The organism is Salinivibrio costicola subsp. alcaliphilus, assembly GCF_001996185.1.
GTDB classification, from domain to species: Bacteria; Pseudomonadota; Gammaproteobacteria; order Enterobacterales; family Vibrionaceae; genus Salinivibrio; species Salinivibrio costicola.
The window spans coordinates 1-57671 of sequence record NZ_MUFR01000009.1 but is presented as its reverse complement, the minus strand read 5'-3'; the positions used below and the strand labels follow the sequence as shown (position 1 = coordinate 57671).

The 57671-nt window shown below is 51.0% G+C and carries 48 protein-coding genes, 2 pseudogenes and 1 riboswitch (1 of these 51 running past the window's edge); of the genes and pseudogenes, 27 read left to right on the top strand and 23 right to left on the bottom strand.

The genetic code is table 11. From position 1 onward, the window contains the following. The 4 genes from BZJ21_RS04655 to BZJ21_RS04640 all read right to left on the bottom strand — a co-directional run. Positions 1-2110, bottom strand: partial view of an error-prone DNA polymerase gene (locus BZJ21_RS04655; RefSeq protein ID WP_077669239.1) — the 5' portion only. Its footprint begins 956 nt before the window's first position; the window shows 2110 of its 3066 coding nt (coding positions 1-2110); its start codon is at positions 2108-2110; the stop codon falls past the left edge of the window. Between the two features lie 11 nt (positions 2111-2121). Then, the gene (locus BZJ21_RS04650; protein WP_077669238.1) at positions 2122-3525 is read right to left on the bottom strand and encodes a Y-family DNA polymerase; all 1404 of its coding nucleotides are present in this window, start codon (positions 3523-3525) and stop codon (positions 2122-2124) included. Beyond that, positions 3525-4217 (bottom strand): translesion DNA synthesis-associated protein ImuA, encoded by a 693-nt coding sequence (gene imuA, locus BZJ21_RS04645; RefSeq protein WP_077669237.1) that lies wholly within the window; start codon positions 4215-4217, stop codon positions 3525-3527. Before imuA ends, BZJ21_RS04650 begins: the two co-directional genes overlap by 1 nt. A gap of 173 nt (positions 4218-4390) precedes the next feature. Further along, positions 4391-5839 (bottom strand): transporter substrate-binding domain-containing diguanylate cyclase, encoded by a 1449-nt coding sequence (locus BZJ21_RS04640; RefSeq protein ID WP_158075501.1) that lies wholly within the window; start codon positions 5837-5839, stop codon positions 4391-4393. Positions 5840-6414: 575 nt separating this feature from the next. Between BZJ21_RS04640 and pykF the strand changes: the two genes are divergently transcribed. Further along, positions 6415-7827 (top strand): pyruvate kinase PykF, encoded by a 1413-nt coding sequence (gene pykF / locus BZJ21_RS04630; RefSeq protein WP_077669255.1) that lies wholly within the window; start codon positions 6415-6417, stop codon positions 7825-7827. Between the two features lie 79 nt (positions 7828-7906). Here pykF and BZJ21_RS16275 read toward each other — a convergent pair whose 3' ends face one another. Further along, positions 7907-8062, bottom strand: coding sequence for a hypothetical protein (locus BZJ21_RS16275; RefSeq protein WP_158075500.1), 156 nt, complete (start codon positions 8060-8062; stop codon positions 7907-7909). A 148-nt stretch (positions 8063-8210) separates the two neighbouring features. Here BZJ21_RS16275 and treR point away from each other — a divergent pair, with 148 nt between their 5' ends. The 3 genes from treR (at position 8211) to treC (ending at position 12462) form a co-directional block, all read left to right on the top strand. Then, the gene (gene treR, locus BZJ21_RS04625) at positions 8211-9167 is read left to right on the top strand and encodes a trehalose operon repressor TreR (protein ID WP_077669235.1); all 957 of its coding nucleotides are present in this window, start codon (positions 8211-8213) and stop codon (positions 9165-9167) included. A gap of 151 nt (positions 9168-9318) precedes the next feature. Beyond that, on the top strand, positions 9319-10737 hold the full coding sequence (treB, locus tag BZJ21_RS04620; RefSeq protein WP_077669234.1) for a PTS trehalose transporter subunit IIBC: 1419 nt from the start codon (positions 9319-9321) through the stop codon (positions 10735-10737). Positions 10738-10797: 60 nt separating this feature from the next. Then, complete coding sequence (gene treC / locus BZJ21_RS04615) at positions 10798-12462, top strand: alpha,alpha-phosphotrehalase (RefSeq protein ID WP_077669233.1); 1665 nt, start codon at positions 10798-10800, stop codon at positions 12460-12462. Positions 12463-12521: 59 nt separating this feature from the next. Here treC and ilvN read toward each other — a convergent pair whose 3' ends face one another. The 5 genes from ilvN to BZJ21_RS04590 all read right to left on the bottom strand — a co-directional run bounded on the left by ilvN (position 12522) and on the right by BZJ21_RS04590 (position 18765). After that, positions 12522-13019 (bottom strand): acetolactate synthase small subunit, encoded by a 498-nt coding sequence (gene ilvN / locus BZJ21_RS04610; protein ID WP_021023377.1) that lies wholly within the window; start codon positions 13017-13019, stop codon positions 12522-12524. After that, complete coding sequence (locus tag BZJ21_RS04605; RefSeq protein ID WP_077669232.1) at positions 13019-14737, bottom strand: acetolactate synthase 3 large subunit; 1719 nt, start codon at positions 14735-14737, stop codon at positions 13019-13021. Before BZJ21_RS04605 ends, ilvN begins: the two co-directional genes overlap by 1 nt. A gap of 399 nt (positions 14738-15136) precedes the next feature. After that, the gene (locus tag BZJ21_RS04600) at positions 15137-16924 is read right to left on the bottom strand and encodes an AMP-dependent synthetase/ligase (protein WP_101494548.1); all 1788 of its coding nucleotides are present in this window, start codon (positions 16922-16924) and stop codon (positions 15137-15139) included. A 177-nt stretch (positions 16925-17101) separates the two neighbouring features. Next, the gene (locus BZJ21_RS04595; RefSeq protein ID WP_077669230.1) at positions 17102-18229 is read right to left on the bottom strand and encodes an MJ1255/VC2487 family glycosyltransferase; all 1128 of its coding nucleotides are present in this window, start codon (positions 18227-18229) and stop codon (positions 17102-17104) included. Beyond that, positions 18226-18765 (bottom strand): phosphatase PAP2 family protein, encoded by a 540-nt coding sequence (locus BZJ21_RS04590; protein WP_077459952.1) that lies wholly within the window; start codon positions 18763-18765, stop codon positions 18226-18228. The genes BZJ21_RS04595 and BZJ21_RS04590 overlap by 4 nt, the downstream gene beginning before the upstream one ends. Positions 18766-19294: 529 nt before the next feature. On the opposite strand from BZJ21_RS04590, the gene leuA reads away from it, so the two are divergent. The 8 genes and pseudogenes from leuA (at position 19295) to thiQ (ending at position 28412) form a co-directional block, all read left to right on the top strand. Then, positions 19295-20857: a 2-isopropylmalate synthase gene (leuA, locus tag BZJ21_RS04585; protein ID WP_077669229.1), complete on the top strand. Its 1563-nt coding sequence runs from the start codon at positions 19295-19297 to the stop codon at positions 20855-20857. A gap of 2 nt (positions 20858-20859) precedes the next feature. Further along, positions 20860-21951 carry a 3-isopropylmalate dehydrogenase gene (leuB, locus tag BZJ21_RS04580; protein ID WP_077669228.1) on the top strand — a complete coding sequence of 364 codons (1092 nt, stop codon included), beginning with the start codon at positions 20860-20862 and terminating at the stop codon, positions 21949-21951. A 24-nt stretch (positions 21952-21975) separates the two neighbouring features. After that, positions 21976-23397 carry a 3-isopropylmalate dehydratase large subunit gene (gene leuC, locus BZJ21_RS04575; RefSeq protein WP_077660508.1) on the top strand — a complete coding sequence of 474 codons (1422 nt, stop codon included), beginning with the start codon at positions 21976-21978 and terminating at the stop codon, positions 23395-23397. Positions 23398-23406: 9 nt separating this feature from the next. Then, a pseudogene (gene leuD / locus BZJ21_RS04570) lies at positions 23407-24000 on the top strand (3-isopropylmalate dehydratase small subunit); the annotation flags it as partial. A gap of 154 nt (positions 24001-24154) precedes the next feature. Next, positions 24155-24946 carry a DUF547 domain-containing protein gene (locus BZJ21_RS04565; protein ID WP_077669226.1) on the top strand — a complete coding sequence of 264 codons (792 nt, stop codon included), beginning with the start codon at positions 24155-24157 and terminating at the stop codon, positions 24944-24946. A 38-nt stretch (positions 24947-24984) separates the two neighbouring features. After that, positions 24985-25086, top strand: a riboswitch (TPP riboswitch). Positions 25087-25138: 52 nt separating this feature from the next. Beyond that, positions 25139-26125, top strand: a complete 987-nt coding sequence (gene thiB, locus BZJ21_RS04560) for a thiamine ABC transporter substrate binding subunit (protein WP_077660566.1) — start codon at positions 25139-25141, stop codon at positions 26123-26125. Between the two features lie 5 nt (positions 26126-26130). Continuing rightward, positions 26131-27720, top strand: a complete 1590-nt coding sequence (gene thiP, locus BZJ21_RS04555) for a thiamine/thiamine pyrophosphate ABC transporter permease (protein ID WP_077669225.1) — start codon at positions 26131-26133, stop codon at positions 27718-27720. After that, positions 27714-28412 (top strand): thiamine ABC transporter ATP-binding protein, encoded by a 699-nt coding sequence (thiQ, locus tag BZJ21_RS04550; RefSeq protein ID WP_021023364.1) that lies wholly within the window; start codon positions 27714-27716, stop codon positions 28410-28412. Before thiP ends, thiQ begins: the two co-directional genes overlap by 7 nt. A 38-nt stretch (positions 28413-28450) precedes the next feature. Here the strand turns inward: thiQ and BZJ21_RS04545 are convergent, their stop codons facing one another. Beyond that, a complete protein-coding gene (locus tag BZJ21_RS04545; protein WP_021023363.1) occupies positions 28451-29824 on the bottom strand; it encodes a PhoH family protein in 1374 nt (457 codons plus the stop codon). A gap of 315 nt (positions 29825-30139) precedes the next feature. Here BZJ21_RS04545 and rapA point away from each other — a divergent pair, with 315 nt between their 5' ends. From rapA to BZJ21_RS04530, 3 genes are all read left to right on the top strand, one after another. Continuing rightward, on the top strand, positions 30140-33049 hold the full coding sequence (gene rapA, locus BZJ21_RS04540; RefSeq protein ID WP_077669224.1) for an RNA polymerase-associated protein RapA: 2910 nt from the start codon (positions 30140-30142) through the stop codon (positions 33047-33049). 45 nt (positions 33050-33094) lie between these two features. Continuing rightward, positions 33095-33817: a bifunctional tRNA pseudouridine(32) synthase/23S rRNA pseudouridine(746) synthase RluA gene (rluA, locus tag BZJ21_RS04535; RefSeq protein WP_021023361.1), complete on the top strand. Its 723-nt coding sequence runs from the start codon at positions 33095-33097 to the stop codon at positions 33815-33817. Positions 33818-33886: 69 nt separating this feature from the next. Then, a complete protein-coding gene (locus BZJ21_RS04530; protein ID WP_077669223.1) occupies positions 33887-34867 on the top strand; it encodes a D-2-hydroxyacid dehydrogenase in 981 nt (326 codons plus the stop codon). A gap of 33 nt (positions 34868-34900) precedes the next feature. Here BZJ21_RS04530 and djlA read toward each other — a convergent pair whose 3' ends face one another. Continuing rightward, positions 34901-35722 (bottom strand): co-chaperone DjlA, encoded by an 822-nt coding sequence (djlA, locus tag BZJ21_RS04525; protein ID WP_077576480.1) that lies wholly within the window; start codon positions 35720-35722, stop codon positions 34901-34903. A 154-nt stretch (positions 35723-35876) separates the two neighbouring features. Here djlA and lptD point away from each other — a divergent pair, with 154 nt between their 5' ends. The 6 genes from lptD to apaH are packed head-to-tail and all read left to right on the top strand — an operon-like array spanning position 35877 to position 42560. Further along, the gene (gene lptD, locus BZJ21_RS04520) at positions 35877-38201 is read left to right on the top strand and encodes an LPS assembly protein LptD (RefSeq protein WP_077669222.1); all 2325 of its coding nucleotides are present in this window, start codon (positions 35877-35879) and stop codon (positions 38199-38201) included. A gap of 53 nt (positions 38202-38254) precedes the next feature. Then, complete coding sequence (gene surA / locus BZJ21_RS04515) at positions 38255-39550, top strand: peptidylprolyl isomerase SurA (protein WP_077669221.1); 1296 nt, start codon at positions 38255-38257, stop codon at positions 39548-39550. Next, positions 39537-40526, top strand: coding sequence for a 4-hydroxythreonine-4-phosphate dehydrogenase PdxA (gene pdxA / locus BZJ21_RS04510; protein WP_077669220.1), 990 nt, complete (start codon positions 39537-39539; stop codon positions 40524-40526). Before surA ends, pdxA begins: the two co-directional genes overlap by 14 nt. After that, complete coding sequence (rsmA, locus tag BZJ21_RS04505; RefSeq protein ID WP_077669219.1) at positions 40523-41329, top strand: 16S rRNA (adenine(1518)-N(6)/adenine(1519)-N(6))-dimethyltransferase RsmA; 807 nt, start codon at positions 40523-40525, stop codon at positions 41327-41329. Before pdxA ends, rsmA begins: the two co-directional genes overlap by 4 nt. A gap of 14 nt (positions 41330-41343) precedes the next feature. Further along, positions 41344-41727 carry a Co2+/Mg2+ efflux protein ApaG gene (apaG, locus tag BZJ21_RS04500; protein WP_021023353.1) on the top strand — a complete coding sequence of 128 codons (384 nt, stop codon included), beginning with the start codon at positions 41344-41346 and terminating at the stop codon, positions 41725-41727. A 17-nt stretch (positions 41728-41744) separates the two neighbouring features. After that, a complete protein-coding gene (apaH, locus tag BZJ21_RS04495; protein ID WP_077669218.1) occupies positions 41745-42560 on the top strand; it encodes a bis(5'-nucleosyl)-tetraphosphatase (symmetrical) ApaH in 816 nt (271 codons plus the stop codon). An 8-nt stretch (positions 42561-42568) separates the two neighbouring features. Here the strand turns inward: apaH and folA are convergent, their stop codons facing one another. The 6 genes from folA to rplU all read right to left on the bottom strand — a co-directional run bounded on the left by folA (position 42569) and on the right by rplU (position 46425). Continuing rightward, the gene (gene folA / locus BZJ21_RS04490) at positions 42569-43051 is read right to left on the bottom strand and encodes a type 3 dihydrofolate reductase (RefSeq protein ID WP_077669217.1); all 483 of its coding nucleotides are present in this window, start codon (positions 43049-43051) and stop codon (positions 42569-42571) included. Positions 43052-43069: 18 nt separating this feature from the next. Next, positions 43070-43534, bottom strand: a complete 465-nt coding sequence (locus BZJ21_RS04485) for a threonine/serine exporter family protein (protein WP_077669216.1) — start codon at positions 43532-43534, stop codon at positions 43070-43072. Next, positions 43531-44310, bottom strand: coding sequence for a threonine/serine exporter family protein (locus BZJ21_RS04480; protein ID WP_077576487.1), 780 nt, complete (start codon positions 44308-44310; stop codon positions 43531-43533). Before BZJ21_RS04480 ends, BZJ21_RS04485 begins: the two co-directional genes overlap by 4 nt. 145 nt (positions 44311-44455) lie before the next feature. Further along, a complete protein-coding gene (cgtA, locus tag BZJ21_RS04475; RefSeq protein WP_077459967.1) occupies positions 44456-45619 on the bottom strand; it encodes an Obg family GTPase CgtA in 1164 nt (387 codons plus the stop codon). A 218-nt stretch (positions 45620-45837) separates the two neighbouring features. After that, positions 45838-46095: a 50S ribosomal protein L27 gene (gene rpmA / locus BZJ21_RS04470; RefSeq protein WP_025675203.1), complete on the bottom strand. Its 258-nt coding sequence runs from the start codon at positions 46093-46095 to the stop codon at positions 45838-45840. A gap of 18 nt (positions 46096-46113) precedes the next feature. Beyond that, positions 46114-46425, bottom strand: a complete 312-nt coding sequence (gene rplU, locus BZJ21_RS04465) for a 50S ribosomal protein L21 (protein WP_021023346.1) — start codon at positions 46423-46425, stop codon at positions 46114-46116. Positions 46426-46786: 361 nt separating this feature from the next. Here rplU and ispB point away from each other — a divergent pair, with 361 nt between their 5' ends. Beyond that, entirely contained in the window at positions 46787-47758 is a 972-nt protein-coding gene (gene ispB, locus BZJ21_RS04460; RefSeq protein WP_021023345.1) for an octaprenyl diphosphate synthase, read from the top strand. Between the two features lie 164 nt (positions 47759-47922). Here the strand turns inward: ispB and mdh are convergent, their stop codons facing one another. Continuing rightward, positions 47923-48861, bottom strand: a complete 939-nt coding sequence (mdh, locus tag BZJ21_RS04455) for a malate dehydrogenase (RefSeq protein WP_077669215.1) — start codon at positions 48859-48861, stop codon at positions 47923-47925. 306 nt (positions 48862-49167) lie between these two features. On the opposite strand from mdh, the gene argR reads away from it, so the two are divergent. The 3 genes from argR to BZJ21_RS04440 all read left to right on the top strand — a co-directional run bounded on the left by argR (position 49168) and on the right by BZJ21_RS04440 (position 53007). Further along, the gene (gene argR, locus BZJ21_RS04450) at positions 49168-49638 is read left to right on the top strand and encodes a transcriptional regulator ArgR (protein ID WP_021023343.1); all 471 of its coding nucleotides are present in this window, start codon (positions 49168-49170) and stop codon (positions 49636-49638) included. Positions 49639-49944: 306 nt separating this feature from the next. Continuing rightward, positions 49945-52515 (top strand): TRAP transporter permease, encoded by a 2571-nt coding sequence (locus tag BZJ21_RS04445; RefSeq protein WP_077669214.1) that lies wholly within the window; start codon positions 49945-49947, stop codon positions 52513-52515. A gap of 60 nt (positions 52516-52575) precedes the next feature. Continuing rightward, entirely contained in the window at positions 52576-53007 is a 432-nt protein-coding gene (locus tag BZJ21_RS04440) for a universal stress protein (RefSeq protein ID WP_021023341.1), read from the top strand. A 71-nt stretch (positions 53008-53078) separates the two neighbouring features. On the opposite strand, the gene BZJ21_RS04435 is transcribed toward BZJ21_RS04440, so the two are convergent. Further along, positions 53079-53708 carry a flavin prenyltransferase UbiX gene (locus BZJ21_RS04435; RefSeq protein ID WP_077459972.1) on the bottom strand — a complete coding sequence of 210 codons (630 nt, stop codon included), beginning with the start codon at positions 53706-53708 and terminating at the stop codon, positions 53079-53081. Beyond that, on the bottom strand, positions 53698-55071 hold the full coding sequence (gene mpl, locus BZJ21_RS04430) for a UDP-N-acetylmuramate:L-alanyl-gamma-D-glutamyl-meso-diaminopimelate ligase (RefSeq protein WP_077459973.1): 1374 nt from the start codon (positions 55069-55071) through the stop codon (positions 53698-53700). Before mpl ends, BZJ21_RS04435 begins: the two co-directional genes overlap by 11 nt. A 259-nt stretch (positions 55072-55330) precedes the next feature. Between mpl and fbp the strand changes: the two genes are divergently transcribed. Together fbp and ppa are read left to right on the top strand one after the other, a co-directional pair. Beyond that, positions 55331-56353 carry a class 1 fructose-bisphosphatase gene (fbp, locus tag BZJ21_RS04425; RefSeq protein ID WP_077459974.1) on the top strand — a complete coding sequence of 341 codons (1023 nt, stop codon included), beginning with the start codon at positions 55331-55333 and terminating at the stop codon, positions 56351-56353. 128 nt (positions 56354-56481) lie between these two features. Next, entirely contained in the window at positions 56482-57009 is a 528-nt protein-coding gene (gene ppa / locus BZJ21_RS04420) for an inorganic diphosphatase (RefSeq protein ID WP_025673942.1), read from the top strand. Positions 57010-57061: 52 nt separating this feature from the next. Here the strand turns inward: ppa and BZJ21_RS04415 are convergent, their stop codons facing one another. After that, entirely contained in the window at positions 57062-57253 is a 192-nt protein-coding gene (locus BZJ21_RS04415) for a PAAR domain-containing protein (RefSeq protein WP_077669213.1), read from the bottom strand. Positions 57254-57262: 9 nt separating this feature from the next. Then, positions 57263-57671, bottom strand: a pseudogene (locus BZJ21_RS04410) (glycosyl hydrolase family 26); the annotation flags it as partial.

The following is a 57671-nucleotide window of genomic DNA, read 5'->3' as shown; positions in this document are numbered from 1 at the left end:
AAAGCTGCTCGGCAAAGTCGACGCGATAGCCACGCGCGGTCATCCCAGTAATCAATTTGTCGCGAAACGGCGCCAGTCCACCCTTTTTCTTCCATGCGGCCATCGCACGACGCAGCTGATCCGCTTCGCCACCAGAAAAACCGGCTGCCACCATCGCCAGTTTGATCACCTGCTCTTGAAAAATGGGCACTCCAAGCGTACGCGCCAGCACTTGCTCAACCGCTTTGGACGGGTAGCTCACCACTTCTTCCCCATCACGGCGCTTTAAATACGGATGCACCATGTCACCTTGAATCGGGCCGGGGCGGACAATGGCAATTTGGATCACCAAATCATAATAACAAGCCGGTTTGAGCCGCGGTAGCATACTCATTTGTGCCCGTGACTCAATTTGAAATACCCCTACGGTATCGGCGTGCTGAATGCGCGCAAACACCGCCGGATCATCGCCTTGTTGAGTGATCGCCGCCAAACTCAAGCGAGGGCCACCGGTTTGGGCAATCAAATCAAAGGTACGTCGAATCGCGGTGAGCATACCCAGCGCCAGTACGTCGACTTTCATCAGATGCAGTGTTTCCAGATCGTCTTTATCCCACTGGATCACCGTCCGCTCTGCCATCGCCGCATTTTCCACCGGCACCAACTCATACAAAGGCCCATCTGCAATCACAAAGCCACCGACATGCTGAGAAAGGTGGCGCGGAAAGCCGATCAATGTCTGGGTAAGCGACAGCCATTGTTGGCTTTTCGCGCTTTTAGGATCCAGGCCCAACTGTTGAAGTTGCTGCGTCCAAGGCTGAGTTTTATCGCGCCGATTGAGGTTTTGAATAAAAAAATCAATCTGGCTAGCGGGGATCGCCAACGCTTTGCCCACATCACGCAGTGCACTTTTAAGCCGATAACGGATCACGGTTGCCGCTAAGGCAGTCCGCTCACGGCCATATTTTTGATACAAATACTGGATCACTTCTTCACGGCGCTGGTGCTCAAAGTCCACATCAATATCCGGCGGCTCGTCGCGCTCTTTACTAATAAAGCGCTCAAACAGCACATCGACTTTGCACGGATCCACCGCGGTGATCCCTAAGCAATAACACACCACCGAGTTCGCCGCCGAGCCGCGCCCTTGGTATAAGATCCCACGCGATTGAGCAAAGCGCACCAGATCGTAAATGGTCAAAAAGTAATACGGATAATCCAGCGCCTCGATAAGCGCGAGCTCTTTTTCAATGATGGCTCCCACGTCACGGGGAACACCTTGTGGGAAGCGCTGCTGTGCGCCTTGCTTGACCGCCTCACGCAGATACGCCATCGCAGACTCGCCAGTCGGCACCACTTCCTTGGGATAGCTGTATTTAAGGCTCGCCAAGGAAAACTGACACTGGGCGGCAATCTTGGCACTTTCCGCCAGCCACTCAGGAGGAAATAAAGCGTGTAATTTAGGCAACGGGCGTAAGGCGCGCTCTGCATTGGGCAATAGTGTCCGCCCCAACGCCGCCACCGGCTGACGATGTCGAATCGCCGTTAAGGTATGATGTAACGCCAGCCGCTCAGGGTGATGCATCAGCACATCACCACACGCTGTCACACGAAGCGCATACTGGCTTGCCAGCATGCGACAGTGCGCCAGATACGGATGGTCGTTATCCGCTAGATCGCGCCGCACGGCCAGATACAAGCGCTCAGCATGATAACGCAGCAGCCACGTCGCCCAGTGATGATCGCTCTCCGCGCCACTGGGTAGCCATAGCACTATGCCATGACGCACCGACATCAGATCCCACTCGCTCAGCTGGTAGTCACCTTTGTGACTGCGTCGCCGCGCATTGGTGATAATCCGACACAGCTCTTGGTAAGCCGCTTGGGTGGGACACAGTAAAACAACATCTAACGCCTGCAGGCGAAAGCGACTGCCAATGATCAGCGAAAGCTGCGGATAATCACGCTGAGCTTGATACGCACGCACCACACCTGCGACCGAGCATTCATCGGTGATCGCGAGCGCTTGATAGCCCAATGTTGCCGCTTGCGCCACCAGCTCTTCCGGATGTGAGGCGCCCTCAAGAAAGGAGAAATTGCTGCAACATACCAGCTCGGCATACGTACTCATCGCTTCACCGTCTAACTAAACCAGCCGTGTAAAAACCAAGTTTGCTCTGGCGTGCGAAATACCCATAGCCATTGTTGCTGAGCGTTTTGAGCAATAAAGTAATCGCGCTGGATAGGCGCATCTTCCCACCAGCCCGTGACAATCCGCTCCGGCCCTTCACGTAAAGTGACCTTACCCACCAGTGGCGTAGGCTGCGGCAATAATAAACTTGGACGCGGGCGCGTCGGCACCGACGTTGGCTGAGTAACGCGTTGATGATGCGGTAGGTGCTGACTCGCGGCCTCGGGACGGTGATGATCCACATACGCTAACCGCATGACCGCCTCCTCCCCTAATCGGGCCGCCAGAGTCGCGACCAACTCATCGCGGCTTTGATCACCTTGTTGCGGGCTAAACAGATCCACTTGGCCGGGTTGGTGGCAATCGATGTGCGTGGCAGCCACACTCACCGCCGTTACTGGCTGGCTTACTTGCCATGACGCCAGGCGTAAACGCACCAACGCCATCCAGCGATCGGGGTCTTTCTCACCATACGCGGCCATTACCGGCAGGGTTTCTTCACATCCATCACGCAAGCTAAACCCCAACGTCAGCGCGGGGGTGCAAGCACTACGTTGCTCAAGAAAGTGGCACAGTGCTGATACCAAGTTATCGATGATCGGCAATAAATGGGCTTGCTCACTAAGCTCAAACAACAAGACCTGCTGCTGAAAAAATTGCAGCGGTGGCTGAAAATAATTCAGTGGCGTCGGCTTATCGCCACTCACTTCGGCAAGATAATCCACCACTGTGCGGGGAAAACGTCGCATCAGCGAAGCGGTAGGCAAGGCGATAAGCTCACCTAACTGAGAGAAGCCTAGACGCGTAAACTGGGTTTTCACCGTCTCCGGTAAAGGCGCTGCGGCCAACGGCAATTGCTGCAACGCTGCCTGCAAATGCTCGGGGTCGGTACTGATCTTGCCCGCGTGGCCATACGCCATAAGCTCGGCGGCACGCGGCGTTTGGCCCACACCAGCCTGATAACGGATGCCATTTTCAACCAACGTTTGAGTCACTGCCTGCCATAGCGGGGGAAACCCTTGATATAGCGCTAACATCGGTGACACGTGTAGCCATAAACCTTTAGGCGGATTAAGGCTGATTTCCGCGACCAACGGATAAAGCTGTGTGGCGATCTGCTCAAGGGCCGACTGCTCTTTCTTCGCGCAATAAGGGTAGACCGCAAGCTGATGACAGTTAACTGCCGCCGCCCCTAATCCCATACCGGTATTCAGACCGTGTGTGTTAGCCGCCACAGAGAGCTGCACTAAACGGCCTTCTTGCTCGTTGACCAGCCCCACTGCCTGCTCAGGTGACGGCACATAGAGGCTATCTAACAACAAGCTCGGGCAATGCAGGTACAGCCACAGAGTCATCACGCTTGCTCCCGCTGTTGCCGTGGGGGAAAGGCGAGCAAATTATCTGCGCTGCTCGGCCAAGTCACCAAAGCGGACCATTGCTCGCGCCAATCGAGGGTAAACGGGGCCGGTGGCCATTGGCCGCGACAATAGCGCACCGTGACTGTCACGCCACACGCAGAAGGGGCCAGCGCCACACTTAAATCAACCGGCAAGCTCAACGAGTACGTCTGCTGACGGCGCAACAACACCACCGCACATTGACCATGTTCGGCCGCCAGTTTTAAGCGTTTGACTTGCCCAATCGTGAGCGAAGATGGCCATAACACTACCGCCTGACACGCACCACTGCGCGCCGCTTGCTCGGCTGCCCACAGCGCATGTTGATCGCTATCGGGATACACTAGCAAGGTGTTTTCTGTTGGATAACCTTGCTGATGTAACATTGCCGCATTAATACCGACCGGAGGACAGATCCAGGCGATCTCTTTACCGGTGGCGCGATACAGCGCAGGCAATACTAACCGCAGCTCACCAACGCCAAAATCACTGATGATATCCGTAACCCCTGGCGTAGGGATCCCACCCAGACGCTGATCAAACGCGGCATAACCGGTCGCTTGCTTATCGGGTAACTCAGCCATTAGCGGACGCTGACTAGCACGCCATAAGCCGTGTTGTTGGGCTAATTGTTCGAGCGTTTTCATCATTAAAATACCTGTATATTTATACAGTATATTTAACTTTCGTCGCGCTGCAAGAGAAAGAAAAAGAAAAAACCAGTGCACGCTCTATAACCGGTTGATAAAAAAACGCCCCCTAAAAAGGAGCCGACTTTCTTGGTGGGATGTTGTGTCTGATAAGGTATAACGCGCTAAGGGGATTACATCGCTGAAATAGGCGTCTTCACCGATTGAGACGAGGCGAGCATTACTTGGTTACGTCCTCGGTGCTTAGCGCGATACATCAACACATCTGCCGCATGAATCAAAGCATCAAGCTCTAACGCGTCCATATCATCGGTAACATCACTGGCAATGATTGCACCGATACTGACCGTTACCCGTATCTCAGCACCGTCAAACTCAAATACACTATCCGCCACATCGCAGCGAATATGATTCGCTATTTCAATCAAGGCATCTAAATTTGGCGTTGGACAGAGTACACAGAACTCTTCGCCTCCCAGACGTGCTGCAGCGCCTTTTTTGACTAATCGCTTTAAGTAGCTGGCAAGGTGCACCAACACTTTATCACCTTGCATATGCCCGTAGGTATCGTTGACTTGTTTGAAATGGTCAAGATCAATCAGGATCAATCCCATTTCTTGCTGACGGCTAAGTTTGGGCTTTTGACGTGAAAAGTAAGCGTCTAAACCACGACGGTTTAACAGCTGCGTTAAAGGATCCGTATTAGCAAACTCTCGCAGACGTGAATTGGCTTGGCGCAGCGCAACAGTCCGCTTATACACCATACGCTTTAGAATAAAAATATAGGTCACCGCGCCTAATAGCACCGTAAGAGCGACACTCGGGATAAGCCAAGTGGGATAGGCTTCGACGCGTTCGGTATTAATCCATTTTTGTTTAATACGCAGTAACTCTTGTGAGGGGATGTTATCAATGCCCGCACGTATCTCGTTCAGTAGTGCTTGATTACCTTTAGGTACCGCCGCATAAATCGGACGCGTATACAGCACTTGATCGGCAACAAACGCCAGCGGCTTACCTTGCGTCAAAAAATAAAAGTTTGCGGTTTGGCTATCGGCAACGAGTGCACTGATTTCGCCATCGAGCGCGGCACTAAATAACGTTTCATTACGCCGAAAGCGTCTTTGCTTCACATTAGGATAATGTTCAGCTAAAAACCAAGATTCGTAGCTGCCAGCCACCACGCCAACCACTTTGTCTGCGGCTAACGGATCTTTACTAACTTGTCCCGCCTGATTTTGCACATATAAAGACCCATTCGTATTGAAGATAGGCGCCACATAATCCAAATAGGCTTCACGTTCGGGAGACTTGAGTAACCCCGCGTGAACGCGATTGCCTCCCTCTTTCATATACGAAAGGGAGTCAGCCCAGTCGAGTAGCATAAACTGAATCGATTCGTGATTGTATTTAGCGTAAGCCTGCCAAAAATCAATCAATAAGCCTTTGGGTTGACCATTACCCGGTATGTAGCTGTAGGGTTTCCATTCAGACGAATGCGCAACGACTAGTATGTCTTTTTCTTCTGACAGATACGCGTCGTCAGCCCATGCAAACGTACTTGCATACGTGCAGGCTATAAGCAGCATCCCTGTCAAAAACCGTAAAATACGCGCAAACATTGTTAGGCAGCCCATGAAAAGAGTCTTGATGGTAGATAAATTCTTACAGAACGCAAAAGACTTAATAAAAAAGCATGATCCAGTTCAAATTGGAAGCCAGATCACACCATATAATGTCAAGTTAGACATTAACGGTATAGAAACTAATCAAAAAGGAATACGTCGTATGGTAAAGGAGCGCGCGTCAACAGAAAGCGTAATCAATACAAAAATATCTTACCCCCTCATTAACCTGTCATGCTGTTGTAATGATTTAAATCGGTAGTTGTGGTAAATTTACGCGCCCAAATGGAGAAAGGGGCTTGGATATTCAGATCGCGTGCTTTAAGTCTTCTAATCGATAGCGGCTTTATTGCCCGTGATCAACATAGATCACCGCAGACCATCTATACTCACAGGCGATAAACAGTGATGTTACCCCAGCTATCCTAGTTGCGGTAACGCCATTGAAAAATGCAGAGGTTTCGCTTTCACAGCTACTTGAGCAAAAAGTGCGTGGTAAAATTACACTTTTTCAGTGTGTTGTGAAAAAGCACCAAGCTTATGTTTCAATTTTTGACCGGAGAAATGTGTCGATGAAAAAGACCAAAATCGTATGTACGATTGGCCCAAAAACCGAATCTGAAGAGATGCTGACTCAGCTTGTTGAAGCTGGTATGAACGTCATGCGCCTTAACTTCTCACACGGTGACTACCAAGAGCACGGTGCTCGTATTGCTAACCTACGTAACGTGATGAAGCAAACGGGTAAACAAGCCGCTATCTTGCTGGATACTAAAGGTCCAGAGATCCGTACGGTAAAACTAGAAAATGGCGACGATGTCATGCTAGAAGCCGGTCAAACCTTCACTTTCACCACAGATACCTCTGTCGTGGGCAATAAAGATCGCGTTGCGGTCACTTACGAAGGTTTACCTCAGGATTTAAAACCGGGTAATACTGTCTTAGTCGATGATGGTCTGCTTGAGATGGAAGTACTAGAAACGACTGAAAAAGAAGTGGTTTGTAAAGTACTGAACAATGGCGAGCTAGGTGAAAACAAAGGCGTTAACCTGCCAGGCGTTTCCGTTAGCCTTCCGGCATTGGCAGAAAAAGACAAGTCTGATCTTAAATTCGGCTGTGAGCAAGGTGTTGATTTTGTTGCCGCCTCATTTATCCGTAAAAAAGAAGACGTGGAAGAAATCCGCGAGCTACTAGCCCAAAACGGTGGCAGCGACATCAAAATCATCTCTAAAATCGAAAACCAAGAAGGTGTCGACAACTTTGACGCTATCTTAGAAGCTTCAGACGGCATCATGGTTGCTCGTGGTGATCTGGGTGTAGAGATCCCGGTTGAAGAAGTGATCTTCGCGCAGAAGATGATGATCGAAAAATGTAACCGTGCTCGCAAGCTGGTTATTACCGCAACACAAATGCTGGATTCGATGATCAAAAACCCGCGTCCAACCCGTGCTGAAGCCGGTGACGTGGCGAATGCTATCATGGATGGTACCGATGCCGTCATGCTGTCAGGGGAATCTGCAAAAGGTAAGTATCCATTAGAAGCGGTAAGCATCATGGCGCAAATCTGTGAGCGTACAGACCGTCAAATGTCACCTGCGTTGGGTTCTCGTCTCGATAGCAGCCGTCTGCGCATCACCGAAGCGGTCTGTAAAGGCGCTGTCGATACCTCTCAAAAACTGGGCGCACCTTTGATTGTCGTTGCGACCGAAGCGGGCAAATCAGCACGCTCAGTACGTAAGTACTTCCCAACGGCAAATATCATCGCGGTAACCACCAATCCGAAAACAGCCGCACACTTGTGTCTGACTAAAGGGGTAACGCCCGTGATGATCGAAAGCATCGACAGCACGGATGAGTTCTACCGTCGCGGTAAGACCATCTCTCTCGAATCAGGCTTGGCCAACAAAGGCGATATCGTCGTGATGGTGTCCGGTGCTTTAGTTCCTTCAGGCACAACCAATACTACATCAGTGCACGTGCTGTAATTGATCGCACTTATATATATAGTAAAAGCGATAACAAAACTTACGCCTCGACTATGTCGGGGCGTTTTTTTATCTGCGCTTACCAGTGGACAATTTCTTTGAAGTGCGTTTTGATCAATACCGCTAACGGCACCAAATAAATCGCGCTAAGCTTTAATGCCAATACCGCGAGCGTCAAGGTGGTCACACGCACTAAGCACTTATTGATCGTTTGTAGTAAAGGATGGCTCATCATTATTTTAGTCTAAAAAGGTCGTTGTTCAAAAATCAGGCTGTAGTTTACAAATTAATCAATAAATCGCAAGCGTCAATCACGGCTGTTATCATGACAGGTAAAGGCGCTGTGTCTAAGCCACTGATTTACCGCTATCACAGAGAAAAAGATGACAAAACCATTAACCATTTTGGATATTGCCCGCTTAGCCGGGGTCGGGAAATCGACCGTATCCCGTGTGTTAAATAATGACGCACGCGTTAAAGACAGCACACGCGCTAAAGTGCAAGCGGTGATCGACCAACACGACTTTCTCCCTTCTAAATCTGCGCGGGCGATGCGAGCACAACGCAGTGGTGTTGTGGGTGTGATTGTAGCTAAGCTAAGCTCCAACTCCGAAAATACCGCGCTGACTGGCTTGCTCAATACTTTGTATGCCAGAGGCTATGACGCCGCGATTATGGAAACGCAATTTTCGCAACAAAAAGCACAAGCCCATTTGGACGTGCTAAAACGTCGTAATGTGGATGGTATTATCTTTTTTGGCTTTTCGGGGTGTGATCTCTCTGCTCTGGCGCCTTTTGCTCCCCATTGTGTGGTACTCGCGATCGATAGTAACGACTATGCCAGTGTGAGTTATGACAACCAAGGCGCTGTCACACAAGTCATGGCGCATTTCTATGCCCAAGGACTGCGCTACATTCACTTTCTCGGTATTGATGAACACGATGAAACCACGGGGCGTGCTAGGGCCCATGCCTACCATTCTTTCTGTGATCGCCACCAACTACCTGCCCGTCTGCATCGCTGCGAAATGAGCCTACATGCTGCCTATAAGGCAACCGACTCACTGATTGATAGCCAAACCCAGGCGGTTGTATGTGCGTCTGATACCCTGGCGCTTGGCGTCGCTAAGCGATTACAAACCCTTGGCCGAGAGGACATTGCTATTGGCGGCATCGGCAATCATGACATGCTACGCTTTATGTTCCCACGCGCAGTCAGTGTGGAGCTGGGTTACCATCAAGCGGGTCAGCATGCAGCCGAGCTATTGCTCAAGCAGCTTGATGAAACGCCTACTGAGATCACGCATTGGACACAACCGTGTCATCTCGTGGTGCCCTAACCTTTTCTCTACACGATGAATCAAGCAGTTAAAAAATTCTGTGTGATGGTTTTCAAATAATGGGAACGATTCCACTGATAAATTCGATCGTACGATCCATAATCAGTGGGAACGTTACCAATGAATACCCTACAGCAATACAGGATTGCTTATGAGCCAGATAGATAAAAAAGCCGTTGACCAATTGGTTACTCATATTGGCGGCAAAGACAACATTGCAACCGTAAGCCACTGCCTCACCCGTTTACGTTTCGTGTTAAACGATCCGGAGAAAGCCGATGTCGCAGCGATTGAAGCGATCCCCATGGTGAAAGGCTGCTTTACCAGTGCCGGTCAATTTCAAGTGGTGATCGGCACCAGCGTCGACCAAGCTTTCGCGCTGTTACAACAAGCCACCGGCGTCGAGGGCCAATCAAAAGATGAAGCCAAACAAGCGGCTCGCCAAAATATGACCCTAACTGAACGTGCGATTTCACACCTCGCGGAAATTTTTGTTCCCCTTCTTCCCGCGATCATCACCGGCGGTCTGATCCTCGGCTTCCGTAATGTGATCGGTGATATCCGCATGTTCGATGGCAAAACCCTGACCGAGATCAGCGAGTTTTGGGCTACCGCTCACGGCTTTTTATGGCTGCTTGGCGAAGCCATCTTCCACTTCCTGCCTGTCGGTGTCTGTTGGGCGACGGTGAGAAAAATGGGCGGTACGCCAATCTTGGGTATCGTGCTCGGTATTACCCTAGTATCGCCTCAGTTGATGAACGCTTACCTTATCGGTAAAGAAATCCCCGAAGTGTGGGACTTTGGCTGGTTCTCGATTGAAAAAGTCGGTTATCAGGCACAGGTGATCCCGGCGATGTTTGCGGGGATGGCGTTGGCGTTTATTGAAACCCAGTTAAAACGCATTATTCCGGATTACTTGTATTTGGTGGTGGTGCCGTTTGTCGCGCTACTGACCTCCGTGATCTTGGCACACACCCTGATTGGCCCATTTGGCCGCGAAATCGGTAATGGTGTCGCCTTCTTAGCCCGTTCGGCGATGACCGGCGATTACGCTTACATAGGTGCGGCTCTGTTCGGCTTCCTTTATGCACCTTTAGTGATCACGGGTGTTCACCACACCACTAACGCGGTGGACTTGCAACTGATGCAAGAAATGAACGGTACCCCTATTTGGCCACTGATTGCCCTGTCCAACATTGCACAAGCCTCGGCGGTGGTCGGGATCATTTGGATGAGCAAAAAAGAAAACGAACGTGAAATCTCTGTGCCTGCCGCGATTTCTGCCTACCTTGGCGTCACAGAGCCGGCCATGTACGGGATTAACTTACGTTACAAATTTCCGATGCTGTGCGCCATGGTTGGCTCGGCCCTAGCGGCGATTGTGTGTGGTCTTTCCGGCGTGATGGCCAACGGCATTGGTGTGGGTGGCCTGCCAGGTATTTTATCCATTCAGCCACAGTTCTGGGGGGTTTATGCGGTCGCGATGCTGATAGCCATTATCGTGCCCATTGCACTCACCGCCTTTATGTATCGCCGCCAAGCCAGCAAAGGCAAACTGGCCGTCATCTAATTCCCCTTCAGTCTGCGGGGAGGGAACGCTCCCTGCTTTATTCGCGTTGAGAGAGACATTATGCACGCACATCCCTGGTGGAAAACGGCCACCATTTATCAGATTTATCCAAAAAGCTTCCGTGACACCACACAAACAGGGACAGGTGATCTGCCGGGCATTATCGAAAAACTGGACTACTTTTCGGCTTTGGGCATCGACGCCTTGTGGCTCACCCCCATTTATGTATCGCCACAAGTCGATAATGGCTACGACATTGCCGATTATTACGCGATTGACCCAAGCCTAGGCACCATGGACGACTTCGACATCCTGCTCGCCGAGGCGCACAAACGCGATATCCGTATCATCATGGATATTGTCATTAATCACACCTCAACCGAGCATCCTTGGTTTCAATCAGCGCTTGCCAGCAAAGACAATCCCTATCGCGATTACTACATCTGGAAAGACCCGGTTAACGGCTGCACGCCGAACAACTGGCAGTCAAAATTTGGCGGCAGCGCCTGGCAATGGCATGAACCGACCGGTCTGTATTACCTCCACTTATTTGCCACCGAACAGGCCGACCTTAACTGGGAAAACCCAGCGGTGCGGGCAGCAGTCAAAGACGTAATGGCTTTTTGGGCCGACAAAGGCGTGGATGGTTTTCGACTCGATGTGATCAATTTGATCTCCAAAGATCAGTCGTTCCCTGATGATCATCAAGGCGATGGTCGCCGTTTTTATACCGATGGCCCGCGCGTTCACGAATACTTACAAGAGATCAGTCGCGACATTTTCCAACGTTACGGCAGCGTCACTGTGGGCGAGATGTCTTCGACCACCTTGGAGCATTGTCAGCAATACTCCGCGCCGGATGGCAAAGAGCTCTCCATGGTGTTTAACTTCCACCACTTAAAAGTCGATTATCCGGGCGGCGAGAAGTGGCGACTGGCACCGTTTGACTTCTTAGCCCTAAAACAGCTTTTCCGTACTTGGCAGCACGGCCTACATAATCAAGGTTGGGGCGCACTGTTTTGGTGTAACCACGACCAACCGCGTGTAGTCAGCCGCTTTGGTGATGATCGCCATCATCGCGTTGCCTCCGCCAAGATGCTCGCCACCGCGATTCATATGCAGCAAGGCACGCCTTATGTGTATCAAGGGGAAGAAATTGGTATGACCAACCCGGGCTATCAGCGTATTGATGATTATCAAGACGTCGAAAGCCGAAACATGTACCGCCTGCTTTGCGAACAAGGCATGCCTGAAGGGGAAGTGTTGGCCATTCTGGCGGCACGCTCACGCGACAACTCGCGCACCCCCATGCAGTGGGACCGTTCAGCAAACGCCGGGTTTACCAAAGGCACACCCTGGCTCAAGCCTGCGCCTAACTATGTTGACGTCAATGTCGACACCGCACTGGCGGATAAAAACTCGGTGTTCTATCACTACAAGCAGCTAATTTCACTACGGAAAACCTTACCTGTGATCCGTGAAGGGGATTATCAAGACTTGCTGCCTGACCACCCACAGCTGCTCGCGTATCGTCGCGACAATGGCGACAGCCAACTGGTGGTAGTGTGTAACTTTTATGGCGAGCCGGTCACAGCGACCTTGCCTGTCGCCCCTGCCCCGAACGCAGACTTGGTGAGCCATAATTACCCAGAAGCCAAGCCCTTGATGCCAGAAATGCAACTGGCACCCTATGAAGCCTTGGTGTTTTTGATTAATCCCGCCTGACCGACAAAAAATGGCACGCCAAGGCGTGCCATTTTACTTACAACGACCAGTTGCTTTATTTACTGGCGCAGCGCTCGCTCGCCACGTGCAATGCCCACTACGCCACTGCGTGCAACTTCAATAATCTCGGTAATCTCACCGACCGCGCGAATAAAGGCATCCAGTTTGTCACTGTCACCGGTCAGCTGCACGGTATACAGCGAGTTCGTGACATCGACAATCTGACCACGGAAAATATCGGCGGTGCGTTTTACCTCCGCGCGGGCAAAGCCGCTGGCTTTTACTTTCACCAACGCCAGTTCACGCTCAATGTGATCGCTTTCGGTGACATTGCTCACTTTCAGCACATCAATCAGCTTATGCAGGTGCTTTTCGATTTGCTCGCGGTCCGCGTCGCTGACCACCGAGGTGGTGATATTCAAGCGCGACAAGGTCGCATCATCGGTGGGTGACACCGTCAGTGATTCAATGTTGTAGCCACGCTGAGAGAATAACCCCACAACCCGCGACAAGGCACCTGGTTCGTTTTCCATTAAAACCGATACAATACTGCGCATTAGGTTCTCTCCGTTTTGCTCAACCACATTTCATTCATCGCCCCACCGCGTACCTGCATTGGATATACATGCTCGGTTTCATCAACATGGATATCGACAAACACCAAACGATCTTTCATTGCCAGCGCCTTTTCTAGGCCGGCTTCCAGCTCGGACGGATGACTAATACGCATTCCCACGTGACCATAGGCCTCAGTGATCGCGGCAAAATCTGGTACCGAGTCCATATAAGAGTGCGAGTGACGGCCTTGATAAATCATGTCCTGCCATTGTTTGACCATCCCGAGGAAGCGGTTATTGAGGTTCACAATCACCACCGGAATATCATATTGCAACGCGGTGGAGAGCTCCTGAATGTTCATCTGAATACTGCCATCACCGGTGACACACACCACCTGCGCGTCCGGTAGCGCAAACTTGACCCCCATGGCGGCGGGAAGCCCAAAGCCCATGGTGCCTAAGCCACCCGAGTTAATCCATCGACGTGGCTTATCAAACGGATAATAAAGTGCGGCAAACATTTGATGCTGGCCGACATCCGAGGTCACATAGGCATCACCATGAGTGAGGCGGTACAGGGTTTCAATCACCTGCTGCGGTTTAATCCGTTCAGGATCAGCGACATATTGCAAACATTGGCGCTCACGCCAAATCTGAATATTGTGCCACCAGGTGCTGATCGCATCGCTGTCGTTGCTGCCTCCCTGCTCCACCAGCAATTTGAGCATGCTACTGAGCACAGCATCGGCAGAGCCGACAATAGGAATATCGGCCGAGACAGTTTTGGAAATGGTCGAGGGATCCACATCAATGTGCATGATGGTGGCATCGGGACAGTACTTTTCGAGGTTATTGGTGGTGCGATCGTCAAACCGGACACCAATACCAAAAATCAGATCGGCTTGGTGCATCGCCATGTTGGCTTCGTAGGTACCATGCATGCCCAGCATACCCAGCGAATGTTCATGGGTGCCGGGAAAGGCCCCCAGCCCCATCAGGGTGCTGACCACCGGGATGTTCAAGCTTTCTGATAGCTGGCGGATTTGTTCGCCGCAATCGGCCATGATAGAGCCACCGCCGACATACAGCACCGGCTTTTTCGCCGCCAGTAGTGCTTTTAGTCCGCGCTTAATCTGCCCTTTATGGCCGGTTGTTGTCGGGTTGTAGGAGCGCATGCGCACACTATCAGGATACTGATACGGATGCTTTTTAGCCGGATTAACCATGTCTTTGGGGATGTCCACCACCACAGGGCCGGGACGTCCAGTCGAGGCAAGATAAAAGGCTTTTTTAACAATATTGGGAATATCTTCAGCGCGCTGGACTAAAAAGCTGTGTTTCACCACAGGACGAGAAATCCCCACCATATCGCACTCTTGAAAGGCATCATTGCCAATCAAACTACTCATCACCTGCCCAGAAAAAACTACCATGGGAATTGAGTCCATGTAGGCGGTGGCGATACCGGTAATCGCATTGGTTGCGCCTGGGCCTGAAGTCACCAGCACCACGCCTACTTCACCGGTTGCGCGCGCGTAACCATCCGCCATATGCACGGCCGCTTGTTCGTGACGCACTAACACATGATCGATACCACTTTTTTCATGCAATGCGTCGTAAATATCCAGCACCGACCCGCCTGGATAGCCAAAAATATGTTTTACGCCTTGATCGATCATGGAACGCACGATCATCTCGGCACCAGATAACATTTCCACTCTACGCCTCCCTGTTTGCATAGTTAGGACTTACTTTTAGCCTAATCCAGCTCCTTACACTTGGATGTACTGGTGGTGTGATCACACGGACATCAAAACCAAATACTGGCGATAAGGTAGCGTTAGATTGTTCGTTGGCCCGCCTCGACAGAAACGACCTCCAATGTAACGTTTTATTTGCAAAACTGTCCATTGGCTAACCAGTATTTACATTTAATCACTAGATGTTGAGTGTATGTTGCTGGATTACGCTGATGAGAAGGGAGTAAATCGACAACATTCACTAAAAAAGCATCGGCTTGCGAGATTTGCTATTCCGATAAAAGGCGATAAAGAGGAGAAAAGGGATAAAAACAGCGTATGAGGAGGCTCACCAATGAGCCCCCTAGCTAGAAACCGTCAACGCTGGTACATGGCGTCGATATGATGCTGGTAACGCGACAGGATCACTTTACGACGCAACTTCATGGTTGGCGTAAGCTCACCACTGTGCATACAAAAGCCCTGTGGCAACAAGGTAAAGCGTTTGACTTGCTCAAATTTGGCCAATTCATGTTGCAAGCTCTGTAAACGCTTTTCAAACAAGGCCACCACATCAGAATGTTTTAACAGCTCTTTGCGATTTTGATATTCGATGTTAGCCGTTCGCGCCCACTCTTCTAAGGCATCAAAGCAAGGCACAATCAAGGCAGAGACAAAATGACGCGCCTCGGCCACCACCGCTATCTGATCGATAAAATGATCACGCACCAAAGCGCCTTCTACCCGCTGTGGTGCTATATACTTACCGCCTGACGTTTTCATCAGCTCTTTAATTCGGTCCGTGATAAATACATTGCCGTGAGCATCGAGATACCCCGCATCGCCGGTTTTCAAAAAACCATCCGCGGTAAAGGTGGCCGCCGTCGCATCGGGCTGATTGAAGTAGCCACGCATCACCATCGGCCCACGCACTTGAATTTCATTATCCTCACCGATGCGCAATTGGGCGCCGGGCATCGGAGAACCAATCGACTGGGGGTCAAAGCAGGTATCATCCCAACAAGACACGGTGGCCGTGGTTTCGGTCATGCCATAACCGAGCTTCACGTTAATACCGATTGCATGGAAAAACGCGCCAATGTCAGGATCAAGACGCGCCCCACCGCATGGCATCAAGCGCATCTTGCCACCCAGCAACGCACGTAACTTACTGAGCACCAGCTTGTCGGCCAACACCAATTGCCATTGCTGACGCCGCGACAGTGATTGGCCTGCGCGTAACTGACTGGCATGACGCTCGCCTTGGCGCAGGGCCCAACGGAATAAATGGGGTTTAACGCCGGTGGCTCGACTGAGTTTGTCGTGAATAGCTCCATGGATTTTTTCGTAAAAGCGCGGTACGGCCGACATCACTGTTGGCTGAACCGACGCCAATGCCGATCGCACCTTTTGCGGGTCTGAGAGATAGGCATTGACCGCCCCACGATGTAAGACGTAATAGCTCCAGGCGCGCTCAAAGACATGTGATAAGGGCAGAAACGCCAAAGAGACGTCATGCGGTTCAATGGCGAGCACCTGATCATGTACATCAAGCTGCGCCGCGACGTTGGCATAATCGAGCATGACCCCTTTGGGCTCCCCAGTAGTGCCTGAGGTATAAATCAAGGTGATCAGATCGTCCATGCAGCGTGCGTCAATGCGCGTCTCTAATTCGGCTTGATAGCCACGATCGTCTTGCAATAACCAACTCGCCCAATCCCACACTTTAGGGTGTGCTGGCACCGGCGTCTCTTGGCTTAACGCCACCACACCTTTGATGTTTGGGCATTGCTCCAACGCCGCTACCGCCATTTCCAATTGATCGTCACCCGCGAAAATCCATTGCACATCGGCATCGTTAATAATGTATGCCGCTTGCTGGGCCGTGCTGGTCGCGTAAATCGGCACCGGCACAGCGCGAATTTGCAGTGCGGCATAATCTAACATTGCCCACTTTTCACTGTTTGGCGCGAAGATAGCGACGGTTTGCTGAACCTGACAGCCGGCTTTGAGTAAACAGCGAGACAGTTGATCAACACGCTCGCCGAGTTGACGCCAGCTAATACTTGTCCACTGGTTGTGTTGCTGGAAGCGAATCGCTTCTCGCTGATGCTGAGTGCGAATTTGCTCACGAAGGCGGGTAACAATATGGTATTGGGTGTTCACTATGCTTCTCTTGGGCTCACCTTTAGGCGAACACTTGTACGCTCAAATAATAAAGCGAGTCTACTGACCGCTCGGGTAAAAACAAGCAAAATCGAGCGAATACTCTAGTGAAAATGTAAAAACGTGATTCAGCGGCGTTGAGGCGTTAATCAGTCACCTTGTGCATAACGGATCCTATTAACGGTTCAACCGCTGTAACCTCAATCGGTTCGGCTCAACGCGTGTTGATAAGCGGTTGAAGTCTAAGATCGACTCTTCGACTGTTTCCGGATAATCAACCTGAGCCCACAAATGGTGAAATAGGCTGCGCGTCTGGCCCAACTCACCTTTGACTAGCCATTCCGCCAGAGCTTTAGCAACATCTGGGTATGCAATCGCGCCCACTGCAGGTGTCTGTAGCCATTCTCGGACAGCACGCGCATCCAAGCTATTCATAGTGTGCGCCAAGCCAAGCTGGGCGAGTGTCGCGACATTACTTAACTGCTCAAACTGACCAGACAGTGGTTTTAATAACAGTTTTTTACCCAACGTCAGCGCTTCAGACGGAAGTTCAAAGCCCCCATTCGCTATTACCCCCTGGCACTGATGTAGCGCCGAGTGAAAGCTTTCTTTGCCCAGCGGCATAAGCGTAAGGTTTTCTCGCTGCTCGAGCGCGCTTACCTCGGGGTGAAAGCAGACAAAAGGCTGGCTAAAGCGCAACAACAACTCACTGACCGCAGATAAAGATTCAAAGGGTAAATAGACCAGTACCGCCTTTTCTGCAACGAGCGACACCGTTGTTGCATTCGGCAGGCTGGTATCAATAATCGGAGGTAAAATCGCTTGGTTAAAGTGATACCAATGCAGGCCAATGGCATAGTCGGTTGGCGCAAAGTGGCGCATAATCAGACGATTAATCCAAGTTTCCCCGTGTTTGGGCACCGCGTGAGAAAACGCCGCTTGGTGACTGATGGCCACCGAGGGTATTCCTTGTTGGCGCGCCGCCCACGCACTGATGGGTTCAAAATCAGAGATGACCTTATCGTAGCCTGATACATCAAGCTGGCGAATATCCCGTCGCAGCTGCGCCAAGTGATTGTGTCTCGCCGTGGCCAACATATCAATTTTACCATCACGGCTCACAAAGCTCATCCCGGTAAAGGTCCGATAGTCACCGAATGGCGTCATATCAAAATAGTGCTCTGCCGGCCGACCAGAAAAAATAAAATCAACCTCGACATCGTACTCTGCCAAAGCACGCGCCATCGCTCGGGCTCGCGATATATGGCCGTTACCGGTTCCTTGAACACCGTATAAAAGCTTCATGAAAGACCTGCCATTCCGTAAAGATCCGCGGTGATGCTGTGCGCCAAGTTGGCACACATTATCCCTAATCCTGCGCCCACAATAATGTCGGTCACAAAATGCACACCCAGTAACACCCGAGAAATGCCAATCAAGCTCGCCCAAATAAATACAAACAGCGTGAGCGATGGGAAAAAGATGCTCAGCAAAGAGGCCATTAAAAAGGCACCTGCGGTGTGGCCTGATGGCATACTGTATAGGTCAGACGGCGTGATAAAGGCGGGTAGCTGCGAAGGACGTGTGCGCCGGAAACTGCGTTTTAATACCCAGTAAATTGGCAGCTCAATGGCAAATGCAGTGAGCCCCGTGAGTAAAAACCAGAGCCCCACCGCTTCTTGCAGCCACCAAGCAGCTAACCCCACCACGATATAAAGAGGCCCATCGCCCGAGTGGGAAACGGCACGGGCCACTTTGGCGGTGTCAGCGCTAAAGCGATGCGATAGGCAAAGTGTCGATACCGAGTGGTCAAAGCGTTGAATCGCAGCAAAGCGTCTCATGGTATCTCCCAATACAGCGAGCTGATGATTAAACATTAGCCAGCCGGTGTGACAGGTCGGTGACGTTATTGGGACATCTCAATGAATTTACTCTGCCCCGTTGCCGCTAAAGATCAGCTGTATTGGCGTAATTAAAATAATGCAGGGTGGACAAAGCCGCCCCAGACCACAGCACAAAAGTCTAACTTTTAGTGTAAAAAGCAGTTTAATTAACCGGTTTCTCGCCTTTGTATTGCGCAGAAAACGGGTTTTGTTTTTTTCAGATTGACGCTTTCCCCATCGCTCTGTTATTTCTGGTAACAGAATATTTACTGACGGACATCAGCATGACACTGTTTCACCTGCGCCTCATTCTCCTCCTTATCGTGACCCAGTCGCGCGGGTAGGTTTTGGGCAGAAAACAGTGAATGCCAAATCTCAAAAACCCGCGCCAGACGCGGGTTTTTTTGTATCTAATGTCGCCAAAATAAAACATATCGCCAATTAAAGAGCCATGACGGCGGCCAGCAAACACAACAGGGAGTTACTCATGAGCGAGAACAGCCAAGTCATTCTGTTTGACACCACATTACGTGACGGCGAACAAGCGTTGTCAGCAAGCTTAACGGTCAAAGAGAAACTGCAAATCGCGCAAGCTTTGGATCGTTTGAAAATAGACATCATTGAAGCTGGCTTTCCTGTGTCCTCTCCGGGCGACTTTGAGTCCGTACGTACCATTGCTCAGCATATGCAGCATGCCCGTGTCTGTGCTTTGTCTCGCGCTGTTCCTAAAGACATTGATGTGGCAGCGGAATCGCTCAAAGCCGCCGATGCTTTTCGTATCCACACCTTTTTGTCCACCTCTACCATTCATGTCAAAGACAAGCTTCGCCGCAGCTACGATGACGTAGTAGAAATGGGCGTGCGTGCAGTCAAACATGCGCGCCAGTATACGGATGATGTGGAGTTTTCCTGCGAAGATGCCGGACGCACCCCGATTGATAATTTATGCCGCATGGTCGAAGCGGCAATTGATGCTGGCGCCACCACGGTCAATATCCCAGATACAGTCGGCTATACGGTCCCCAGTGAGTTTGGCGATATCATTGCCAACCTGTTCAACCGCGTACCCAATATCGACAAAGCGGTGATTTCTGTTCATTGCCATGATGACTTGGGGATGTCGGTCGCCAACTCTATTGCCGCTGTACAGGCCGGCGCCCGCCAAGTCGAAGGCACGATTAATGGCATCGGCGAGCGCGCCGGTAACTGTGCGCTGGAAGAAATTGCAATGATCTTAAAAACCCGCGCTGACTTGTTAGGCGTGGAGACAGGCTTAAACCATACTGAAATCGCCCGCACCAGTAAGCTGGTTAGCCAACTTTGCAACATGCCAATCCAGCCCAACAAAGCCGTGGTCGGTACCAATGCCTTTAGCCACTCTTCTGGCATTCACCAAGATGGCATGCTGAAAAACAAAAATACCTACGAAATCATGACGCCAGAGTCGATTGGATTGGGTAAAAAATCATTGAATCTCACCAGTCGCTCCGGCCGCGCGGCGGTGAAAAGCCATATGGATAACCTTGGCTACGACGAGCAAGACTATGATTTGGAGACCTTGTATCAATCATTCTTGCAATTAGCAGATCGTAAAGGCCAGGTGTTCGATTACGACTTAGAAGCTTTAATGTTCTTCAACAACCTCAAAGAAGAGGACGATTTTTATAAGCTCAATTATTTAGGCGTGCAATCGGGCAGCTTAATGGCGACCACCAGCATCAAGTTGCAATGTGGCGATGAAGAAAAACGCGAAGCGGCGATTGGAAACGGTCCCGTCGACGCCTTGTACCAGTGCATATATCGGATCACCGGCTATGACATTGAGCTGGATAAATTCGATCTGACCGCCAAAGGAGAAGGGGAAGATGGCCTCGGCCAAGCCGATATCATTGCCAACTACAAAGGCCGTAAATATCACGGCACCGGGGTATCAACCGATATTATCGAGGCCTCCGGCGAAGCTTTATTAAACGTGATCAATGCTATTTATCGCGCCAACAAAATTGCGCAGATTAAGGAACAATCCCATTTAAAACAGGAGACAGTATAAACATGGCTAGCGCACACCAAATTGCAATTTTACCCGGCGACGGTATCGGCCCCGAAGTGATGGCGCAAGCCGAAAAAGTGCTTGATGCGGTTAGCGAGCGATTCGCTGTCACCTTTGAGCGTCAGCATTATCCGGTTGGCGGTGCTGCAATCGACGCCCATGGCTCGCCGCTGCCCGCACACACCTTGGCTGGCTGTGAAAAAGCCGATGCGATTTTATTCGGCTCAGTCGGCGGCCCTAAATGGGAGCATTTACCCGCGACCGAACAACCGGAGCGCGGTGCTTTACTGCCGCTACGCAAGCACTTTGGTCTGTTTTGTAATTTGCGTCCGGCACAAGTCCATACTGGTCTCGAAAGCTTTTGTCCGCTGCGCGCCGATATTGCCGACCAAGGTTTTAATATCGTGGTGGTACGAGAGCTGACCGGCGGGATTTATTTTGGTGAGCCCAAAGGGCGCGAAGGCGAAGGGCGCGAGGAAAAGGCGTTTGATACGGAAGTCTATCATCGCTATGAAATTGAGCGCATCGCACACATCGCCTTTCAATCCGCCCAGCTTCGCCACAAACAAGTGTGCTCAATCGACAAAGCCAATGTGCTGCAAAGCTCGATGCTGTGGCGCGAGGTGGTAGAAGCGGTGGCAAAAGATTATCCGGATGTCAGCTTAAGCCATATGTATATCGACAACGCTACCATGCAGCTGATTAAAGACCCGTCGCAATTTGATGTGATGCTGTGTTCAAATATTTTCGGCGACATCATCTCCGATGAGTGCGCGATGATCACAGGCTCTATGGGTATGCTGCCCTCAGCCAGTTTGAACGCGAGTAAATTTGGCTTGTATGAGCCAGCCGGTGGCTCCGCGCCCGATATCGCCGGACAAAACATTGCTAATCCAGTGGCGCAGATTTTATCGGCGGCACTTATGCTGCGTTACTCGTTGGGCGAAGAAAACGCGGCCTGTGCAATTGAACATGCAGTGAGCCAAGCGCTGGCAGCCGGTGAACTGACGGCCGATCTGGCCGGTAACCATCCAGCACTGAGCACCGAGCAGATGGGCGATCGTATCGCCGCCTATATCCGCCAAGGCGCATAATCATTACCCGTAAGGATACGAGCTATGTCGAATGCAAACACCCAGCAAGGCGCCAAGACCTTGTACGAAAAAATTCACCAGTCTCACGTGGTCACTGAGCAACCAGGCGAAGCGCCGCTGCTGTATATCGACCGTCACTTGGTGCATGAGGTGACCTCGCCACAAGCGTTTGACGGCCTGAGAGAGAAAGGCCGTCCGGTGCGCCAAGTGAGCAAAACCTTCGCCACCATGGATCACAATGTTTCCACCGAAACCAAAGATATTAACGCGTCAGGGGAAATGGCGCGCATCCAAATGGAAACCTTGGCTAAAAACTGCGAAGAATTTGGCGTCACCCTGTACGACTTGAATCACCCCTACCAAGGCATTGTCCATGTGATGGGGCCCGAGTTAGGGATTACTTTGCCTGGCAATACCATCGTCTGTGGTGATTCTCATACGGCAACTCACGGTGCTTTTGGTGCACTGGCCTTTGGTATTGGTACCTCCGAAGTCGAACACGTACTGGCCACCCAAACGCTCAAGCAATCCCGCGCCCGCACGATGAAAATTGAAGTCACGGGCAAAACCGCCCCCGGGATCACCGCCAAAGACATTGTCCTAGCGATTATCGGCCAAGTCGGTCATGCCGGCGGCACCGGACACGTGGTGGAATTTTGCGGTGACGCCATTACCGACTTGTCCATGGAAGGGCGAATGACGGTCTGCAACATGGCGATCGAATTGGGCGCAAAAGCGGGCCTGATCGCCCCCGATGAGACCACATTTGCCTATTTAAAAGACAAGAAATTTGCCCCTAAAGGTGAACAATGGCAGCAAGCGGTCGATTTTTGGCAAACCTTGCACTCGGATGCCGATGCGCAATTTGATCGTGTCGTGACACTCGATGGCAGTCAAATTCATCATCAGGTCACCTGGGGGACCAACCCCGGCCAAGTGGTTAGTGTGCACGATAGCGTGCCGGCCCCTGAGCACATGGCAGATCCGATCGCGCGCCACTCGGCGGAACGCGCACTGAAATACATGGGGCTAACCGCAGGCCAAGCCATAACAGATATCCAAATTGATAAAGTCTTTATTGGCTCATGCACCAACTCTCGAATTGAGGACATGCGCGCAGCCGCGGCGGTCGCCAAAGGTCGACACGTCGCAGATAGCGTCCATGCCATGGTGGTGCCAGGCTCAGAGCAAGTGCGTGCCCAAGCAGAGCAAGAAGGGCTGGATGTGATTTTCCGCGAGGCGGGCTTTGAGTGGCGCTTACCCGGCTGCTCAATGTGCTTGGCGATGAACAACGATCGCTTAGGCCCCAAAGAGCGCTGTGCATCGACCAGCAACCGTAACTTTGAAGGCCGCCAAGGCCGTGAAGGCCGTACCCACTTGGTCAGCCCAGCCATGGCCGCTGCCGCCGCCATTGCCGGTCACTTTGTTGACGTTAACCAATTATAAGGAGGCCTTATGTCAGGCATACACACTCATACCGGCATTGTTGCCCCATTGGATGCGGCAAACGTCGACACCGATGCGATCATCCCCAAACAGTTTTTGCAAAAAGTCACCCGCACCGGATTCGGCCAGCACCTGTTTCACGATTGGCGCTTTTTAGACGATGCGGGCAAACAGCCGAACCCCGAGTTTGTGCTCAATCAAGCGCGCTACCAAGGGGCGAGCGTGTTACTCACCCGCGAAAACTTTGGCTGTGGCTCGTCACGCGAACATGCTCCTTGGGCGCTGGATGATTACGGTTTTAAAGTGATTATCGCCCCCAGTTTTGCCGATATTTTCTATGGCAACTGCATTAATAACCAAATGGTGCCGGTGACCCTTGAAGAAGGCCAAATCGATGCTTTATTTACGTATGTGGCCGAAAATGAAGGTGCGACGGTAACGCTAGATTTGCCCGCCCAAACCATCCGTGCCGGTGAACACTGCTTTAGCTTCCAGATGGATGATTTTCGCCATCATTGCTTACTCGAAGGTTTGGATAGTATCGGGCTGACGTTACAGCACGAAGCGGAAATTTCGCGCTTTGAGCAGCAAATACCTGATTTTTTTGGTGTAATACCATCCACTCATCTCTCGCCAATAAGTGCTGATTATTCCGCATTTATTGGCGTTCCTTCCCATTTTTCTATCCTCAATGAAACCAACCGCTGACTCGCTTGGTCTAGTCTCAAAGAAGGTTTGATCGCATTAAGGACTGACAATGCAAAAACATTTGATACTTCTGTTCGGGCTAGTGTTTCCGCTCATCAGTCAAGCCGCGCCCAAAGCGGACTACTGGGCAATGTGGGATGCACATAATCCTGACAGCCAAGCCACCTTCACGCATCACAGTTGGCAAGTATTACTCGATAAGTATTTACAGCCTCAGGGGCAGCACACCTTATTTAACTACGCAGCCGTCACCGAGGCCGATAAAGCGACCCTCGATCATTACATTGGCATGCTTACCAAGCGCGATCCGCGCACCCTGAGCAAAGACGAACAATATGCTTACTGGGTCAACCTTTACAATGCGGTCACGGTGACGCTGATTTTGGACGCCTATCCAGTCAGTTCTATCACCAAACTCGGTGGACTCTTTAGCTTTGGTCCGTGGGATGATGACGTAGTGACGGTGGCGGGCGAAGCCCTCACGCTCAATGATATCGAACACCGTATTTTGCGTCCGCTATGGCAAGATCCGCGTACCCACTATGCGGTCAATTGTGCCAGCCTTGGCTGTCCTAACCTGCAACCGCAAGCCTTTCAAGCCGACACCTTGGATGCGCAATTAGAACAAGCTGCCTACACCTTTATTAATAGTGATAAAGGCGTGAGTCAGCAGGGTAATCAGTGGCAGCTTTCTTCTATCTATGAGTGGTTTGAGACTGACTTTGGCGGCAGTGAACAAGGGGTGATCACCCATATCAATCAATATAGAGACATCAAGCTTCCCAAGGATGCACGCTTGGATTATGACTACGACTGGACGCTTAACCAACTCGCGGACTAAAAGGCTTGGTGAACACTAAGCCAATCAGTACAATAGCACCGTACTCATTGGGGAGCCTCATGGCTGAGATTGCGCGCGGCGCTAAACCCATCGAACCTGATCCAGCTAACACTGGCGTAGGGATTGAGACTTGATGTTGCCATCAACTTGCCTCAACACCCACGCCCAACTTAGGAGCGTGCTGTGAAAGTTATTACCTCTGTTCTCACTCTGGTTTCTTTATCGCTGTTATCACTCAGCGCCCGTGCCGCCGACCCTCTAACGGTCTATACCTATGATTCTTTTATCGCCGATTGGGGCGCAGGGCCAAAAATCAAAGCCGAATTTGAAAAACGCTGTGACTGCCAATTAGAGTTTGTGTCTCTTAGTGACGGTGCTGCTCTGCTTAATCGCTTACGTATCGAAGGCAATACTACCAAGGCTGATATTGTACTCGGTATGGATACTAACTTGATGAAAGAAGCTGAGCGCAGCGGCATTGTCGCCGAGCACGCGGTGAATACGGAGCGCCTACAGGTACCCGGCGGTTGGGATAATCCCTACTTTATCCCCTACGATTACGGCTACTTTGCCTTTGTGTATGACACCACGCGTTTGCTCGACCCACCCAAAAGCTTGAAGGCTTTGATTGAGGAGCGTGACGATATCAGTGTGATTTACCAAGATCCACGCGTGTCAACAGTTGGCCAAGGCTTGATGCTGTGGATCCAAAAAGTATACGGCGATCAAAGCCAGCAGGCATGGCGCGATCTTGCCGACAACACTATTACCGTGACCAAAGGCTGGACCGAAGCGTACAACATGTTCCTCAACAAAGAGGCAGATATGGTGCTTTCATACACCTCTTCGCCCGCCTATCACCTGGTCGCTGACGATGATGACCGCTTTGCCGCCGCCATGTTTGAAGAAGGCCATTATATGCAAATTGAAGTGGCGGCGAAGTCTGCTTATACCGACCAACCAGAACGCGCCGATGCGTTTCTACAATTTATGCTCAGTGACACAGCACAGTCTGTGATCCCAACCACGCAGTGGATGTACCCGGTCACCGATGTTAGCTTGCCTGACGCCTTCTATACGCTGAACAAACCAGAAGAGAGCCTGTTGTACCAGCCCGATGAAGTGATGGGTAACCGTCAGCAATGGGTGCGCGATTGGCAAACCGCTTTGGTTGAATAACGTCGATGCTCAACCCTTCTCGAACCTGGCCGGGCAGTCTCGCGGCCAGCTTGGTCGTGTTATTAATTGGCAGCGCACTCTGGGCGCTGTTCTTACACAGTCAAGACTTGAAGCTGTCCGCCCTGTGGCAAGATGCCTATCTGCGCCATGTCACGCTGTTTAGCTTTAAGCAGGCTACCTTATCTGTGGTGCTCAGCGTTGGGCTCGCCATTCCTGTGGCCCATGCGCTGGCTCGGCGACAATTTCCAGGGAAAGCTTGGCTACTCAAACTGTTTGCCATGACCCTGGTGCTGCCGGTATTGGTGGGCGTGTTTGGATTGGTTGCCATCTACGGCCGTAGCGGTTGGATTGCACAAGCCTTCGCGTACTTTGATGCTGCGATGCCATTTTCTCTCTATGGCTTAAGCGGCATTTTGCTTGCGCATGTTTTCTTTAACCTGCCTTTTTCGGCCCAATTGATGGTGCAGGCCTTGGAAGGGATCCCGGCGGATCAAAGGCGCCTGGCAACCCAGCTTGGTCTAAGAGGCTGGCAACGTTTTCGCCACCTTGAATGGCCTTATCTGCGGCAAAGTCTACCCCATGTCGTCGGACTGGTATTCATGTTGTGTTTCACCAGCTTCGCCACCGTGATGGCATTAGGCGGTGGCCCCAAAGCGACCACCATTGAATTGGCTATCTATCAAGCCATTCATTTTGATTTTGACTTACAAACCGGTGCCGCTCTGGCGCTGTGGCAAATGCTCTTGTGCGGCACCTTTGCTTTTATTGTGCAAACACTGACTCGGCCGATTGCCAACACCCCCAGCGAAGTGCAACCGCTTCCATCGGCACTCGATAGTCGCACGGCGAAGTGTTGGGACAGTCTCTGGATTGCGCTGACTTTATTGTTGGTTCTACCACCTCTCGGGGTTGTGATCGCGCGTGGCCTTAACCCTAGCGCGTTAATTGTGCTGAGCGACACGGCATTATGGCAAGCCACCATGCATTCACTGCTTATCGCTACCGGAGCAATCGTCTTGGCCTTCGTGTTGGCCACCTCTGTCATCTTAGCCAGTCGTCATTGGCGCTTGAACGGGCGTAAGAAACAAGCGAATGGCATTGAAACGTTAGGGGCGATGATTTTAGTGGTACCCAGTATTGTCCTCAGTACCGGGCTTTTTTTACTGTTTCGCCAGTTTAGCGATGTATTCAGCTTGGCGCTGTGGTTGGTGATGGCCGTGAACGCCCTGATGGCGTTGCCCTATTTAATAAAAGTACTGAGCGCGCCCGCCTATCAACTTGCCCAGTCCTATCACAATCTTTGCGCTACCTTGGGGCTAAAAGGTGTCAACCGTCTACGTCTTATCGAATGGCAGTGTTTACGCGCCCCGATCGCGCGCGGCGTGGCGGTGAGTTTTGTGTTATCGATGGGCGATCTTAGTGCGATCGCACTTTTTGGTAGCCAAAATTTTCAAACCCTGCCGCTCTATTTGTTTCGCTTGATGGGGAGCTACCAAATGGACGCAGGCGCTGCCGCTGCCATGCTATTACTGCTTACCAGTTTGGGTTGCTATGCCCTAATCACTCGTCTGATCCAATGGAGACACGCATGCTGACGCTTTCCAATGTCCACTATCGTTACCAGCAAGATTGGATGATCTTTGATGCCCAAATAGCCCCTGGAGAGATTGTGGCTGTGCTCGGGCCCAGCGGTGCAGGCAAAAGCACCTTATTATCACTGATTGCTGGGCTGATCGCGCCAGATAGTGGCGAGATCACCATTGATGGCAAGCCTGTCACCACGACGCCCGCCCACCAGCGGCCACTGTCTATCTTGTTTCAAGAGCACAACGTATTTACCCATTTGTCAGTATTCGACAACATGGCAATTGGCTTGTCTCCCTCGCTTAAACTCACGGCCACACAGCAAGAGGCCGTGCGCCATGCTGCACACGCAGTAGGGTTGACCGATTATTTATCTCGTCTACCCAGCCAACTATCGGGCGGCCAACGCCAACGCATCGCCTTGGGGAGAAGCATCGCACGCAACCAGCCTTTATTACTGCTCGATGAACCCTTTTCGGCACTTGATCCGGCGCTAAAACAAGACATGTTAGCCTTGGTCAAACGTACCGCTCAAGAACAAGGCACGACGGTGGTGATGGTCACTCACCATCCAGACGATGCACAAGCGATCGCCAATCAATTTATCTATCTCGATAATGGCCGAATCCAGCTTCACGATCCGGTTGATACGCTCAAAACACCGCCAGCCATCATGCGTGATTATATCGGTGTCACGGCGTAACCCCATCAGTGGCGGCATAGAGGCCGCCACCTTGATGGTTAAAGGTTCTCTTCGGCAAACTCAGCCAGCCGGCTTCGCACCACACCATTGAGGTACACACACGCACTGCCTTCAAAGTTTTTAAACCGCTCGACAATGTAAGTCAGTCCGGATGTTACAGGTGTCAAATAGGAAGAGTCGATTTGCGCTAAGTTCCCCGAGCACACTAACTTAGTCCCCTCCCCACAACGGGTGATAATGGTTTTAAGCTGAGAGGCGGTCAGGTTTTGGCACTCATCCAAAATCACAAACGCGTTTTGAATCGAGCGTCCGCGCATAAAGTTAATCGATTTAAACTGCAGATTCGCTTTTTCCATAATGTAGCGCATCGAACCGTCAGTGCATTCATCATTCATGTGTAACGCTTCGAGGGTATCGGTCACTGCGCCGAGCCATGGCAGCATTTTCTCTTCTTCTGTCCCGGGGAGAAAACCAATCGACTCGCCAATATCTGGCGTATTACGGGTAACGATAATCTTATCGTACATGCCCTTTTCTACCACTAACTCTAATGCCGCAGCCATGGCTAAAATCGTTTTCCCACAGCCTGCAGGCCCTGTCAGAATGGTTAGATCAATCGTGGGATCAAGCAACGCATCCATTGCCATGCCTTGGTAGATATTTTTCGGTTTAACATCCCAAGCAGCACGGTGCATTAATCGCTCTCGACTGAGATCTTTGATGATCGCTTTATCACCATCAATGGCTTGTACTCGTGCGGCGAAGTCGTCACTTTCATCCAATAAGTACTGGTTCACAAAAGGCGTTTCTAATAGCTCAGCCGGTAATGTGTGGCGTGTTTCGGAGCCATAGGCCTGGCTGTCGCATTGCCCCACTTTATCCCAAAAACTGCCCGCACATTGATGGAAGCCTTTGGTGAGCAACCGAACATCATCAATCAGTTGGTCGGTACGGTAATCCTCGACATACATCACCCCCGCCCCTTTGGCGCGCAGGCGCATATTGATATCTTTGGTCACCAGCACGACTTTGCGCGGTGAGCGTTTGGTTTGAAGGTATAACACCGCATTTAAAATGCGATTATCGCCCGCTTTATCGGCAAAGGCATGGACCGTTTCTTTAATCTCAAAATCAGCCAGAATGGAGACGGTACCCGTCGCATCGCCTTTACCAACCACAATACCCTCGCCAATTTCATCGGGTGTGGCTTCTTTAAAGATATCTTCCAAGGCACGAATCGCCACACGGGCATCCCGAGAGACATCACGCTTGCTATCTTTAATACGGTCAAGCTCTTCGAGGACGGTCATAGGAATCACGACATCGTGTTCTTGGAAGGAATAGATGGCGAAAGGTTCGTGGAGGAGAATGTTAGTGTCTAATACAAACAGCTTCCGGTCGGCGTCGCCCATAGGCACCTCCTGTGTCGGCAATTCACTGTCGATGACAGCGCTTAAAGTAAGCATAGACCTGGCCGTTGCGCATCGCCCAACTTGTTTGATTGTGCCAGTTCACGTTTTCATCTTTGCCGCGCGTTGATGACGTTTGTATGTCAAGACGATCTTTGCCGCGATTGATGGAGTTTCATCGTGACCCTCCTCACAAGTTCGAGTACTATTGGCGACCAATTTTTTCAGTGCCACACTGAATAACACACTATTTAATCGGGTTGCGTTTGCGCGGCACCGAGTCTTTCGACAATCGAGTTAATTCAGAGGTTTTCCCTTATGTCATTTGCGCTTGGACAACGTTGGATCAGTGATACGGAGCATGATCTTGGACTGGGCACTGTGGTGTCCGTTGATGGCCGTACCGTGACCCTAATGTTTCCTGCTAGTGATGAAACACGGCTGTACGCCAGCCATGATGCGCCCGTGACTCGGGTGATGTTCAACCCCGGCGATGAGGTAGAAAGTCACGAGGGCTGGACCATGACCGTCTCGCGCGTTGAAGAAAACGACGGGGTGTTGACCTATTACGGCTATCGCGAAGACACCGAGGAAGACGAAGTCTCGCTGCGTGAAATCTTACTCAGCCATCAGATCCGCTTTAACAAGCCGCAAGACAAACTCTTTGCCGGTCAACTTGACCGCATGGATCGTTTTGCGTTGCGTTATCGGGCGTTAACCAATCAGCATCAGCAGTTGCGTAGCCCTCTACGGGGGTTGACGGGGATGCGTGCTGGATTAATTCCTCATCAACTTTACATTGCCCATGAGGTGGGTCGTCGTCACGCACCGCGGGTTTTGCTCGCGGATGAAGTCGGCTTAGGGAAAACCATTGAAGCGGGCATGATCATTCACCAGCAAGTGCTTGCAGGCCAAGCCGAGCGGGTACTGATCGTGGTTCCAGAAACCTTGCAGCATCAGTGGTTGGTCGAGATGATGCGCCGCTTTAATCTGCACTTCTCTATTTTTGACGAAGAGCGCTGTGTCGAGGCCTTTGCTGACTCACCCAACCCATTTGATACCCAGCAACTGGTGTTATGTTCACTGGAGTTTTTACGCAAAAACCGGCGTCGCGTCGAGCAAGTCTGTGACACCCATTGGGACTTATTGGTGGTGGACGAAGCACACCATTTAACCTGGACACCAACGGCACCGAGCCGTGAATATCAGATTATCGAAAGCATTGCTGAGCATACCCCTGGGGTGTTGTTACTCACCGCGACCCCTGAGCAGTTAGGTCAGCAAAGTCATTTTGCGCGTTTACGCCTGCTCGACCCTGATCGTTTTTATGATTATGACGCCTTTGTTGAAGAAGCCGAACAATATGCCCCTGTCGCCGAGGCGGTTGAAGCGCTACTTGCCGATGCCCCGTTAAGTGATAATGCCCAACGTAGCATTCGGGCGCTATTGCAAAGTGACGAGCTTGATGAACGCTTCAGCGCTATTGATAGCGATGATGATGCAACCAAGCACACCGCTCGCCAACAGCTGATTGATGATTTAATGGATCGCCACGGTACCGGGCGCGTTTTGTTCCGTAACACGCGGGCTGCCATCAGTGGCTTCCCTAGCCGGCATCTGCACATGCACCCTATGGCGTTACCGAGCCAGTATCAAACTGCCATGCGGGTGGCGGGCATGATGGGACGCACAAGCTCGAGCGAACAAAAAGCGGTACAAAATCTTTATCCTGAAGATATTTATCAGCAGTTTGAGGGCGATAGTGCCAGCTGGTGGGGCTTTGACCCACGTATCGATTGGTTGCTGGATTATTTAAAAACCTACCGTCGCGACAAAGTACTGATCATTTGCTCACGCGCGCAAACCGCACTGACGCTTGAGCAGGCCTTGCGCGAGCGTGAGGGGATCCGTGGCACCGTGTTCCATGAAGGCATGTCGATTGTTGAGCGTGATAAAGCGGCAGCGTACTTTGCCCAAGAGGAAGGCGGGGCTCAAGTCTTGATTTGCTCTGAAATTGGCTCAGAAGGCCGGAACTTCCAGTTTGCCCATCAGCTGGTGATGTTCGACTTACCGATGAACCCCGACTTGCTCGAGCAGCGCATTGGTCGCCTTGATCGTATTGGTCAGCGTCAAGATATTGCCATTCACGTTCCTTACCTTGAAGGCACAGCGCAAACCATTTTAGCGCGTTGGTATCACGAAGGGCTTGATGCCTTTGAGGATACCTGCCCAACCGGCCGTGCGGTGTTTGAGCAGTATGGCGAGACATTGTTAACACTGTTAGCCAATAATCAACATGATGATGCGCTAAATACGCTCATTCACGATAGCGCCGCCATGAATCAACGCCTTAAAGCAGAAATGGAGCAAGGCCGCGATAAACTGCTCGAGATGCACTCACACGGCGGGGAGGCTGCCAAGCAGCTGGCGCAAACCATCGCCGATCAAGATGGCGATACGGGCCTTGTCACCTTCACGCTCGGTCTGTTTGATACCATCGGCGTTAATCAAGATGACAAAGGTGAAAACGCCATCGTGGTCAAGCCGTCGGAGCAGATGATGGTGCCCAGTTACCCTGGCCTACCAACGGATGGGTGCACACTGACCTTCGACCGCGATACGGCACTCAGTCGCGAAGATGTGCAGTTTGTCTCTTGGGAGCACCCGATCGTGCGTGGCGGTATCGACTTATTGCTGAGCGAAAACATCGGCACCACCGCGGTCTCTTTGCTCAAAAACAAAGCGCTGCCTGTGGGAACCCTGTTTGTTGAACTGATTTACACCATTGATGCACAAGCCCCTAAATCGTCGGGTATTCATCGCTTTTTACCGCAAACGCCGGTGCGGTTGCTTTTGGATGCGAACGGCAATGATCTCTCAGCCAACGTTGAGTTTGAATCGTTTCATCGCCAGCTCAGCCCGGTGAATCGTCATTTAGGCAGTAAAATGGTCAACTCGGTTCAAGCCCAAGTCCACCAGCTGATTGAGAAAAGCGAACCGCTGGCCCAAAAAGCCTTGTCTGAGATTCAAACGGCCGCCCACCAAGAGATGGACAGCGAGCTGAATCAGGCCTTAGCACGGCTCGATGCACTGAAAACGGTTAACCCCAATATTCGTGATGATGAGCTCGACGCACTACGCGATCAGATCAGTACCTTGTCGCATCATATTCAACACGCACAAGTCGATTTAGACGCCCTGCGTTTGATTGTGGTCAGCCACCAATAATCACCCTTTGAACGAAGGCGGGGCCAACCGGCCCCGAACCCTTATATGGCAATCATTGAGTATCATCCTCCCACCACACCTTGGCTCGATATCTTGTATCAAGATGCCGATTTGGTGGTAATTAATAAACCCAGTGGATTATTGGCTAACCCTGGCCGTGATCCTGCGCATTACGACAGTGCGTGGTCACGGGTTAAAGCCGAATTCCCGGACGCAGAGCTGGTCCATCGTTTAGATATGTCGACCTCTGGCGTCATGGCGTTTGCCGCACACAAAGCTGCTGAGCGACACCTTAAAGCGCAATTTCGCGAGCGCGTGCCCACCAAGTTGTATTACGCCGAAGTGTGGGGGCACCCTATACACGACGAGGGAAATGTCGATCTGCCCTTGATTTGCGACTGGCCCAATCGCCCCAGACAGAAGGTCTGTTTTGAACACGGCAAGCCCTCGCAAACGCACTACCGCTGTTTGCATCAGCATGCACAGACAAGCTTAATGGCATTGTATCCTCTCACCGGCCGCTCTCATCAGCTCCGTGTGCATATGCAGGCCCTTGGGCATGGGATTGTCGGCGATGAGTTTTATGCGCTGCCAGAAGCTTTTGAGTATGCCTCTCGCCTTCATTTGCATGCCGCAGAATTAAGCATTTTGCATCCTGTCACTGAAACGCCGATGCACTTTCAAGCGCCCTGCGCATTTTATCCGCAGATGCCGGATAATCGACTAGCGAGTGAGTATCAGCTTGCGCCTGCTAACCTCACAGGCTGACCATTAAGGTTTGCAGAAAAACTACTAATCTCACATTCTAGGGCCATGCATTGAGACACGGAGATCAACATGGCTCATCACACCCCCATCAAGGTGGTTTTTCTCGATAGAGACACCATTCCTGCTCACATTACGCTGCCAACGCTTCATCACCCCCATCATTGGCAATCCTACCCTGCCACCGCTCCCGGTGACGTGATCGATCGCCTGCAACATGCCGATGTGGCAATCACCAATAAAGTCGTGATCAATGAAGCAATACTGACTGCACTTCCCAAGCTAAAACTGATCGCGGTCGCGGCAACCGGGGTCAACAATGTCGATTTAGCGGCTTGTCAGGCACACGGCGTACAAGTCTGCAACGTACAAGGGTATGCCACCCAATCCGTGCCCGAGCATGTCATGGCTCTGATTTACGCCTTGAAACGTCAGCTGATGGGTTATCATGCCGATGTGCGTCAAGGTGAATGGCAAAAACGGGGCCAGTTTTGCTTTTTTACTCACCCGATAGGCAGTGTCGCTGGCAGTACCTTGGGGATTATTGGCAAAGGCGCACTAGGAGAAGCGGTCGGGCAATTGGCCCAGGCCGTTGGCATGAAAGTCATGTTTGCCGAGCATCAAGGGGCGAGCCATTGCCGGCCAGGCTACCAGCCCTTTGAACAGGTGATTCAACAGGCTGATGTGCTGTCGCTGCATTGCCCTTTAACCGACAAAACCCGACATCTGATTAGTCAAGATGTGTTGGCCAAAATGCCACAGCATGCCATTTTGATTAATACTGGCCGCGGCGATCTCGTGGATGAACAGGCCCTGTTATACGCGTTAAAACGCGACCAAATTGGTGGTGCTGGCTTGGATGTACTCAGTCAAGAGCCCGCCCCCGACGCACATCCGTTAGTTGCAGCATCATTACCCAACCTTATTGTCACCCCGCATATTGCTTGGGGCGCTGACGAAGCCGTTCACACTCTGGCACAACAGCTGATCGCCAATATTGATGGGTTCTTTCGTGGTGCACCACAACACACCCTGATTGATGCGCTTGATTGATGATCGCGACGATTAATCAACCTAACGAGCCCGCTATATATCGCGGGCTTTTTTCACTACGTCGTACGCTTTTTGGATTTCTTGCGCTTTTTCTTTCGCCATCTCCATCATTTCTGGCGGTAAACCTTTCGCCATCAATTTATCGGGGTGATGCTCATTCATCAGTTTCCGATACGCTTTTTTCACCTCCTGAGAGGAAGCAGAAGCGTCAACACCTAATACATCATAGGCATCGTCGATTTCATTCTGCTGCGGCGGCGCACCGGGGCCATCGGATTGATGCTGCCAGCCGCCTTGATAGCCTTGACTAAAGCGAAACGCAGCTTCTTGCATTCGCAGGCGCTGTTCCAGTTGCTGTGGCGAAAAGCCCAACTTTTCGGCAATTACATACAAAAGTTCACGCTCTTTAGGATGGATCTCACCATCAGCAAACGCAGCTTGTATCTGCATTTCCAAAAAGACACGCGATAAATCACGTTGCCCCTGGCTTAAGGCACGAATACTGTTGAGGGTTTCATCCAGCGGAAAGTCACTGTCTTTTCCCTCGCGAAACGCCTGCTGGGCCAGTTGCCTAGCTTCACCTTGCAACTGCATGCGATCCATCAATAAGCTGGCGAGCTGAATTTCTTGTTGCGTCACCTGCCCTTTAGCTTTCGCCATATGTCCCATCACGGCAAAGGTGCCATGGAAAAAAACACGTTGTGCTTGTGGCCCTTGGCCACCCAAACCGCCGAAACGCGCGCGCTGTTTCGCTTTATCAAACTGATGACCTAAGAAAAGGCCAAGAAGAAAACCGATTGGGCCTCCCAACAATGTGCCGAGAATTGCCCCAATTACCTTGCCATTTAGTCGCATGCCATGGTCTCATTGCTAGTTTCACACCCTGCACATTTAAAGGTGATGCCGGGCGCAAATTGATTTATGATAATCGCATTTTGCAGCCAAAGCATACTGATGCGTTGCCTTCGTGTACACCACGCAATCAGATAAAACAGGAATGTCTTCTTCAATGTCACCGACTGCACGTAGCTTTTTAGCCACCATGATCAGCTTGGCGCTCTACGGCCCAGCCCTTGTGTTTGCCAACACAGACCCAGCGACTCAGCCTTGCTCTGACAAGGAGGCCCAGTGCGTTCCGGCCAGCGAGCAGACACAGGATGTGAATAACGCCCCCATTCGTGTGGTCGCAGATCGTGCTGAGGCGCAGACCAACGACAAAGCCATCTATAGTGGCAATGTCGAAGTTACGCAAGGCCACCGAAAGATGACGGCCGATACCGCAACCTTACGCGATCCAGAGCGGATCGTTACGGCACAAGGAGATGTGGTATTCAATGATGGCCAGATGATGGTGACATCAGATTATCTACAAGCCAACCTCGAAAGCGAAGACACCACGCTGAATAACGCCCAGTATAAGATGCTATGTACCCCAGGACGGGGCGAGGCGAAACGGGTGTTTAAAAACGGCACCACCTTCTACGAGCTTGAGGATGGCACCTATACCACGTGTCCAGATGAAGATAAAAGCTGGCGGTTTTCTGCCTCAAAAATTGAGAAAGAAGACAGCAGCTTATTTGCTGATCTTTATCACCCTAGATTTGAGGTAATGGACGTCCCGATCTTTTATCTGCCTTATTTGCGTGTACCGGTAGAAGAAGGTCGGCTGACAGGCTTTTTATATCCGTCGCTTACTTGGAGTGATCGTGATGGCATCGAGATGGAAACGCCGTTTTATTGGAATATCCATCCGCAACTGGATGCCACACTCACGCCCAAATATATGTCTGAGCGAGGCGTTCAATTAAAGACCAACATTCGCTACCTTACACCAATAGGAAGCGGGTCGCTTTACTCTGAATACCTGCCTGACGATCAACTCAACCCCGAGCTCGATTCACGTTGGGGGTTCAACTGGCAACATAGCGGTGTACAAGGTCACTGGCGCTACGAAGCAGATTACAGCAAAGTCAGTGATATCGCTTACTTTCAGAGCCTGGACTCTAATGTGGGCAAACGAGAAGACAACACGCTACTCCAAACGGGCGAGATCAGTTATCGCGGTTTAGATTGGAACAGTACAGTTCGTGTTCGCGACTTCCAAGCGCTAACAGAAGGCACCCGTGTCTATCGCTTGATGCCACAAGTGGATCTTAACTACTACGCGCCACAAGTCACGGATTGGCTCGATATTAGTGTGCCTGCGCAATTTAGTGTATTTGCTAACGATGATCCCAAAAAACCCGAAGCCACCCGGACACATTTAGCCCCGACCCTAACGCTGCCATATACCCGCCCTTGGTTTAATGCCACGGCGGAAGCCAGCATGCTGTATACGCACTATGATCAGCGCTTTGATAGCGCCATCCGGGATGCAGAATCTAATGCGGAGCTGAGTCATTCAGTCGAGCGAAAAGTCCCCACTCTGCGCCTGCACTCTGGCGTTGTCCTAGAGCGTAACTTCTGGGCCATGGGCGGTCATTTCAGCCAAACTATCGAGCCGCAAGTCCAGTATTTGTATATTAAAGATGTGGATCAAGACGGTATCTATAACCCGGTCAACTTTAGTGGCGGCGGTTATGATACCGCACGCTTGCAAACCGACTACTACGGCCTATTTCGCGGTAATCAATTCAGTAGCATTGATTACATTAATCCGGCAAACCAACTCACCTACGGCGCGACGACCCGCTTTTACGATGGCGGATATAAAGAGCGTCTGAATTTGTCCTTTGGGCAAATTTACTACTTTGACCAACCGTCTAACCAAGATGCAGAAACCTTTGATTATTCGTCTTGGGCGTTAGAAGGGGAAGCCAACATTGATGACAACTTGTTTGTCCGCGCATCGATGCAATATGACAGCAACTTACGCGAAATGCAGTTTGGTAACGCGATTGCTGAATATCGCCGCGGCCAGTTTTATGCACAAACCAGTTATCGCTACGTCGCACAGGAATATATTGTCTCGACGCTGCCAAACCAAGACATCAGCCGGCTCACCGATGATGGCCTCTCACAAGCTGGCGTCGTCACTGGGTTTCCTCTCGGCGGCGGGCTAAGTTTTACAGGTCAATACTGGCGCGACCTGACCCAAGATGTCATGTTGGAAAACCAAGTTAGCCTCACCTATCGCTCAGACTGTTGGGTCGTCGGGTTAAGTTACAACGAGTACTTAATGTCGCGCGCTGATATTAACGCCGATCCGGTTTACGACAACAATGTTACCTTGTCATTCAGCTTACTCGGATTGGGAGCTGACAGTGGCTTTAACTTTAACACTGACTCAGGCAACGCTCTGGGTTATCGTGATCCCTTTGCATTAAAGAACTAACACGCCTTATTGTGGTCTGGACTGTTGAACCTATGAAAAAAAGTGGACAAAGCATGAACAAATGGAGTCACGCCCTCATCACTGGCGTTTTAGTGTTGCTGACCCCCTTAACCCAAGCAGCACCTCAAGAGCTAGATCGCGTCATCGCCGTTGTGAATGATGGTGTGGTGCTGAACAGTGAAATGACGGCCATGCGCCAAACGGTCACCCGTAATGCGGCCAACGGAGATCGTGAATTACCGCCTCAAGACGTTCTTGAAGAGCAGATGCGCGAGCGACTCATTGTTGAAGAACTACAGCTACAGGAAGCAAAGCGGCTAGGCATCCAAATTGACGACAGCCAGTTACAACAAGCGATCAAAAATATTGCTAAAGAGCAATCGGTCAGTGTGAATGCTCTGCGCGACAAAATGGCAGAGCAAGGGATCGCATGGGATCAATATCGCGAGCAAGTTCGCCGAGAGCTCACGATTTCAGAAGCGCGCAATGCACAGGTACGCCGCCGTATTAGCATTTTGCCGCAAGAAGTTGAGACATTAGCCAGTCAGTTTAACGAACAGCAGATGCAAAAAGTGCGTTATAAGCTCTCTCACATCCAACTCAAATTGGATGATGATGCGGACAAAGCTGAACGTGACGCGGTGAAAAAGCAAGCGTATCGCTTAGTCGATACATTACGTCATGGCGGCAACGTGGCGGAGCTGGCGATGGAATATTCTAAGGGACCCAAAGCACTTGATGGCGGTGACTGGGGCTGGTTGCGCCTAGAAGAAATGCCAACGATTTTCGCCGACCAAATTACCAACCAAGGAAAAGACGCTATTATCGGGCCATTTCGCAGTGGTGTGGGTTTTCATATTTTGAAAATCGATGATGTGCAAGGTTTGGAAACGGTCGCCGTTACCGAAGTTAAAGCCCGCCATATTTTGATCAAACCCTCGATCGTACTCAGTGATAAAGGAGCGAAAAAAGAGCTCAATCAGCTGATTGCACAAATCGAGCGTGGCGAACAAACCTTTGCCGACCTCGCCAAACAATATAGTGATGACCCGGGCTCTGCCGTTAACGGGGGGGACTTAGGCTGGTCAACCACAGAAGCTTATGTGCCCGCGTTTAAAGCCAAAGTCGATAGTTTGCCAAAAGGTCAAATTAGTGAGCCTTTTAAGACAGTGCATGGCTGGCATGTGGTTGAAGTGACCGATCGTCGCGATGTCGATAAAACCGATGCGGCGGTTAAAAACCGTGCTTACCGTATGCTGTTTAACCGCAAATTTAATGAAGAAGCGCAAGCCTGGCTGCAAGAGCTGCGCGCGGGTGCCTATGTTGAGGTGATCAATGATGACAGCTGAGCGTATCGCAATCACCCCTGGCGAGCCGGCGGGCATTGGTCCGGATTTGGTCTTAGCAATGGCCCTGCTCTCTTGGCCACATCAGCTGGTAGCTATCGCCAATAAACAGATGCTGGCAGCGCGAGCTAAGGCGCTCAATCTCGCCGTGAGTTTGCGGGACTATGACCCATCAGCACGGCCTCGCCCTCATCAAGCAGGGGAGCTGGTCGTTGCAGATATCCCGATGGGCGCAGATGTTGTGCCAGGCGAGTTAGATGAGGCCAATGGTCGCTATGTGCTCGACACGCTGACTCGTGCGGCAGAAGGCAATATGACCGGCGAATTTGCAGCGGTTGTCACCGGGCCTGTCCATAAAGGGATCATTAATCGCGCCGGCGTTTCCTTCAGCGGTCATACTGAGTTTTTTGCCCAACACGCCAACGTCAACCAAGTGGTGATGATGCTGGCCACCGAAGGCTTACGTGTCGCGCTGGTGACGACGCACATCCCACTCGCCTATGTGGCTAAAGCCATTACCCGTGAGCGCTTGCATGACGTCATTGCGATTTTGCATCAAGACTTACAACAAAAATTCGCCATTAAGCAACCGCGCATTTATATCTGCGGTCTCAATCCGCACGCGGGAGAGGACGGCTGCTTGGGTCGAGAAGAAATCGACATCATTGAGCCGGCGCTTGATGAGTTGCGCCAACAAGGTATGGATATTATTGGCCCACTGCCCGCCGACACCCTTTTTCAGGATAAATATTTGCAAGACGCCGACGCTGTCTTAGCGATGTATCACGACCAGGGCTTACCTGTGTTAAAATTCAAAGGATTTGGACGCTCGGTGAATATCACCTTGGGCCTCCCATTTGTTAGAACATCAGTAGATCATGGTACCGCATTGGATTTAGCGGGTACCGGTACGGCGGATACAGGAAGCCTGCGGACGGCCATCTCCCACGCCATTGAATTAGTAGATAGCAAAGCATGAGCGATAAAGTCCATCAAGGCCACCGTGCCAGAAAACGTTTCGGACAAAACTTCCTAAACGACCCGTATGTCATCGACGGTATTGTTGCGGCAATCAATCCTTTATCCGGTGAAAACCTGGTAGAGATTGGCCCGGGTTTAGGCGCATTGACCGAACCGGTGACCGAACAAGTCGATCACCTCAACGTGGTCGAACTCGACCGCGATCTTGCCGCGCGCCTGCGAAGCCATCCATTTATGGGACCAAAGCTGACGGTTCATGAAGCCGATGCCATGGCGTTTGATTTCGCTGAGCTGGCAAACCAGGGGCCTCTGCGCATTTTCGGTAACTTACCGTACAATGTCTCCACCCCATTGATGTTTCATCTCTTTTCCTTTGCTGACCACGTACAGGATATGCATTTCATGCTACAAAAAGAGGTGGTAAAACGTTTGGCCGCAGGCCCAGGCACTAAAGCCTATGGCCGCCTCACGGTCATGGCACAATACTACTGTAAAGTGGTGCCCGTGCTGGAAGTGCCACCAAGCGCCTTTAAGCCAGCGCCCAAGGTTGATTCTGCGGTCGTTCGCCTCGTCCCACATAAAACCTTACCGCATCCAGTCACTAATTTGTCGTGGTTGGAACGTGTTTGTCGTGAAGGCTTTAATCAACGCCGTAAAACTATCCGGAACGGTTTCAAATCGCTGGTCGATGTTGACACCTTAACCGAGCTCGGAATCGATCCCAGTTTACGTCCAGAGAACATGACACTGGCGCAATTCTCTAGCCTCGCAAATTGGTTAGATGCCAATCACTCATCATAAACAGGAGTCTTGACTTGCAAGCCACTGAACCCGCGCAATTCGAGGTCCACGTCGCCACTCAATACGTGGAAGACCAATCGGAACCAGACCATGAACGCTTTGTCTTTTCCTACACGGTCACGATTAAAAATGTAGGAGACGCCCCCGCACAGTTGATGCGAAGAAAGTGGCTGATCACTGACGCTAATGGCAAGGAGTTGGAAATCGAAGGTGAGGGTGTTGTCGGCGAGCAACCTAAGATTGCCGCAGGCGAAAAATATACCTATACCAGTGGTACCATCATTGAAACGCCTGTTGGGGTGATGCAAGGGTTTTATACCATGCAAGATCAAGATGCGCAGTCTTTTAAGGTCAATATTGCACCTTTCCGTCTCGCGCTCCCCAACATTCTTCACTAACTCCTCCAAGGAGGCATATGGCTACCTATCTTGTCGGGGACATCCACGGCTGCGATAAAGCGCTACATGCTTTATTGGCTGAAGCTGACTTTTCGCCGGCCCGAGATACGCTTTACTCGGTCGGCGATCTCGTCGCACGCGGTCCCGATTCCCTCGCAGTTTTACGGTATTTTTATCAGCTTGGTGAATCCGCAAAGTTGGTATTGGGCAATCATGATCTCCATTTGCTGGCGGTCGCCAATGGGATTAAACCCGTCAAAGCAAAAGATAAAACGCAACCTATCTTTGATGCACCAGACGCAGACAGACTATTAAACTGGCAGGCTCAACAGCCGCTAATACGCGATGTACCCGCACCAGACGGCGGGTTTCTGCTGACCCATGCCGGGATCAGTCCGCAGTGGGATAAATCGACTGCCGTCGCCTGCGCCCGTGAGGTGGAAACGATTCTGCGGAGTGAAGACCAAGTTTGGTTATTGGAGAATATGTACCATGACAGCCCTGATCAATGGGATGCTACGCTGACCGGGATAGCACGTTATCGCTATATTATTAATAGCTTCACGCGGATGCGTTTTTGTTCCCCTGACGGGCGTTTGGATATGCAGTGCAAACTCCCCCCAGATCAAGCCTTAGGCAGTGGCTTAGTACCATGGTTCGAGGTACCTAATCGCCAACGGCTTGAGCAAGCCGTAGTCTTTGGTCACTGGGCGGCATTGAATGGCACTATTCAGCCCAAACTTTATGGGCTAGATACCGGCTGTGTCTGGGGAGGAAAGTTGACACTCCTGCGTTGGGAAGACAAAGCCTGCTTTACCGTTCTCGCCGAATAGACAAAAGGTTAAGCGCGGTCCCAAACCGTAAAGGTAAGAGGGTGCGCATTTTTCTCATCCACGGGATGCGTGCCGACCTCGATTTTTGACCATCCGGTTCCCCATTCTGGAAAACGGGTATCACCGTCAACGTCTAAATCGATAAAGGTGAGATACAAACGATCAGCCTGAGGTAAAAACGCCTGATAAATAGTACCGCCGCCAATCACCATCACTTCTTCATAGCCAGCCACCACTTCAAGCGCTTGCTCGGGAGAGCGCACCACAGTCACGCCCTCGGGCGCAAAGTCCGCATCACCACTGACCACCACATTGATACGCTTAGGCAGCGGGCGTCCAATCGACTCAAAGGTTTTACGTCCCATCACCACAGGGTGGCCCAGTGTTGTACGCTTAAACCACGCTAAATCAGCGGGCAAGTGCCAAGGCATTTGATTGTCTTTTCCGATCACGCGGTCGTTTGCCATTGCGGCCACTAAACTAATTCGCATTGCGCTCGCCTTCCTCGATTAGATCACTGGTCGGCGACGATAAAACAATAGCCCAGGCATCGCAAGACCAATTGCCAACGCGGAGAGAATAAAGCCAGCGCTGAGTAAGTTTTCAATCAAACTGACCCATAGCGCCGGGCTGTAACCTTGGTTATTAATCGTCACTAGCGCGATCATGGCCTTAAACGCGTACACCCCTGGAATCATGGGAATAATTGCAGCGACGGTAAAAACCTTCGGGTGAGCCAGGAAGCGCTGAGACCAATACACGCCCAGAAAACCAATCGTGGTCGCACCGGCCAGTGTCGCCCACTCAATCGCCACTCCCGACTCCATCAGAACAAAGCGTAAACCATGCCCAACCGCACCGCCATAAGCACAATACTTAAGCGCTTTCACCGGAACATTAAAGACTAACGCAAACCCCACGGCAGGGATCATCGCAAAGAACATATCTTGCAATAACGCCACGAGTAAGATCATAACCAGCCCCATGCATCTACCAAGTTCATCGCCCCCACAATACCCATTGCCGTGGCAAGGGTCAGTAATGACGCCATGGTCCAACGTGCGATCCCCATATCCACAAATCCTTTCATCATATCCGAGACGGCATTAATAAAGGGATACCCAGGGACCAGCATCAAGACAGATGATGCCATGATCAAAAAAGGCTCATTGCCCCATCCCATGATGGTTCCCGTGCTGGATAGGAGAGTGGTCACCATAGCGGTCACTGCAAAGGTCAAAAAAGGGTTAAAGTGACGGTGGGCGATAAGTTGCCGAACCCGCATGCCGGTGGCAGAGGCGACAAAGGTCAGCGCAAACACCACGGCATCGCCGCCAGCTAACCGGCTAAAGGCGGCACATGACAAGCCTATCATCCCAACAACGAGCCAAGGAGGGTAACGGAATGGTTTGATACGGCTTAAGCGTTTACGTACCGCTAACGCGTCGAGAAAGCCCTTCTCTGCTAAGATCACGGTCCGCTGTATATCTGTTACAACTTTCATGTTAATACCACGATCTGGGCTACGTCTTGCCGTGGTAATACAATGACCATGACTCAAGGTGGTCACCACCAACGAGCTGGCGGATAACGACAGCTCAACACTGTCTAACCCTAACGCACGACCGAGCCGGATACTTACATCACTGACAAGTTTGCTCTCCGCACCATGCTGTAATAGCCGTTGCCCAACTTCAATCACTAAACGTGATATCGCGCGTTGCTCTGGCTCAGTAAGTCGTTTTGTCACCCAAAATCCCTCTTCTCTCTCTGCGACGCCTTCAGTATTGGCGATTGGCTCATGCCAGTCTTTGATGCAAATAAAAGTCTCTTCAATTGTTCGCTAAATCACGGACAAAAAAAAGCCGCTGCAATCGGCAGCGGCGTGAGTCTGATTATGGCTTGTAGATGATCTCGACGTCGTAGTCGTCTTCGTTCCAATCATCCCAGTCATCATCATTATCGTCATCTTGCTTGAGCTGTTGTTCGTGATGATCATCCCATTTAAAGGCGACGGTTTCATCTTCAGGCTCAACCTCTGGCTTCGGCGCAGGCAGTGCCTCAATCGACGCCATCAGATCATAAATAAGCGGTTGCACATTCGCTTTATTGATCGCCGAAATCGCATAATGCTTATCGTCCCAAGCGAGCGCATCAAGCACACGCTCAATCTGAGCTTGGGCCTCGTCTTCCGGCATCAGATCGACTTTATTGAACACCAACCAACGCGGTTTATCGGCAAGTTTCTCACTGTATTGGTTTAGCTCATCAATAATGGTAAACGCATTATCAACCGGATCGGTACCATCAACGGGTAGCAAATCAATCATGTGTAACAACACACGACAGCGCTCAAGGTGTTTTAAGAAGCGAATCCCTAGCCCTGCGCCGTCTGCCGCGCCTTCAATCAAGCCGGGAATATCAGCCACGACAAAGCTTTTGTCTGCGGCGACACGAACCACCCCAAGGCTTGGCACCAAGGTGGTAAATGGGTAGTCAGCCACTTTCGGTTTGGCAGCCGATACCGCACGAATAAAGGTCGATTTACCCGCATTCGGCAAGCCAAGCATACCAACATCGGCAAGCAGTAATAGCTCCAAACGCAGTGCACGTACTTCACCTTTCGTGCCCATGGTTTTTTGTCGAGGTGCACGATTGACCGAGGACTTAAAGCGTGTATTTCCGAGGCCATGGAAGCCCCCTTTCGCCACCATAACCTGCATACCATGCTCGGTAAGGTCTGCGATCACTTCGCCCGTGTCTTCATCGATTGCGCGCGTCCCCACCGGCACGTTCAAGACGCGATCCTCACCGCGTTTCCCGGTGCAGTTGCCGCCTCGACCATTCTCACCACGTGCCGCGGCATGAAAACGTTCAAATTGATAGTCAATCAGGGTATTCAGGTTTTCGTCGGCAAGCAGGTAAACGTCACCACCATCACCGCCGTCGCCGCCATCAGGGCCCCCTTTAGGCACATACTTTTCACGCCGGAAGCTGACGGTACCATTGCCCCCGTCACCGGCATCGACGCGAATAATCGCTTCATCTACAAACTTCATGCTAACTTCTCCGCACCAGTTATGAATGCCTATGGCGTCTCACAACCAGCCTTATCCCAGATTAGTGAATGGTGATCATATCGATCTTAGGATCATTTTTCAGCGTTGGCCGATTATCTGCGTACCGTGATGAGGCGGTGGCTTGATCGGTGATCCCCAGACACAATAAAAAGCCCCGCCATAAGGCAGGGCTTCAAAAATTCGCGTTGCGTTGAAGCTTATTCAGCTTCGATAGTAACGAATTTACGGTTATGACGACCTTTGGTCTCGAACTTCACTTTGCCGTCTGACAGAGCGAATAGAGTGTGGTCTTTACCGCAACCTACGTTGCTACCTGCGTGGAACTTAGTGCCACGTTGACGCACGATGATGTTACCTGCTAGTACAGACTCACCACCGAAGCGCTTAACACCTAGGCGTTTACTTTCTGAATCGCGGCCGTTTTTAGTGGAACCGCCAGCTTTTTTGTGTGCCATCTCTTCTCTCTCCTACTCTTAAGCGCTGATGCCAGTGATTTTGACTTCAGTGAACCACTGACGGTGGCCCATGTGCTTGCGAGAATGTTTACGACGACGGAACTTAACGATATTCACTTTATCGCCGCGACCGTGAGTAACAACTTCTGCTGTTACGGTTGCACCGCTAACAAAAGGCGCGCCAACTTTAACGTCTTCGCCGTTTGCCACTAGCAATACTTTGTCAAGTTCTACACTTGCGCCAGTTTCAACGTCTAGCTTTTCCAAGCGAATAGTCTGGCCTTCGCTTACTCGGTGTTGCTTACCACCACTTTGGAAAACTGCGTACATGTTTTACTCCGCATTTCCGCACGGCCTGCTGCATTTATGAACAACAAGGGGTGCGCATATAATTCATCAATAGGGCGCGAATTCTACGGTAGAAATTAATTAGAGGCAAGAGGGTAACGCAAGAAAATTGGTGAAAAGCTGCTCAGCATTCATTCCCACACATTTTACCGGTGTGATCGCTATCTCGTCACACGTTATCTGGTGTACCATGTTCGTCTTAATACCCGCTCTAGTGCCGATACTGACGAAAGATCCATCACCGTCTGTACGTATTAGCGATCGTGACTCACACCTTACATGGGGTAAGTTGTGTATCGTTAGCTCGGCAGGCAAGTAACTAGGACAACGCCCGGATATATACATGGATTTCAAATCAATCCAAGCCTTGATCAGTGATGACATGGCGCAGGTCGACCAAAAAATACTCGCTCAGCTCAATTCTGATGTCGCGCTGATTAATCAGCTTGGTTTTTACATCGTTAACAGCGGTGGCAAGCGTTTACGTCCCATGTTGGCCATTTTGGCCGCGCGTGCATTGGGTTACCAAGGTGATAAACACACCACTGCAGCCGCTTTCATTGAGTTTATCCACACTGCCACTTTGCTTCACGATGATGTGGTCGATGAATCCGACTTACGCCGTGGTAATGCCACCGCCAATGCTTTATTTGGCAATGCGGCAAGCGTCTTGGTGGGGGATTATATTTATACGCGTTCATTTCAGATGATGACCAGCTTACGCTCACTGAGAATTCTTGATTTGATGAGTGAAGCGACCAATGTTATTGCCGAAGGTGAGGTGTTGCAGTTAATGAACTGTAACGATCCCGACACCAGTGAAAGCAGTTACATGCAGGTGATCTATTCAAAAACAGCGCGTTTGTTTGAATCTGCGACACAGATAGGGGCGATTCTCAACCAAGCGGATACTGATACGGAAAAAGCCCTGCAAGATTATGGCCGTTACCTGGGGACTGCGTTCCAGCTCATTGATGATGTCATTGACTACACCAGTAAAGATGATGAGATGGGCAAGCAAACCGGTGATGATCTGGCTGAGGGCAAACCGACGCTGCCTTTGCTTCATGCAATGCAGCACGGCAGTGACGCTGAATCGGCGATGATTCGCGACGCGATCGAAAAAGGGAACGGACGCGACAAACTCGACGCTATTTTAGCGTGTATGGACGCCTGTGGCTCGCTCGCTTATACCCGTGAACGCGCAGAGCAAGAAGCAGAAAAAGCGGTCCGTGCCCTCGATAGCCTTTCTGATTCGCCCTACAAACAAGCCTTAGTCGCGCTCGCCAAGTTGGCCGTTGATCGCAATACTTAGTCAACGTAGGACTTAGTCAACGTAGAACTTAGTCAGCACAGAACTTAGGCAACGCAGAGCTTAGTCAGCGCAGACTTCACCGCAGTGATGCCTCGCTATCACGCTTGTGCCTACATGTAAAAAGCGGCGCCCTAATTGGACGCCGCTTTTTTCGTTCTTGCCGTTTATTTTGCGGCGAACTCTTCACCCATTTGGATATCGTTATGCAGGGTGTCTAACATCTTGTCCATCGCTTGCTGTTCAAAGGCGCTCAGCTCACCGATGTCTAAGATTGCCTCGACACCATTTTTACCTAAATGTACAGGCTGCGCGAAAAAGCGTGCGTGTTCACCGCGGGCTTCAACGTACGCACATTCAACCACATTAGCTTCACCTTGCAACGCTCGCACTAAAGACAGGCCAAAACGGCATGCCGCCTGTCCCATGGATAGGGTTGCTGAGCCTCCCCCTGCTTTCGCTTCAACCACTTCCGTCCCTGCGTTTTGAATACGTGGCGTCAGTGACTCCACTTCTTCTTGACTGAAGGTAACGCCTTTAACTTGCGATAATAGAGGCAAGATCGTCACACCTGAGTGGCCACCGATCACGGGAATGGAGACGTCACGAGGATCCATTCCTTTAAGCTCGCCGATGAAAGCTTCAGAACGAATCACATCCAGCGTCGTCACACCAAACAGTTTGTTTTTGTCATAGACGCCTTTCGCTTTTAAGACATCCGCAGCAATCGCTACCGTGGTATTGACTGGATTAGTAATAATACCAACACAGGCTTTTGGACACACATCGGCGATTTTTTCCGCCAATGACTTAACAATACCTGCATTGACATTGAACAAGTCAGAGCGATCCATGCCCGGCTTACGTGCTACCCCTGCAGAGATCAGCACAACATCGGCCCCTTCTAGCGCCGGGGTTGGATCTTCACCGCTAAACCCTTTAATGCTCACGGGGGTCGGAATATGGCTCAAATCGACGGCCACACCGGGCGTCACCGGTGCGATATCATATAACGCCAAGTCGGAACCGGCTGGCAGGTTATTTTTAAGTAGTAGGGCTAAGGCTTGACCAATGCCTCCCGCAGCGCCAATCACAGCAACTTTCATGTCGTTCTCCTTTCGATATTTCTTATTGTCCGGATCCGGTCCGGCTTCTGTTCGGGCACAAATCGCCCATCAATGGTGCGAACTGTTGCTTCATCATATGCCCGGGTATACCCCCACTCAAGCTTCGGGCGGTGATGATCAGCCTAAGCTCTCATTTTTTCGCTCACCCTCGAAACCGGTGTGCGTTCAAGGCTTAGCCGAGACGTAACAACAGTGATATTGTCGCCATTTTAGGCGCGCAATGATTGCTCCTGATTGCATGTATATGCAAAATAGCTACTCGTTTGTCATTACGAGTCTGCCGTCATGCGTAACTCAGAAAAACAAGACCAATTAGTTCGAGCGTTTAAAGCGATCCTCAAAGAAGAAAAATTCAGTTCTCAAGGCGAAATAGTCGAAGCCCTACGTGCTCAAAGATTTGAGGGCATCAATCAATCGAAAGTCTCGCGCATGTTGACCAAATTCGGCGCTGTACGTACCCGTAACGCCAAAATGGAGATGGTCTATTGCTTGCCGATTGAGCTCGGTGTTCCGACCACTGGCAGCGCGTTGCGAGAGCTGGTGATGGAAATCGACTACAACGAGGCCGTGGTCGTGATTCATACCGGTCCAGGTGCCGCCCAATTAATTGCGCGTCTACTCGACTCACTCGGTAAGGCCGAAGGCATTTTAGGCGCTGTCGCCGGGGACGATACGATCTTTATCACCCCCACCCGAGGTACCAGCACAGAAGCGCTATTTGAAGCGATTTGTGACTTGTTCGAATACCATTATTGATTTTTTTATCAGGCAGCGTGACACCGCTGCCTGTCTGCCTTGTCTCATATTTGAAGCGCCCTCCCTGAGACAAAAGCGATAACATCTTTTTAATTTTTCTATATCGCTCTGTTACTATCTGTTTTCAGTACTATCTGTTTTTAGCTGCTAACACACTGTCCACGCTTTCGTTGAGGGTCAATGAAAACGCGGGGAGCAGTGAGCTGCAGACTGGCCAATCACCACACCAGTGAAATAGGCCAAGTAGGCTTTTCTCGGGACACTGCCGCCGCATCAGCGGTGCATATGATAATAAGGACAAACTGCATGACGAAGACACATCAACCGTCTCCTGATGTGCAAGACATGGTGGCGCAAGCAGATACGGGTGCGCGCTCACCACATGGACTATCAGGACGTATTCTTTGGCTGGTACCACTTATCTGGTCCCTTTTTCAGCTTTGGTATGCGTCGCCACTTCCCTTTGCGCTCGATTTTGGCGTCCTCAATAATACACAAGCACGCTCACTCCACTTAGCGTTCGCGATGTTTTTGGCCTTCACTGCCTACCCCGCACGTAAAACATCGCCTCGCGACCGTGTACCTTTTCTAGATTGGATTTTTGCCCTTATCGGCAGCCTAGCCGCCGGGTATTTATTCTTATTTTACAATCAACTGGCCGATCGTGCCGGTGCCTATACTGCCTTCGATATTAGTGTTGCCGCGATCGGCATGGTATTGATGCTCGAGGCAACACGACGCGCTTTAGGGCCACCATTAATGGTGGTAGCCGCCGTTTTCTTGCTTTACACCTTTGCTGGCCCCCACATGCCCGATGTCATTGCCCACAAAGGCGCCAGCCTTAATAAGGCGATGTCGCATCTGTGGCTAACCACTGAAGGGGTGTTCGGGGTCGCATTGGGCGTCTCTACCTCATTCGTTTTCCTGTTTGTACTCTTTGGTGCCTTACTCGATCGCGCGGGCGCTGGGGGCTATTTCATCAAAGTGGCGTTCTCTTTACTGGGCCACATGCGCGGCGGTCCCGCGAAAGCCGCAGTGGTCGCCTCGGGCCTGTCCGGGTTAGTCTCAGGCTCCTCGATTGCTAACGTGGTGACCACCGGCACCTTTACCATTCCACTGATGAAGCGGGTTGGTTTCCCAAGCCACAAAGCGGGGGCAGTAGAAGTGGCCGCGTCCACCAACGGTCAGCTCACACCGCCGATAATGGGGGCCGCCGCCTTCTTGATGGTGGAGTACGTAGGGATTTCTTATGTCGAAGTGATCAAAGCTGCCCTGCTCCCGGCGTTGATTTCCTACATTGCGCTGATTTACATCGTTCATTTGGAAGCTTGTAAAGCGGGTATGGAAGGCTTGCCGCGCCGCCACTCTAGTACGGTATTGCAAAAGCTCTTTTCCTTTATGACGGTATTTGTTGGGCTATTAGTGCTCAGCGCAGCAGTCTATTACGGCATTGGCTGGACCAAGGACGTATTTGGTGTCATGGCCACCGTGGTGATCGGCATACTGACCCTAATTGCGTATGTTCTTCTGGTGCGCTATTCCGCCCGCTACAAGTCTGAAGCCGCCGAAGATCCAGCGGCCACGGATTTATCAGAGGTGCCAGAGCCAGGCCCTACCGTTCGCTCCGGGTTGTATTACTTGCTGCCAATTGGCGTGCTGGTTTGGTGTTTGACCGTCGAGCGTTTTTCACCCGGCCTATCGGCGTTCTGGGCGACTATTTTTATGATTTTTATCATAGTGACCCAGCGTCCACTGATCGCCTACTTTAATCAACGCACCAACTTCAAAGAAGAAATTCGAGAAGGGGGCGTTGATCTGCTCGAAGCCTTTGTCACTGGCGCGCGCAACATGATTGGCATCGGTGTCGCCACGGCGGCTGCCGGGATCGTTGTCGGCACCGTGACTCTAACCGGCATTGGTTTGGTCATGACTGATTTTGTCGAGCTAATTTCTGGCGGTAATATCTTCTTGATGTTGCTATTTACGGCAGTGATCAGCTTACTGTTAGGCATGGGGCTACCGACCACGGCAAACTATATTGTGGTTTCTACACTGATGGCCCCTGTCATTGTGACCTTGGGGGCACAACAAGGGCTGATTATTCCGCTTATTGCCGTGCACCTTTTTGTGTTCTACTTCGGTATTCTCGCCGATGACACGCCACCGGTCGGTCTCGCCGCTTTCGCGGCCGCGGCCATTGCTAAATCGGATCCGATTCGTACCGGTGTACAAGGCTTTACCTACGATATTCGTACCGCCATTTTACCTTTCATGTTTATCTTCAACACTCAGTTGTTGTTGCTCGACCTCGACGGTCCTTTCCACCTGATATTGACCATTATTTCCGCGACCATTGCGATGCTGGCTTTCTCTGCCGCAACCCAAGGGTGGTGGATGACCAAAAATAAATGGTGGGAAACCGTGTTGCTGCTGCTTATCACCTTCTCTCTATTTCGACCTGGTTTTTGGTGGGATGAAGTCTATCCACCCACCACCAGCTATCCAGGAACAGAAATTATGCGCGTAGCCGAGCAACTGCCTGACGGAAAACCGCTGCAACTGGTTGTGGAAGGGGAAGACTTCTTTGGCGATCAGATTTCCAAACATGTGGTTTTATCGGTAGATAATCGCCTCGAAAGCGGCGATGCACGGGTACGTGATACCGGTTTGATACTGCGCGAAGAGGATGACTCATTACTGGTTGATAGGGTTCAATTTGGAAGCGATGCCGATAAGGCGGGGATCGACTTTGATTGGCAAATTAAAACCGTCACGGTGGATAACATCCGTCCGTGGAAAGAATGGGTTTTTGTGCCGACACTATTACTCTTGGCATTGCTGGGCTGGAATCAACGCCGTCGCATCCGCCAAGCCTAATGACAGGGGGCACGTGCGCGGCGCGTGCCCTTTTCTTTTTTGATAGCAAAGGATATCGCTATGTATAAACACATTCTGGTTCCGGTCGATTTAAATGATGAGAGCTTCGCGGATAAAGCGGTCGATCACGCTGCATGGCTGGCCAGTCAATCCGGCGCTAAGCTCCACCTTCTGACAGTCCTGCCGGGGATTCATAATTCCATGGTCGCCTCTTACTTCCCTGAAGAAGCTGCCAATAAAATGAAACGCGATATGAAGCGAAATCTGCAAGGATTTGCGGATAAATATGTTCCGAAAAACGTGGCCTGCCAGGTGTCTGTTGAAGAAGGCAAGCCTTACAAAGGGATTATCAAAACCGCCGAGCGCTTAGGGTGCGACTTGATCGTCATGCCAAGTCATAAGCGTTCTCGCGTCAACAAGATGATGTTAGGATCGGTGGCCGCGAAAGTGCTTGAAGGCGCCACCATGCATGTGATGGTACTCAAACCTTAGCCGATATCTGGCTTCTCGTTTAGGGCCACCCTCGTAAAGTGAAGGTTCAGGCCTTGCCTGAACCTGATTGATTATGCTTTATCGCGAGGGCGTTGATCATACCCCCAGCGCGGCACCAAGGTTTGCGCCGCCCCTAAGTGGTCGAGAATGCGCGCCACCATAAAATCGACCAAGTCGTCAATAGACTGGGGTTGGTGATAAAAACCCGGCGCAGCAGGCATAATGGTGACGCCCATCTGCGATAGCTTGTGCATGTTTTCTAAATGCAGCGTTGAAAACGGCGTCTCGCGAACGACCAGTAACAATTGCCCCCGTTCTTTGAGCACCACATCCGCCGCCCGTTCAATCAAGTTATCGGATAGACCATGGGCAATCGAAGACAAGGATCCGGCCGAGCAGGGACAAACAACCATTTTCTTCGGCGCTGCCGAGCCCGAGGCGACCGGCGAAAACCAATCTTCTTTACCGCAAACGATCAGTTTATTGCTATCACATTGCAGATGTTCGGCTAATATTTTCTGTGCCGCTTGCGGGCCTGACGGGAGTTTCAACCCGTGTTCGGTCGCCAGCACCACGCGAGCGGCCGAGGATATCAGTAAAAAGACCTGATAATCTTGCGCAAGCAGGCACTCCAGTAACCGTAGGCCGTATGGCGCGCCTGACGCTCCTGTCCATGCCAGCGTGATACGCTTATCCGTCATGCTTTTCTCCTTTGTGACTCAACGCACTGAGCAACTTATCGTGAATACCACCAAAACCCCCATTACTCATGATCAACACGGTATCGCCCGGCAAGGCTTGCTCACTCAACGCGACAACCAGTGTGCCTATATCAGTGTGAATTTGCGTAGGTTGAGCACAACGATCCGCCACCGCATCGAGCGACCAATCGAGCCCTTGAGGCTGATATAAAAACACACTGTCCGCACTCGCCAACGACGCGGCTAGCGTGTCTTTATGGACCCCTTGTTTCATGGTGTTCGAGCGCGGTTCTAATACGGCGAGAATACGCCCTGCGCCGACCTTGGCTCGCAAGCCCTCCAAGGTCAGTCGAATAGCGGTCGGATGATGGGCAAAATCGTCATATACCGTGACGCCAGCCCGCTCGCCACGCCACTCAAGCCGACGCTTAGTATTGATAAATCTCTCGAGCGATTGACAAGCCAGACCCGGGGTCACTCCCACATGACGCGCCGCTGATAACGCCATCAAGGCATTACGCACGTTATGATCACCGACCAAATCCCAGTTAACCGATCCCACGAGATCACCGGCAAAGTACACATCAAATTGGCTGCCAGCTGCGTCTTTTTTCACGCTTTGCCACTGGCCATCAGGCCCCGCATACACACACTCACTCCAACACCCCATTGCGAGTGTTTCAGCTACGTTGGGATCATCGGACGGCGCAATAATCTGGCCAATCCCAGGTACGGTGCGTATCACATGATGGAATTGCTTTTGAATAGCGGCTAGATCATCAAAAATATCGGCATGATCGAACTCAAGGTTGTTAATAACCAAGGTTTTCGGTTGGTAGTGAATAAACTTGGAGCGCTTATCAAAAAATGCACTGTCGTATTCATCGGCCTCGACCACAAAAAACGGGCTATCCCCCAAACGGGCTGACGCATTAAAATTGCTGGCCACGCCACCGATTAAAAATCCAGGCTGATAACCACAGTCTTCTAAAATCCACGCTAGCATGCTGGCGGTGGTGGTTTTTCCGTGTGTCCCTGAAACCGCTAACACCCAGCAGTCTTGGAGTAAAAAATCATGCAGCCATTGCGGACCAGACGTGTAAGGCAAACCTTGATTGAGTACGGCTTCAACACAGGGATTCCCGCGGCTCATGGCATTACCAATCACCACTAAATCCGGCTTAGGTGTAAGCTGCGCAGGATCATAGCCTTCAATGATAGCAACCCCTTGGGATTCGAGTAAGGTACTCATTGGGGGATAAACCTGGCTATCTGAGCCTGTCACTTTGTGCCCCAATTGTTTTGCCAGCATGGCGGCTCCACCCATAAAGGTGCCGCAAATGCCTAAAATATGAATATGCATGGCCTTCACTGTATTGTTGGTTACCCAGCCGTTGGACGCGGGCCATTATTATGCCTTGGATTAACGCTTGGGTCTTATCGCTTGCGCGCATATGACATGGTTTTTTATGTCGCGATCACACTTCCCTGGCCTCATCCATTTCTTCAGTACGATTAAAAAGTCACGAGCGCTAGAATGACAACGATTTCAAGAGGCAGACCACTGCCCACTTAAATGCCATTGAATTAGAAAGACAGTTCATCATCACTAAGGATTGAGAATGCCCGACATTAAGACCCTCGGCGAATATATTGTTGAGAAGCAACACGCGTTCCCGCATGCCAGCGGCGACTTATCTTCTTTGCTTGCCTCGATTCGTCTCGCCGCCAAAATTGTCAACCGTGAGATCAACAAAGCGGGCTTGGTCGACATCGCCGGCGCTATCGGCACAGAAAACGCACAAGGTGAAGAACAACAAAAGCTCGACGTTTACGCCAACGAAAAGTTTAAAGCTGCGATGGAGGCTCGCGACCACGTTTGCGGTGTCGCGAGTGAGGAAGAAGATGAAGCGGTCATCTTCAACAAGCAACTGAATCGTAATGCTAAATATGTGGTATTGATTGACCCGCTTGATGGCTCATCAAACATTGATGTCAATGTCTCCGTCGGCACCATTTTCTCCATTTATCACCGTGTTTCACCGGTCGGCACCCCCCCTACCGAAGACGACTTCCTGCAACCGGGTCATCGCCAAGTGGCTGCCGGCTATATCATTTACGGCTCATCCACCATGTTGGTTTACACCACAGGTGATGGTGTGCATGGTTTTACCTATGATCCATCGCTGGGTCTGTTTTGCCTCTCTCACGAGAATATGACCGTTCCTAAAGAGGGAACGATTTACTCAATTAACGAAGGCAACTACATCAAGTTCCCGCAGGGCGTCAAAAAATACATCAAATACTGTCAAGAAAACGTCCCTGACGAGAAACGGCCGTATACGTCACGCTACATTGGCTCTTTGGTGGCCGATTTTCACCGTAATCTGCTAAAAGGTGGCATTTACTTGTACCCGAGTACCCTAGCTTATCCAAATGGTAAATTGCGGTTGCTGTATGAGTGCAACCCCATGGCGTTTATTATCGAACAGGCCGGCGGTAAAGCCACGGATGGGATGCAGCGGGTGATGGACATTGAACCCAAAGAACTTCATCAGCGCGTTCCCTTCTTCGTTGGCTCTAGTAATATGGTGGATAAAGTCGGCGAATACCTGGAAACCTATCCTGATCATGAAGACAATTAACGCGTATTAGCAAAAAGAATGCCGCGCTTTTTTATGATGACGAGGCGACCTGGTAGGTCGCCTCTGTTATTTTCACGCTTGGCGGTTATAATTGGCACACACTGTTTGATTTAACAAAAGGACAATCCATGAGCCTGAACCAGGTCCCTGCGGGCAAAGAGCTGCCTGAAGATATTTATGTGGTGATTGAGATCCCAGCGAATGCTGATCCAATCAAGTACGAAGTGGACAAAGATAGCGGTGCGGTATTCGTCGATCGCTTTATGTCTACCCCAATGTTTTACCCATGTAACTATGGTTATGTAAACCATACCTTGTCACTTGACGGTGACCCGGTAGACGTACTGGTTCCAACCCCATTCCCTCTCGTACCCGGTTCAGTAATCCGCTGCCGTCCAGTGGGTGTGCTAAAAATGACCGACGAGTCTGGTGAAGATGCCAAAGTTGTCGCAGTGCCTCATAGCAAGCTGACCAAAGAGTACGATCACGTGAAAGACGTGAACGATCTGCCTGAGCTACTCAAAGCACAAATCACGCATTTCTTCGAGCGTTACAAAGAGCTTGAAGCCGGCAAGTGGGTCAAAGTCGATGGCTGGGCCGATGCACAAGCTGCAAAAGACGAAATCCTGTCTTCTTTTGAGCGCGCAAAACAGTAAGTGAATATCTCTTTGTCATTAGTAATTGAGTATGATGATATTAAAGAGCGTGTTAGCGGCTAAAGCCGTACCGAAGGGTGGTATTCCACCCTTCACTTCCCCCCCTAATATGAATAGATACTCGCCCCACTCTTGCCGCCGGCTTGCCATTAATCATCACCCCAGCGCTAGCGCTGGTCACTGCGGTGGGCGGAAAGCACCCATGTCCGCCGGCGGTATCGCCTAATCGTGCTGCCCCTGGCATAGCGCCTCCTTAACGTGCAATGACCATACGTCCATCGATGATGGTGAATAGCGGCTTATATGTATAGCGAAAATTCTTCTCAGTAGAAGAAATTCTGAGAGGTGATTCACCTATTTCATCCTCGAGCTTGATCAAACGTCCATCCATGTAGCTTTTCACCGTATATTCATGCCACTCACGCCTTGGTTTCACATGAGCATCATCAGCACGCCCAAAGTCACCAGGTATATCCATCACATCAAAAAACTCCTCCGGCTCAGTCATATAGGCTTCCGCTTTAGCCTGCTCACGCCCCGCTAATGACCAGGCCATTTTTAAGCCTTCAAAATCCCGCTTTTTGAGCAAGGTGATAAGGTTACTGTAAGCGCGATACAGCATTTTCATGTGCTTGGGGTTATTTTCATCGAACGGGGTCGCA

Bases quoted from the DNA above. Each gene is read 5' to 3' on its own strand.
- BZJ21_RS04650 (WP_077669238.1), bottom strand. From the start codon at position 3,525: ATGACTCTGTGGCTGTACCTGCATTGCCCGAGCTTGTTGTTAGATAGC.
- imuA (WP_077669237.1), bottom strand. From the start codon at position 4,217: ATGATGAAAACGCTCGAACAATTAGCCCAACAACACGGCTTATGGCGT.
- BZJ21_RS04640 (WP_158075501.1), bottom strand. From the start codon at position 5,839: ATGTTTGCGCGTATTTTACGGTTTTTGACAGGGATGCTGCTTATAGCC.
- pykF (WP_077669255.1), top strand. From the start codon at position 6,415: ATGAAAAAGACCAAAATCGTATGTACGATTGGCCCAAAAACCGAATCT.
- BZJ21_RS16275 (WP_158075500.1), bottom strand. From the start codon at position 8,062: ATGATGAGCCATCCTTTACTACAAACGATCAATAAGTGCTTAGTGCGT.
- treR (WP_077669235.1), top strand. From the start codon at position 8,211: ATGACAAAACCATTAACCATTTTGGATATTGCCCGCTTAGCCGGGGTC.
- treB (WP_077669234.1), top strand. From the start codon at position 9,319: ATGAGCCAGATAGATAAAAAAGCCGTTGACCAATTGGTTACTCATATT.
- treC (WP_077669233.1), top strand. From the start codon at position 10,798: ATGCACGCACATCCCTGGTGGAAAACGGCCACCATTTATCAGATTTAT.
- ilvN (WP_021023377.1), bottom strand. From the start codon at position 13,019: ATGCGCAGTATTGTATCGGTTTTAATGGAAAACGAACCAGGTGCCTTG.
- BZJ21_RS04595 (WP_077669230.1), bottom strand. From the start codon at position 18,229: ATGAAGCTTTTATACGGTGTTCAAGGAACCGGTAACGGCCATATATCG.
- BZJ21_RS04590 (WP_077459952.1), bottom strand. From the start codon at position 18,765: ATGAGACGCTTTGCTGCGATTCAACGCTTTGACCACTCGGTATCGACA.
- leuA (WP_077669229.1), top strand. From the start codon at position 19,295: ATGAGCGAGAACAGCCAAGTCATTCTGTTTGACACCACATTACGTGAC.
- leuB (WP_077669228.1), top strand. From the start codon at position 20,860: ATGGCTAGCGCACACCAAATTGCAATTTTACCCGGCGACGGTATCGGC.
- leuC (WP_077660508.1), top strand. From the start codon at position 21,976: ATGTCGAATGCAAACACCCAGCAAGGCGCCAAGACCTTGTACGAAAAA.
- BZJ21_RS04565 (WP_077669226.1), top strand. From the start codon at position 24,155: ATGCAAAAACATTTGATACTTCTGTTCGGGCTAGTGTTTCCGCTCATC.
- thiP (WP_077669225.1), top strand. From the start codon at position 26,131: ATGCTCAACCCTTCTCGAACCTGGCCGGGCAGTCTCGCGGCCAGCTTG.
- thiQ (WP_021023364.1), top strand. From the start codon at position 27,714: ATGCTGACGCTTTCCAATGTCCACTATCGTTACCAGCAAGATTGGATG.
- BZJ21_RS04545 (WP_021023363.1), bottom strand. From the start codon at position 29,824: ATGGGCGACGCCGACCGGAAGCTGTTTGTATTAGACACTAACATTCTC.
- rapA (WP_077669224.1), top strand. From the start codon at position 30,140: ATGTCATTTGCGCTTGGACAACGTTGGATCAGTGATACGGAGCATGAT.
- rluA (WP_021023361.1), top strand. From the start codon at position 33,095: ATGGCAATCATTGAGTATCATCCTCCCACCACACCTTGGCTCGATATC.
- BZJ21_RS04530 (WP_077669223.1), top strand. From the start codon at position 33,887: ATGGCTCATCACACCCCCATCAAGGTGGTTTTTCTCGATAGAGACACC.
- djlA (WP_077576480.1), bottom strand. From the start codon at position 35,722: ATGCGACTAAATGGCAAGGTAATTGGGGCAATTCTCGGCACATTGTTG.
- lptD (WP_077669222.1), top strand. From the start codon at position 35,877: ATGTCACCGACTGCACGTAGCTTTTTAGCCACCATGATCAGCTTGGCG.
- surA (WP_077669221.1), top strand. From the start codon at position 38,255: ATGAACAAATGGAGTCACGCCCTCATCACTGGCGTTTTAGTGTTGCTG.
- pdxA (WP_077669220.1), top strand. From the start codon at position 39,537: ATGATGACAGCTGAGCGTATCGCAATCACCCCTGGCGAGCCGGCGGGC.
- rsmA (WP_077669219.1), top strand. From the start codon at position 40,523: ATGAGCGATAAAGTCCATCAAGGCCACCGTGCCAGAAAACGTTTCGGA.
- apaH (WP_077669218.1), top strand. From the start codon at position 41,745: ATGGCTACCTATCTTGTCGGGGACATCCACGGCTGCGATAAAGCGCTA.
- folA (WP_077669217.1), bottom strand. From the start codon at position 43,051: ATGCGAATTAGTTTAGTGGCCGCAATGGCAAACGACCGCGTGATCGGA.
- BZJ21_RS04485 (WP_077669216.1), bottom strand. From the start codon at position 43,534: ATGATCTTACTCGTGGCGTTATTGCAAGATATGTTCTTTGCGATGATC.
- cgtA (WP_077459967.1), bottom strand. From the start codon at position 45,619: ATGAAGTTTGTAGATGAAGCGATTATTCGCGTCGATGCCGGTGACGGG.
- rpmA (WP_025675203.1), bottom strand. From the start codon at position 46,095: ATGGCACACAAAAAAGCTGGCGGTTCCACTAAAAACGGCCGCGATTCA.
- rplU (WP_021023346.1), bottom strand. From the start codon at position 46,425: ATGTACGCAGTTTTCCAAAGTGGTGGTAAGCAACACCGAGTAAGCGAA.
- ispB (WP_021023345.1), top strand. From the start codon at position 46,787: ATGGATTTCAAATCAATCCAAGCCTTGATCAGTGATGACATGGCGCAG.
- mdh (WP_077669215.1), bottom strand. From the start codon at position 48,861: ATGAAAGTTGCTGTGATTGGCGCTGCGGGAGGCATTGGTCAAGCCTTA.
- argR (WP_021023343.1), top strand. From the start codon at position 49,168: ATGCGTAACTCAGAAAAACAAGACCAATTAGTTCGAGCGTTTAAAGCG.
- BZJ21_RS04445 (WP_077669214.1), top strand. From the start codon at position 49,945: ATGACGAAGACACATCAACCGTCTCCTGATGTGCAAGACATGGTGGCG.
- BZJ21_RS04440 (WP_021023341.1), top strand. From the start codon at position 52,576: ATGTATAAACACATTCTGGTTCCGGTCGATTTAAATGATGAGAGCTTC.
- BZJ21_RS04435 (WP_077459972.1), bottom strand. From the start codon at position 53,708: ATGACGGATAAGCGTATCACGCTGGCATGGACAGGAGCGTCAGGCGCG.
- mpl (WP_077459973.1), bottom strand. From the start codon at position 55,071: ATGCATATTCATATTTTAGGCATTTGCGGCACCTTTATGGGTGGAGCC.
- fbp (WP_077459974.1), top strand. From the start codon at position 55,331: ATGCCCGACATTAAGACCCTCGGCGAATATATTGTTGAGAAGCAACAC.
- ppa (WP_025673942.1), top strand. From the start codon at position 56,482: ATGAGCCTGAACCAGGTCCCTGCGGGCAAAGAGCTGCCTGAAGATATT.
- BZJ21_RS04415 (WP_077669213.1), bottom strand. From the start codon at position 57,253: ATGCCAGGGGCAGCACGATTAGGCGATACCGCCGGCGGACATGGGTGC.